The 56,744-nt window shown below is 62.9% G+C and carries 54 protein-coding genes and 2 pseudogenes (2 of these 56 only partly in view); 29 read left to right on the forward strand and 27 right to left on the reverse strand.

Annotated elements, in window-relative coordinates:
• From AC3WS4_RS22475 to AC3WS4_RS22485, 3 genes are all read left to right on the forward strand, one after another.
• On the forward strand, window positions 1-83 hold the 3' end of the coding sequence (locus tag AC3WS4_RS22475; RefSeq protein WP_492740491.1) for a FecR family protein. 928 nt of this gene lie to the left of the window's left edge; the window shows 83 of its 1,011 coding nt (coding positions 929-1,011); its start codon lies off the left edge, out of view; the stop codon is at window positions 81-83.
• An 84-nt stretch (window positions 84-167) separates the two neighbouring features.
• Window positions 168-2,762 carry a TonB-dependent receptor domain-containing protein gene (locus AC3WS4_RS22480; protein WP_492740492.1) on the forward strand — a complete coding sequence of 865 codons (2,595 nt, stop codon included), beginning with the start codon at window positions 168-170 and terminating at the stop codon, window positions 2,760-2,762.
• Window positions 2,762-4,906, forward strand: coding sequence for an Atxe2 family lasso peptide isopeptidase (locus AC3WS4_RS22485; protein ID WP_492740493.1), 2,145 nt, complete (start codon window positions 2,762-2,764; stop codon window positions 4,904-4,906). Before AC3WS4_RS22480 ends, AC3WS4_RS22485 begins: the two co-directional genes overlap by 1 nt.
• Here AC3WS4_RS22485 and AC3WS4_RS22490 read toward each other — a convergent pair.
• From AC3WS4_RS22490 to AC3WS4_RS22515, 6 genes are all read right to left on the reverse strand, one after another.
• Window positions 4,834-6,633, reverse strand: a complete 1,800-nt coding sequence (locus AC3WS4_RS22490; protein ID WP_492740494.1) for an asparagine synthase-related protein — start codon at window positions 6,631-6,633, stop codon at window positions 4,834-4,836. The two genes, AC3WS4_RS22485 and AC3WS4_RS22490, sit on opposite strands and share 73 nt — an antisense overlap.
• A complete protein-coding gene (locus tag AC3WS4_RS22495) occupies window positions 6,630-7,301 on the reverse strand; it encodes a lasso peptide biosynthesis B2 protein (protein ID WP_492740495.1) in 672 nt (223 codons plus the stop codon). The genes AC3WS4_RS22490 and AC3WS4_RS22495 overlap by 4 nt, the downstream gene beginning before the upstream one ends.
• A gap of 55 nt (window positions 7,302-7,356) precedes the next feature.
• On the reverse strand, window positions 7,357-7,494 hold the full coding sequence (locus AC3WS4_RS22500) for a benenodin family lasso peptide (RefSeq protein WP_492740496.1): 138 nt from the start codon (window positions 7,492-7,494) through the stop codon (window positions 7,357-7,359).
• A gap of 157 nt (window positions 7,495-7,651) precedes the next feature.
• Window positions 7,652-8,290 (reverse strand): GntR family transcriptional regulator, encoded by a 639-nt coding sequence (locus AC3WS4_RS22505; protein ID WP_492740497.1) that lies wholly within the window; start codon window positions 8,288-8,290, stop codon window positions 7,652-7,654.
• Between the two features lie 3 nt (window positions 8,291-8,293).
• The gene (locus AC3WS4_RS22510; protein WP_492740498.1) at window positions 8,294-8,710 is read right to left on the reverse strand and encodes a helix-turn-helix domain-containing protein; all 417 of its coding nucleotides are present in this window, start codon (window positions 8,708-8,710) and stop codon (window positions 8,294-8,296) included.
• 144 nt (window positions 8,711-8,854) lie between these two features.
• Window positions 8,855-9,232, reverse strand: a complete 378-nt coding sequence (locus AC3WS4_RS22515) for a hypothetical protein (protein WP_492740499.1) — start codon at window positions 9,230-9,232, stop codon at window positions 8,855-8,857.
• A 380-nt stretch (window positions 9,233-9,612) separates the two neighbouring features.
• Between AC3WS4_RS22515 and AC3WS4_RS22520 the strand changes: the two genes are divergently transcribed.
• From AC3WS4_RS22520 to AC3WS4_RS22595, 16 genes and pseudogenes are all read left to right on the forward strand, one after another.
• Window positions 9,613-9,918 (forward strand): hypothetical protein, encoded by a 306-nt coding sequence (locus tag AC3WS4_RS22520; protein ID WP_492740500.1) that lies wholly within the window; start codon window positions 9,613-9,615, stop codon window positions 9,916-9,918.
• Window positions 9,905-10,678 carry a DsbC family protein gene (locus tag AC3WS4_RS22525; RefSeq protein WP_492740501.1) on the forward strand — a complete coding sequence of 258 codons (774 nt, stop codon included), beginning with the start codon at window positions 9,905-9,907 and terminating at the stop codon, window positions 10,676-10,678. Before AC3WS4_RS22520 ends, AC3WS4_RS22525 begins: the two co-directional genes overlap by 14 nt.
• 207 nt (window positions 10,679-10,885) lie before the next feature.
• Window positions 10,886-11,203 (forward strand): hypothetical protein, encoded by a 318-nt coding sequence (locus tag AC3WS4_RS22530; RefSeq protein WP_492740502.1) that lies wholly within the window; start codon window positions 10,886-10,888, stop codon window positions 11,201-11,203.
• Window positions 11,204-11,318: 115 nt separating this feature from the next.
• Window positions 11,319-11,585, forward strand: a complete 267-nt coding sequence (locus tag AC3WS4_RS22535; RefSeq protein ID WP_058539826.1) for a hypothetical protein — start codon at window positions 11,319-11,321, stop codon at window positions 11,583-11,585.
• 5 nt (window positions 11,586-11,590) lie between these two features.
• Entirely contained in the window at window positions 11,591-12,226 is a 636-nt protein-coding gene (locus tag AC3WS4_RS22540; RefSeq protein ID WP_492740503.1) for a TraE/TraK family type IV conjugative transfer system protein, read from the forward strand.
• A complete protein-coding gene (locus tag AC3WS4_RS22545) occupies window positions 12,210-12,977 on the forward strand; it encodes a type-F conjugative transfer system secretin TraK (protein ID WP_492740504.1) in 768 nt (255 codons plus the stop codon). Before AC3WS4_RS22540 ends, AC3WS4_RS22545 begins: the two co-directional genes overlap by 17 nt.
• Entirely contained in the window at window positions 12,974-14,272 is a 1,299-nt protein-coding gene (locus tag AC3WS4_RS22550; RefSeq protein ID WP_492740505.1) for a TraB/VirB10 family protein, read from the forward strand. Before AC3WS4_RS22545 ends, AC3WS4_RS22550 begins: the two co-directional genes overlap by 4 nt.
• 35 nt (window positions 14,273-14,307) lie before the next feature.
• The gene (locus AC3WS4_RS22555) at window positions 14,308-14,910 is read left to right on the forward strand and encodes a TraV family lipoprotein (protein ID WP_492740506.1); all 603 of its coding nucleotides are present in this window, start codon (window positions 14,308-14,310) and stop codon (window positions 14,908-14,910) included.
• Window positions 14,907-17,423 carry a TraC family protein gene (locus tag AC3WS4_RS22560; protein ID WP_492740507.1) on the forward strand — a complete coding sequence of 839 codons (2,517 nt, stop codon included), beginning with the start codon at window positions 14,907-14,909 and terminating at the stop codon, window positions 17,421-17,423. The genes AC3WS4_RS22555 and AC3WS4_RS22560 overlap by 4 nt, the downstream gene beginning before the upstream one ends.
• On the forward strand, window positions 17,423-17,752 hold the full coding sequence (locus AC3WS4_RS22565; protein ID WP_492740588.1) for a hypothetical protein: 330 nt from the start codon (window positions 17,423-17,425) through the stop codon (window positions 17,750-17,752). The genes AC3WS4_RS22560 and AC3WS4_RS22565 overlap by 1 nt, the downstream gene beginning before the upstream one ends.
• 219 nt (window positions 17,753-17,971) lie before the next feature.
• Complete coding sequence (locus AC3WS4_RS22570; RefSeq protein WP_492740508.1) at window positions 17,972-18,637, forward strand: conjugal transfer protein TraW; 666 nt, start codon at window positions 17,972-17,974, stop codon at window positions 18,635-18,637.
• Window positions 18,634-19,650, forward strand: a pseudogene (locus tag AC3WS4_RS22575) (TraU family protein). Before AC3WS4_RS22570 ends, AC3WS4_RS22575 begins: the two are co-directional and overlap by 4 nt.
• Window positions 19,651-19,844: 194 nt before the next feature.
• Window positions 19,845-21,755 carry a hypothetical protein gene (locus tag AC3WS4_RS22580; protein WP_492740509.1) on the forward strand — a complete coding sequence of 637 codons (1,911 nt, stop codon included), beginning with the start codon at window positions 19,845-19,847 and terminating at the stop codon, window positions 21,753-21,755.
• Window positions 21,752-22,867 carry a conjugal transfer protein TraN gene (gene traN, locus AC3WS4_RS22585; RefSeq protein WP_492740510.1) on the forward strand — a complete coding sequence of 372 codons (1,116 nt, stop codon included), beginning with the start codon at window positions 21,752-21,754 and terminating at the stop codon, window positions 22,865-22,867. The genes AC3WS4_RS22580 and traN overlap by 4 nt, the downstream gene beginning before the upstream one ends.
• On the forward strand, window positions 22,836-23,696 hold the full coding sequence (locus AC3WS4_RS22590; protein WP_492740511.1) for a type-F conjugative transfer system pilin assembly protein TrbC: 861 nt from the start codon (window positions 22,836-22,838) through the stop codon (window positions 23,694-23,696). The genes traN and AC3WS4_RS22590 overlap by 32 nt, the downstream gene beginning before the upstream one ends.
• A 25-nt stretch (window positions 23,697-23,721) precedes the next feature.
• On the forward strand, window positions 23,722-24,273 hold the full coding sequence (locus AC3WS4_RS22595) for a S26 family signal peptidase (protein ID WP_492742991.1): 552 nt from the start codon (window positions 23,722-23,724) through the stop codon (window positions 24,271-24,273).
• Between the two features lie 25 nt (window positions 24,274-24,298).
• Here AC3WS4_RS22595 and AC3WS4_RS22600 read toward each other — a convergent pair whose 3' ends face one another.
• From AC3WS4_RS22600 to AC3WS4_RS22630, 7 genes are all read right to left on the reverse strand, one after another.
• Entirely contained in the window at window positions 24,299-24,679 is a 381-nt protein-coding gene (locus tag AC3WS4_RS22600; protein WP_492740513.1) for an AbrB/MazE/SpoVT family DNA-binding domain-containing protein, read from the reverse strand.
• Window positions 24,680-24,862: 183 nt separating this feature from the next.
• The gene (locus AC3WS4_RS22605; RefSeq protein ID WP_492740514.1) at window positions 24,863-25,192 is read right to left on the reverse strand and encodes a ribbon-helix-helix domain-containing protein; all 330 of its coding nucleotides are present in this window, start codon (window positions 25,190-25,192) and stop codon (window positions 24,863-24,865) included.
• 25 nt (window positions 25,193-25,217) lie between these two features.
• Window positions 25,218-25,499 carry a type II toxin-antitoxin system RelE/ParE family toxin gene (locus AC3WS4_RS22610; protein ID WP_492740515.1) on the reverse strand — a complete coding sequence of 94 codons (282 nt, stop codon included), beginning with the start codon at window positions 25,497-25,499 and terminating at the stop codon, window positions 25,218-25,220.
• Window positions 25,496-25,774, reverse strand: a complete 279-nt coding sequence (locus AC3WS4_RS22615) for an antitoxin of toxin-antitoxin stability system (protein WP_492740516.1) — start codon at window positions 25,772-25,774, stop codon at window positions 25,496-25,498. Before AC3WS4_RS22615 ends, AC3WS4_RS22610 begins: the two co-directional genes overlap by 4 nt.
• 115 nt (window positions 25,775-25,889) lie before the next feature.
• On the reverse strand, window positions 25,890-27,080 hold the full coding sequence (locus AC3WS4_RS22620; RefSeq protein ID WP_492742993.1) for a GSU2403 family nucleotidyltransferase fold protein: 1,191 nt from the start codon (window positions 27,078-27,080) through the stop codon (window positions 25,890-25,892).
• Window positions 27,031-27,273 carry a hypothetical protein gene (locus AC3WS4_RS22625; protein ID WP_492742995.1) on the reverse strand — a complete coding sequence of 81 codons (243 nt, stop codon included), beginning with the start codon at window positions 27,271-27,273 and terminating at the stop codon, window positions 27,031-27,033. The genes AC3WS4_RS22620 and AC3WS4_RS22625 overlap by 50 nt, the downstream gene beginning before the upstream one ends.
• A gap of 243 nt (window positions 27,274-27,516) precedes the next feature.
• Complete coding sequence (locus tag AC3WS4_RS22630; protein ID WP_492740518.1) at window positions 27,517-27,705, reverse strand: hypothetical protein; 189 nt, start codon at window positions 27,703-27,705, stop codon at window positions 27,517-27,519.
• A 491-nt stretch (window positions 27,706-28,196) separates the two neighbouring features.
• Between AC3WS4_RS22630 and AC3WS4_RS22635 the strand changes: the two genes are divergently transcribed.
• Window positions 28,197-29,045, forward strand: coding sequence for a conjugal transfer protein TraF (locus AC3WS4_RS22635; RefSeq protein WP_492740589.1), 849 nt, complete (start codon window positions 28,197-28,199; stop codon window positions 29,043-29,045).
• Complete coding sequence (locus AC3WS4_RS22640) at window positions 29,042-29,617, forward strand: hypothetical protein (protein WP_492740519.1); 576 nt, start codon at window positions 29,042-29,044, stop codon at window positions 29,615-29,617. The genes AC3WS4_RS22635 and AC3WS4_RS22640 overlap by 4 nt, the downstream gene beginning before the upstream one ends.
• Before the next feature lie 35 nt (window positions 29,618-29,652).
• Here the strand turns inward: AC3WS4_RS22640 and AC3WS4_RS22645 are convergent, their stop codons facing one another.
• The gene (locus AC3WS4_RS22645; protein ID WP_492742997.1) at window positions 29,653-30,822 is read right to left on the reverse strand and encodes an ATP-binding protein; all 1,170 of its coding nucleotides are present in this window, start codon (window positions 30,820-30,822) and stop codon (window positions 29,653-29,655) included.
• A 116-nt stretch (window positions 30,823-30,938) separates the two neighbouring features.
• Here AC3WS4_RS22645 and AC3WS4_RS22650 point away from each other — a divergent pair, with 116 nt between their 5' ends.
• Both AC3WS4_RS22650 and AC3WS4_RS22655 read left to right on the forward strand, forming a co-directional pair.
• Window positions 30,939-32,363, forward strand: a complete 1,425-nt coding sequence (locus AC3WS4_RS22650; protein WP_492740521.1) for a conjugal transfer protein TraH — start codon at window positions 30,939-30,941, stop codon at window positions 32,361-32,363.
• Window positions 32,364-32,371: 8 nt separating this feature from the next.
• A complete protein-coding gene (locus AC3WS4_RS22655; RefSeq protein ID WP_492740522.1) occupies window positions 32,372-36,106 on the forward strand; it encodes a conjugal transfer protein TraG N-terminal domain-containing protein in 3,735 nt (1,244 codons plus the stop codon).
• A gap of 10 nt (window positions 36,107-36,116) precedes the next feature.
• On the opposite strand, the gene AC3WS4_RS22660 is transcribed toward AC3WS4_RS22655, so the two are convergent.
• Entirely contained in the window at window positions 36,117-36,584 is a 468-nt protein-coding gene (locus tag AC3WS4_RS22660) for a hypothetical protein (RefSeq protein ID WP_492740523.1), read from the reverse strand.
• A gap of 240 nt (window positions 36,585-36,824) precedes the next feature.
• Here AC3WS4_RS22660 and AC3WS4_RS22665 point away from each other — a divergent pair, with 240 nt between their 5' ends.
• From AC3WS4_RS22665 to AC3WS4_RS22675, 3 genes are read left to right on the forward strand one after another with little or no spacing between them, the layout of a single operon-like run.
• Entirely contained in the window at window positions 36,825-37,121 is a 297-nt protein-coding gene (locus AC3WS4_RS22665) for a type II toxin-antitoxin system Phd/YefM family antitoxin (protein WP_492740525.1), read from the forward strand.
• Window positions 37,118-37,660 (forward strand): type II toxin-antitoxin system VapC family toxin, encoded by a 543-nt coding sequence (locus AC3WS4_RS22670; protein WP_492740526.1) that lies wholly within the window; start codon window positions 37,118-37,120, stop codon window positions 37,658-37,660. The genes AC3WS4_RS22665 and AC3WS4_RS22670 overlap by 4 nt, the downstream gene beginning before the upstream one ends.
• On the forward strand, window positions 37,657-38,589 hold the full coding sequence (locus tag AC3WS4_RS22675; protein ID WP_492740527.1) for a nucleotidyltransferase and HEPN domain-containing protein: 933 nt from the start codon (window positions 37,657-37,659) through the stop codon (window positions 38,587-38,589). Before AC3WS4_RS22670 ends, AC3WS4_RS22675 begins: the two co-directional genes overlap by 4 nt.
• On the opposite strand, the gene AC3WS4_RS22680 is transcribed toward AC3WS4_RS22675, so the two are convergent.
• From AC3WS4_RS22680 to AC3WS4_RS22705, 6 genes and pseudogenes are all read right to left on the reverse strand, one after another.
• Window positions 38,569-38,988, reverse strand: coding sequence for a helix-turn-helix transcriptional regulator (locus AC3WS4_RS22680; RefSeq protein ID WP_492740529.1), 420 nt, complete (start codon window positions 38,986-38,988; stop codon window positions 38,569-38,571). The two genes, AC3WS4_RS22675 and AC3WS4_RS22680, sit on opposite strands and share 21 nt — an antisense overlap.
• A gap of 384 nt (window positions 38,989-39,372) precedes the next feature.
• The gene (locus AC3WS4_RS22685; protein ID WP_492742999.1) at window positions 39,373-39,828 is read right to left on the reverse strand and encodes a hypothetical protein; all 456 of its coding nucleotides are present in this window, start codon (window positions 39,826-39,828) and stop codon (window positions 39,373-39,375) included.
• 46 nt (window positions 39,829-39,874) lie between these two features.
• Window positions 39,875-40,210: a hypothetical protein gene (locus AC3WS4_RS22690; protein WP_492740532.1), complete on the reverse strand. Its 336-nt coding sequence runs from the start codon at window positions 40,208-40,210 to the stop codon at window positions 39,875-39,877.
• Window positions 40,211-40,239: 29 nt separating this feature from the next.
• Window positions 40,240-40,821: a helix-turn-helix transcriptional regulator gene (locus AC3WS4_RS22695; RefSeq protein ID WP_492743001.1), complete on the reverse strand. Its 582-nt coding sequence runs from the start codon at window positions 40,819-40,821 to the stop codon at window positions 40,240-40,242.
• 64 nt (window positions 40,822-40,885) lie between these two features.
• Window positions 40,886-41,869: pseudogene (locus AC3WS4_RS22700) on the reverse strand (NAD(P) transhydrogenase subunit alpha); the annotation flags it as partial.
• A gap of 454 nt (window positions 41,870-42,323) precedes the next feature.
• Window positions 42,324-42,629 (reverse strand): hypothetical protein, encoded by a 306-nt coding sequence (locus AC3WS4_RS22705; protein ID WP_492740535.1) that lies wholly within the window; start codon window positions 42,627-42,629, stop codon window positions 42,324-42,326.
• An 87-nt stretch (window positions 42,630-42,716) separates the two neighbouring features.
• Here AC3WS4_RS22705 and AC3WS4_RS22710 point away from each other — a divergent pair, with 87 nt between their 5' ends.
• Window positions 42,717-45,158: a TonB-dependent receptor gene (locus tag AC3WS4_RS22710; RefSeq protein ID WP_492743003.1), complete on the forward strand. Its 2,442-nt coding sequence runs from the start codon at window positions 42,717-42,719 to the stop codon at window positions 45,156-45,158.
• Window positions 45,159-45,254: 96 nt separating this feature from the next.
• Here AC3WS4_RS22710 and AC3WS4_RS22715 read toward each other — a convergent pair whose 3' ends face one another.
• On the reverse strand, window positions 45,255-46,706 hold the full coding sequence (locus AC3WS4_RS22715) for a sulfotransferase family protein (RefSeq protein WP_492740537.1): 1,452 nt from the start codon (window positions 46,704-46,706) through the stop codon (window positions 45,255-45,257).
• 369 nt (window positions 46,707-47,075) lie between these two features.
• Here AC3WS4_RS22715 and AC3WS4_RS22720 point away from each other — a divergent pair, with 369 nt between their 5' ends.
• Both AC3WS4_RS22720 and AC3WS4_RS22725 read left to right on the forward strand, forming a co-directional pair.
• Window positions 47,076-47,699 carry a TetR/AcrR family transcriptional regulator gene (locus tag AC3WS4_RS22720; protein ID WP_492740538.1) on the forward strand — a complete coding sequence of 208 codons (624 nt, stop codon included), beginning with the start codon at window positions 47,076-47,078 and terminating at the stop codon, window positions 47,697-47,699.
• Between the two features lie 119 nt (window positions 47,700-47,818).
• Window positions 47,819-49,531 (forward strand): NAD(P)/FAD-dependent oxidoreductase, encoded by a 1,713-nt coding sequence (locus AC3WS4_RS22725; protein ID WP_492743004.1) that lies wholly within the window; start codon window positions 47,819-47,821, stop codon window positions 49,529-49,531.
• Window positions 49,532-49,664: 133 nt separating this feature from the next.
• Here AC3WS4_RS22725 and AC3WS4_RS22730 read toward each other — a convergent pair whose 3' ends face one another.
• From AC3WS4_RS22730 to AC3WS4_RS22750, 5 genes are all read right to left on the reverse strand, one after another.
• A complete protein-coding gene (locus tag AC3WS4_RS22730) occupies window positions 49,665-50,417 on the reverse strand; it encodes an SDR family NAD(P)-dependent oxidoreductase (protein ID WP_492740540.1) in 753 nt (250 codons plus the stop codon).
• Between the two features lie 45 nt (window positions 50,418-50,462).
• On the reverse strand, window positions 50,463-51,866 hold the full coding sequence (locus AC3WS4_RS22735; protein ID WP_492740542.1) for an aldehyde dehydrogenase family protein: 1,404 nt from the start codon (window positions 51,864-51,866) through the stop codon (window positions 50,463-50,465).
• 55 nt (window positions 51,867-51,921) lie between these two features.
• On the reverse strand, window positions 51,922-53,556 hold the full coding sequence (locus AC3WS4_RS22740) for a long-chain-fatty-acid--CoA ligase (protein WP_492740543.1): 1,635 nt from the start codon (window positions 53,554-53,556) through the stop codon (window positions 51,922-51,924).
• An 82-nt stretch (window positions 53,557-53,638) separates the two neighbouring features.
• On the reverse strand, window positions 53,639-55,819 hold the full coding sequence (locus tag AC3WS4_RS22745) for a PQQ-dependent dehydrogenase, methanol/ethanol family (protein WP_492740545.1): 2,181 nt from the start codon (window positions 55,817-55,819) through the stop codon (window positions 53,639-53,641).
• 61 nt (window positions 55,820-55,880) lie between these two features.
• Window positions 55,881-56,744, reverse strand: partial view of a flavin-containing monooxygenase gene (locus AC3WS4_RS22750; RefSeq protein ID WP_492740547.1) — the 3' portion only. 675 nt of this gene lie beyond the right edge of the window; the window shows 864 of its 1,539 coding nt (coding positions 676-1,539); its start codon lies beyond the right edge, outside the window — the gene reads right to left on this strand; it ends in the stop codon at window positions 55,881-55,883.

The following is a 56,744-nucleotide window of genomic DNA, read 5'->3' on the forward strand; positions in this document are numbered from 1 at the left end:
TCGCCGCAAAGCTGGCCCTGCTTTTCAACCTTTCGGTCGACCATGCCCCCACGGGCGAGATTCTTTTACGGCAACGGAAATAATATTCTCAAGGCGACCCCGTAGCGCGCGATGACCTGCGTCCATTCCCCATAGCCGGCTAGACGGTTTTAGATCTGGGGGATTGGATGCAACTTGGAAAATTTGGGCGCGGCGCGCTGCTGGCGGCGGCTGCGGTAGGAGGATTCTGCCTTCCGAGCATCGCCGCAGCGCAGGAAGCGTCTCGGGACTTCAATGTCGCGTCGATGAATCTTGGCGATGCGCTCATATCAATCGGGCGCCAGGCCGGCGTCGAGGTAATTTTTGCCTCCGATGCGGTTGCCGGACGACAGGCCCCCCCGCTTCGCGGAACCTATGGCGTAAAGGAGGCTATTGCTCGCCTCCTCGCCGGTACCGATCTCATCGTGGAATCGCAGGATGGCGGATATGTCATCCGGGGGCGATCCGCGCCGTCGGGCTCGGCCGAAATTCATACGACCGTGAACGATGGCAACGATATTATTGTCACGGGCTCCCACATTCGAGGGTCGACCAGCGCGTCACCGATCACCGTTCGCACGCGCAACTCGATGGAATCGGAGGGTCTGAACGACCTCGGGGCGTTCATCCGATCCCTCCCACAGAATTTTTCCGGAGGTCAGAACCCGGGCGTGCTGGGTGGTCAGGGCGGGAGTCAAAATCTCTCGGGTTCATCCAATCTGAATCTGCGCGGGCTTGGACAGGACGCCACGCTTACGCTGATCAACGGTCACCGTGTGGCGTATGACGCCATCAGCCAAGGTGTGGATATTTCCGCTATTCCTCTCGCAGCAATCGAACGGGTCGAAATTGTTACGGACGGTTCGTCCGCCATCTACGGTTCGGACGCGGTTGCCGGCGTAGCTAACGTCATTTTGCGTCGCGATTTTGCGGGAGTTGAAGCGACAGCGCGATTTGGCGCATCGACTGATGGGGGCAACGAACAGCAGGAATATTCTCTCGTCAGCGGAGATCGCTGGGACGGTGGCGGATTTATGGTGGCCGGCGCGTTCCAGCGAGCGACTGCGGTCACGGCGCGCCAGCGAACGTACACAAGCGGGATTCATGTTTCCAACACGCTGCTTCCCGAACAGAAGCAATTTTCGTTCGTTGCTTCGGGATACCAGGATTTATCGAGCTTCGTGAACGTCTCGCTTGATGCTCAGTACAGTCATCGCGAACAGCGTTCCGCCGTAGCTTTCTCGACCACCGCCAGCGCAACGGCGAACGGGAACCTGAGCCACCCGGCGGTTGAATCGTTCACGATTTCGCCGCGGCTTCGCTTCCACCTCCCCGCTCGTTGGGAGGCGACGATCGCGGGTAGCTATGGCCAGAGCAATGCATATTTGACTCCGGTCCGGACAGCTGTCGGGCAAACGACGCGATCACACATTCACTATGACAATGAAGTATATTCGGTCGAAGTAAATGCCGAAGGACCGCTGTTTCGCGCGCCGGGCGGCGATGTGCGGCTGGCAGTCGGAGCCGGATATCGGTCTACAGGACTCGAATCTCTCGTTTCGTCGACGCGCGGAACCATAACGACGACGACCGAACGTTTCAGCGATCGGAGAGGAACCTATTTCGCGTACGCGGAAGCGGCGCTTCCGCTTGTCGGCCCAGACAATCGCAACGCGGTTTTCGATCGCGCTTCGATCGACGCCGCGATCCGTTATGAAAATTACCCCGGCATTGGAGATATCGCGACCCCGAAATTGGGCTTCGTCGTCGGATTTACGCCTGGCATCACCCTGAGTGGGAGCTGGGGCCGGTCCTTCAAGGCGCCGACGCTTTATCAGGAGAACCAACTCCAACAGGGTTACCTGTTTCCGTCACAAATCTTCATCAACTCGCCGCTTCCGATCAATTCCCCCGTTCTCCTGCTAAGCGGTGGCAATCCGAATCTTCGACCGGAACGGGCAGAAACATGGACGGCAACCGCAAGGTACGAACCAGCGGCGACTCCGGGGGTGGCGCTGCAGGCGAGCTATTTCAATGTCGACTATCAGGATCGGGTCACCTTCCCGGTTGCAAGCATCACATCGGCCTTGAGCAACCCGATCTATGCGCAGTTCGTAACTTATGGTCCCTCGGCAAGTTTCATCGAGGCGGTCATCGCGAGCTTGCCGACGGGACTTAGCAATCAAACCGGCGCACCATTCAACCCGAACAATGTCGGTGCCTTCGTCGCGAATGCTCTCACGAACACGTCGCACGAAACCGTCAAGGGGGTCGATCTCTCGGCGAGCTATGAGCATGAATTTTCCGGTGGGGGTCGCCTCAGCCTCGGGCTCTCGACGAGCTATCAGAAGAGTACAAGGCAGATCAGTAAGGGTCAGCCGACGCTCAAGCTTGCCGGGACGATCTTTGATCCCCCGCATTGGCGAGGCCGCTTCACAGGAACCTGGGAGCAGGACAATGTTACCGTGGCGACCGTGATCAGCCACACCGGCGGCACGTTGGATGATCGCTTTCAGCCCTTCATGCGAGTGAAATCCTTCACCTCGGTTGATTTGGTTTCAACAATTCGAGGTCAGGGCACGGGGTTCTTGGAGGGGTTCGAAGCGAGTTTCTCTCTTCTCAATCTTTTCAACGAAAAGCCGGATGTCATCCGCAACACCAACCCCGCAGATCCTCCGTATGACACGACCAATTATTCAGCTGTTGGCCGCTATGTCGGCATCCAACTCCGGAAGCGCATGTAATGCGCTTCATCGGAATCAGCGGCGGCGTCATGATCGTGGCGTTCCTCGCTTCGGCACAGCCAAGCAGCGCGAAAGGAGTAGGCGCCGATTGCGCCGATCTTTTGCCGCAGCCCCGGTCCGATGCGACGCGCTGGCGCGGACTGGTCGCCGAAGATCTGATCCGACTTCGCGATATTGGTCCCGCGGATCTTCCCTTCCCCGATATGAGACTGATTTCGCTTTCGCCCGATGGCGAAAGGGTCGCCTTCCAATTACGGCGGGCCGATCCGAAGGCCAATCGCTATTGTCTTGCGATGATCGTTGCCGACCTCAGCCAACGATCGGCTCCGGTCGTCGTTGATCAAGGCGGCGATCTCATTCGGATGTTGATGGATTTTCGGGCTTCGCCGGTCTTTCCGACTGGAATTCCGCTGGCGATCGTCCCGCAATGGTCAGCGGACGGGCGATCAATCTTCTATCTGAAGCGAACGGGTGCTTTCACCCAGGTGTGGCAGGCCGACGCATCTGGCACGGGAGCCAAGCCGGTCACGAAAGCGATGTTCGATATCGAGGATTTCGCGCTTGATGAACGGCGAACAAATCTTGTCATTGCAGGCAGACCGGGAATCGGACGCGCGTCGGAGACGATAGATCAAGAAGGGCTGGCCGGATTTCATTTCGACGACCGCTTCGCTCCCACGGCCAGCAACCGACCGTTCCCCGGACGGCCGATCTCCACCGAGCGCTTTGTGGTCGAACTCGCCACCGGAGCAATGCGCCCGGCATTGAGCGCCGATGCGAAGATTTTGGAGCGCCACCAAGCCGAACCCGGCTCGCAACTGGCGCCAGCCGTGTCGGCTAAGGGATGGACGGCGACCTTCAAGCCCGAGCCGGGCAATGGACTCGTCGCAAAGCTGCGCGTGTCGGTGACGACAGATACGCAGCGGGAACTCCTATGCCGCGCAGATACATGCGTGGGACGGTTGTTTCGTGCTTCGTGGAATGGCGACAGCCTTTTCTTTTTCCGACGGGAAGACCCTGTCGCCAGCGTGACCAGTCTCTACGAATGGAGGCCGGGCGCGCCGCTGCCACGGCGAATCTTTTCGACAAGCGACCTGCTGATCGACTGCCAGCCCGCGGGCGCTTTCCTGCTTTGTCTTCGAGAGGGTTCGACGCAGCCCCGGCGTATCGAACTGCTCGATCCGCGGACGGGCAAATCGCATCCCGTTTTCAATCCCAATCCCGACTTCGCCCGGTTAAGCATCGGGAAGGTCGAGCGCATCACCTGGCGCAACAGCTTTGACCTCGATACGATCGGCGACCTTGTCTATCCAGTGGGCTACCGGCGAGGCATCCGCTACCCGCTCATCATCGTCCAGTATGACACGCGAGGGTTTCTGCGGGGCGGCGTGGGGGACGAGTTTCCGATCCAGGCCTTCGCCAACAGAGGCTATGCGGTACTGAGTTTCAGCCGCCCGACACATATCGCGATGACGCGTGGCGCAAATGATGTCGGCGCAATCAATCGAGGAAATCTGAAAGGGTTTGCGGATCGCCGCAGCGTCCTCTCGTCCCTCGAAGTGGCGATCGACAAGCTTGCCGAGCGCGGAATCATCGATCGCACAAGGGTTGGAATCACCGGTCTCAGCGACGGTGGTTCGACCATAGAGTTTGGTCTCGTCAACAGCACGCTGTTTGCCACCGCGGCCTCAAGCAGTTGTTGCTGGGACTCGACGATGCCCGCGCGGGTTGGTCCCGCCGGCGCGCGCCACTTCAGAGAGACCGGGTATCCGGATGTGTCCGAATATCGGCCCGATTTTTGGGATAGAATTTCGCTGGTCAACAATGCCTCGCGAATCCGCACACCGATTCTTCTCCAGATGGCGGACGATGAGTATATGAGCGCCTTGCCCGGATACACCGCTCTGCGAGAACACAGCGTGCCGATCGATCTTTACGTGTTCCCGAACGAACACCATGTGAAATGGCAGCCAGCGCATAAGCTTGCGGTTTCGAAGCGAAGTCTCGACTGGTTTGACTATTGGCTGAAAGGACAGCGATCGCAGGCTCCCGAGCGGAAACGCGAGCTGGATCATTGGGACGCACTTCGGGCAGAGGCAAAATCATACGCCGCGGCGCCAAGGGCTGCCCCGTCTAGCCAGTGATTGAGCCACGCCTCTGTATCCAGCAAGTCGAGGATCCGCGGTCGTTCTTCGGGCCGAGCGACGACGCGATCATCCAGAGACGCCTCAAGCGATGGCCGATCCACTAGCCCACGACCGGCGAGATGACCATCGAGTAGGCGTTCCCGGATTCCACGCCGAAAGCGGTCGATGATCTGCGCACTGAAGCTATCGGGCGTGCCCTTGACGCGCCGCTCTAAAATCGCAGCAGGGAGAATGTCCCTAAAGGCATTTCTCGCCAAGGCGCGATCGCGGCCGCCGGCGCACCATTGCCAGGTAGGTATGGACAGGCATAGTTCCATTATCGGCTGGGCAAGCAAGGGACTTACGACAGGTGCGTACGCTGCACGCGGAGGCTCGAGCGTCTGCTGGGCTCGAAGGATGCCGGCAATATGGATCTGATACCCAGGTAGCGCATTTTTTGGACCCAACAGCCAATCATGCTCCAGCGGTCGATCAGCCTGGACCTCAATCAAATCCGGATGGAGGAAACGTGTGTCCGCCTTCCATTGATATCTCGTCGCCCGGCTCCGATACGCCTTCAGTGCGGCTTGGCCTACCTGCCAGTAGCTCGTTCCTGTCAGGTCCACGACGTCGCGAATTGTGGCCAACACTCCACTGTTCCATCCTTCGGTGAGATATCGGTCCACGATTGGCTTTGCCGATTTCAGGTTAGCGAAGACATTGTCACCTCCATTGCCCGTCATGAAACCGTCCGCGTTTCGCTTCGCGGCGTGGGCCAGGAGAGCCCGCTCATAAGCCAGGCCTTGGGTCCGTCCGACTGGTCTCGGCAGATGAGGACTCATCGGCTCATCGATATCGATTTCGCCGGGATCATATCGGCAAGCGATCAGGTCGTAACCAAATGCGTCACACAGAATCTTCGAGAAGCTGCGCTCGTCGCCGGCTGCATCGTCGGTGAACATGGTAAGGCCGATGGGAGAAGTGCCGGACATCGAAAGGCACGCCGCCACTATCGAGGAGTCCAATCCTCCTGAAACCGAGATGAGCGGGCGCTCGAACCTTCGTGCAAGTGCTGAGACACAGCGATGAACCGTCCGCCGTAACGTGTCCGTGTTTTGCTCGATCGAGACGGCCTGCCTTGCTGTGACATAATCCCATGGCGACCAAATTCGCTGAAGAGTTCGTTGGTGCTTTCCCACGAAAATCCGGGTGCCGGGAAGCAGTTCGGAAACGTCAGCAATCGCCGTTCCCGCCGCAGGCAGTCCGGAGCAATAGAGATATTGCGCCACGCCCTCCCAATCGATGGCTGCACCCTGCCCTCGCAAGATCATCAAAGTGCGGACATCCGACGCAAAAATCAGCCCCCCTTCGGCTTCAACAAAATAGCAAGGGCGTGTGGCCGATGGATCTCGAAATATTGCGGTTCCGTCAGATGTTTCGACCACGCCGACATAGCTTCCCCAGTAGGACGACAGCAGCGGTTCATAATTGTCTTCAGCTAGTGCTGCCTCCGTTCGCACATCGAGCTTCGATAGTGGCGCTGTAGGACCATGGCGATCATAGACCTCCCCGATCAGCGCGCCGGTCCCTGTTGCAAGCGTGATGACGTGGGTCCTCGGACCCGCCAGCACGGTCAGGCGTCTCGCGGTAAGCGCCGGTTTCAAATCCGGGATAGGGTGAATCATCTGGTTCAGCGATCCGCCCGGTTCGCCTCGTGGGACAATGAAGGCATAGGCTGCGGTCATGCCATTCTCATTATGGGGGTGAAGAGGATTGCCTGTTCAAAGTCGCCTGTGATCACGGCACCCTCCAGCTCGACCCAGCAATGCGCCTCGAATGGATTGACGCGTACGCCGAGCACGATGCTGCTCCGGGCGCCAAATTGATTGGTGAGGGCGTGCATCGCCAGCGACCTGGGCAGGCACTGGTCGCGGACAGACATCAGTCGATCCGAAATTTCAAACGCCGACTGAAGCCGCTGAAGCTTTTGGTCCAAGGGACCAACCGCGGATTTCCATTTCTCGCGAGAGCGTCCCTCAAGAATTTGACGGATGCTGCGGATGTCGAGGCGCTGCACGGCATGTCCTGCGCGCCATCGCGCGTAAAGCACCTTTGCGATCAGCCACAATGGGGGCTTTTCGATCGCGATCGGCCGCAGATCGCGAGTAGGCGGGGAGATTGGGGTCGGCCAAGCTTGTTCCGCGTCGTCAGATTCGACAAGGATACGGTCGGCAAGCATGGTGTCGAGGAATTGCCGATCCCCATCTTGCACGGTCTCCCCAATGGCGACCGAGCGAAACGCGGCTTCAATCTTTGGCGGCACCGCGAAGTAGCGATTTGTTTCGGTATCGAGAAAAATTGCCCGATCGCCACAGAGGCAATGAAACAGGCCGTCGCGGAGCTGAAGATTCACGAAGGCGCCCTCCCCGGCAAGCGTGCGCCCGGAATTCGGGCGCACGCGCGGCTCGTCACTCGTCCGAGATGCCGACGCGGAGTTCGAGACCGCCTTCGTGGTCATCGATGCCGACAAACCGTCCCTTCGTCTCCTCGGTTACCGAACCGAGATCGATCAGGGTGGTTTCGAGCTGTTCGTCGTTGCGCTGCATGGCAGTGCTCCTTCATCAAACACCGCGACCATTCGCGGCAGTCCCAGATTTACCGGATTCCGGAGCAGGCCGGTTCAAATATACGCCGCAATTCTTGCGCTATTTCCGTAGCTTATGGAGAATTTGAGTTTAACCGAAACGGCAAAGGCACGCCATCTCAAGGGCTTGTCGTTGTCCCTTGCACAAGAGCGTAAAGCTGGGGGGCATGCTCAATCCGCCGCCGATGATAGGCGATAACGCGCCTTCGGACGTTGGCTTTGACGTCGATCGTGCCGTTTCGAAAGAATGTGCGAAGTTCGCGTTCCAGGTCGCCGAACAGCCTTGGCTCGACGAGTCGGAAATATTGGAGGCGCTCGTTCGCCCGCTGGACCGCCGCGACGAATTCCTGATTTCCAGACGCGCCGGCAATGGTCTCGAAGGTCGTGCCGATGGCGGATGCAAGTTCAACGGGCTCGAGACCGGTGCGAAATTCCCGCACACCGGCCATGGCTTGGCGGATCGCGGCGGCGCTGGAGAGATGAAGTGCGGAGAGCAGTTGCTGTCCCGTCCAGATGTAGAGGCTGGTGAGCCCATGAAAATCGGGCAGCGCGATACGAAATCCGCCGTCGGGATGGGACTCTACCAAAGTTTCGCCGACCAGCCGGCACAGCGCCTCGCGTACCGGGGTCGGGCTTGCCGTGCACTGGTCCGCGATCCGCTGGATGTCTATGCGTACGTGCGGGTCGATATGCCCTGCCAGGATTTCGTCCTTGAGGGTTCGGTAGATCCGGTCCTGGGTGACGCTTTCCGGTGCCATCGATCACGCAGCGGATGATATGCGGAGCCCCTGGCTCCACCGCGGGGTAAGCGCGCTCGTCAGTTGATCGAGATGCTTTTGTGCGACGACTTCGATGCACAGTCGCTCGAGCTCCCGAAGGTCTCCGATCGCCAGCTGCATCGGGAACGCCATCTTCTGGGAAAAGAACATCAGTGGAATGAGGATATGCCCCGTCGACAGGTCCAGCTTATACGCACAGAGTAGATGGTCATCGAGCCGCGCTTTCGGATTTCCAGATTCGATTTCCCGGAGCCATCGCACGCCCATGCCGAGGTCTCGTGCGAACTCGCGCTGCGTCAGCCCTTCCCGTTTCCGTGCTTCCTCAATTCGCCTTCCCGACTGTTCCTTGATACGCGACAGCGGGCCTTCAGCGACGGAAGCCGCGTCTTCCAGCGACATTTCCGCGTCTCCTTCTCGGGAGATTGCGCCCAGCCAAGGCCTGTAACTTATGAAATGCTAGGTGTGCATCACACCTCGGTCAAACGGAACTGCCGCAATTCTTGCCGGGTCGCTCGGCGCAAGGCCTTGAGAAGGTGAAGGCTTCTATCCGGGCGCGCCGTTTTGGGCAGCCGGTTTCACACGCTCATAGGTCGCGCGGAGCGTCTTATGGTCGGTCCGCGTCAATTGCTGCAAGGCGAGAATATAGATGCTCGCCAGGGTCGGCGCATCGCGATCCGGCGCGACCTCGACGACACGCTCGGCGATCCGTGTGGCGACATGATTGAGCCCCTTGGACGCTCCCAGATAATGATCTTCATCGCCCTGGAGCCCCGCTTTGGCAAGCGACGCAAGCTGTTCCAGAACCTGGGGCGCCGGCATTCGGTCGAGGCAATCGACGGCGACCTGCAGCGTGGTCCCCCAGGCGAGCAACGCGCGGGTGCTTCTGATCAGGTGGACATGGGAGTCGATGAGTAAATCCATGCCCGCCGGGGAAAGCCGGAGTTTGAAGGTGCGTGATTGCCGCGTCATCGGTCTGCCCCCCAGCACACAGAAAACCAGCGTGGTGATACCATCGACATATTAACCTTCTGCGACAGCGAACCGAAGTGCAATTTCCGGCTCATCTGGAACGATTTCGGTCCTGCGGATCTCCCCTTGTAATAAGATGCGCCGTTTAGACCGCTTCGGCGCAGGATTTGCGCAATCGGCACTTCAGTGCCCTCCCCATTGTGCGCTTTTCGTTTCGTCATCATTCCTCGTCTCGTTCCGGTTCGAGGAGACCATTGGTCTCTGATCATCAGGTCCGCTCCGGTCCACCGATCGTCAGTCACCGCGCAATTTGCGCCACGAGGAGACATGCCATGACGCCGTACAATCGGTGCCTAGCCGGCATCGCAATCCTGTCAGCCGGCGCAACGTCGGCATCGGCCCAGTTCGAGGCGGATCGGCGCGCCGATCAGACCGAACCGTTCGCAAAACGGGGTGAACTGATCGTCACCCAGGACGCGAACGGTTTCGCGATTGGACGCCGTGCCGCGCCTACCCGCCATCCTCGCGAACCGGTGATGAAGGCGCCAATCTTGCTCGGCGCCGCACACCGGATCGACAGGTCGATCTTCGTCCATGCGGTCACGCCCGCCGGGGAGAAACGCGATGCGCGCCGCTAGGGCATCATTCTACGCCGCGATGGCGATCGCGTCCCCTGCGCTTGCGCAAGCGGCCTCGCCGGATCCTTCCGAAGAAGCGCTGGGCAATGCCGCCGAGCAGGCGGAACGGGAGCTGCGACAGACCTTCACCAACTTCCAGTTCGAGGAGTTCGGACCGGCGCCTGTAAGAGGGCCAATATATCAGGCGATCGCAGGCGGGCGAGTCCTCTATTTCGCACCGGAAAGCGATCACCTGCTTTTCGCGGCGATTTACGACAAGAATGGCGTGAACGTCACCGCGATGGCCCAGGATGCCAGCGCGCGAAAGCGGCTCGGGGCGATCGACGAACGCGACGCGCTGGTCATCGGTCCCGCGGGCGCGCCCAAGGTCATCGAATTCACCGATCCCGATTGTCCCTATTGCCAGGCGCTCGATCGCTTCTGGGCGGCGAAGGCCACGGAAGGCAAGCCGGTGCAGCGGCTCATCTATTTCGTGAGCGGCATCCACCCTGACGCGGCCGCCAAGGCCGAGCATATCCTGTGTTCCCCGGACAAAGCAGCGGCGTTCAGAGCCATTTATGCCGGGGCGAGCCCGCCGACGCGCGCGAAGTGCAGCGCCGGTGCCGAACAGGTCGCCCGCCACGCGGCGATGGTCCGCAAGATGGGCATCACGGGCACGCCGACGCTGTTTGTCGACGGGAAGCTCGTCTCGGGTTTCCAGCAGGCCGAGCTCGAGGCGTTCCTGAACGCGAAAAGGGAAGCAGCGGGCAGCAGTCCCTGATCGGCGGCATCCCGCGAACCAAGGCTATTCTGGCGGGCCCCGATCGCGCCCTGCCGCTCGGATGAGCGCGCCGGCGACGATCGAGGACCGGAATGCCGACGGCATCGGCGCTCTGTTGGAGGCCGTCCACTGCTGCCGTCGGCCGGAAACGATCTTCGTCGTGCCGGCAGGCAGTTTCGGACGGTCTCCAATCGAAGGAGAATGGACATGGTGACATTGTTTCGGGGAAGGACGTTCCGCACGATCGACGCGGCGGTCCTTTTCCTCCTGGCCGCGGTCGCGTGCGCCGGCGTGGCTCACGCCTTTCAGGCGCCCGCGGCCGGCGACCTCGGTTACGACATTTACGACATCGTGGTGAACAAGGGCGTGAAGGGCCCGCTGGGCTTCGTTGGCGGTGTCGCCGCCTTCCTGTTCGGCGTCTCGCGGCTCTTTTCCAACATCATGATCGGCATCCCGACGATCGTGGCGGCGGTCTGCCTCATCAAGGCGGATTCGATCCTCCAGACCTTCGGCATGGTGATCTGACATTCGGTGCGCCGTCCGCCGGCAGCTCCGGCAACCGACGCGCCATCCGGGACGGGGGGTGGTGGTCATCCCCCGGATATCACGCCGACGCGTGATGAAGCATGGGAGAAGGGCGTTGGATGAACGTCTGCCGCAGTTCCTGCATCGACCGGTCCAGATCCTCTGGTTCGACGCCCAGGAATTTGTCGTCGTCATGAGCACGATCTTCGTCGCGGTCATCGTCGGCGGTCTGATCGGCTGGGGTCTCATCGGCGCCCTTCTCCTTTTCCTTCCCTGGAAGCGCACCAAGCCGCGCGGGTTCATTCCGCACCTCGCCTGGCGCTGGGGTTTGATCCGCTTCCGCTTCTATCCGGGTCCCACCCAGACCCGCTTCTTCGAGTAGGTCCGATGGCAGGTTTCTTCCGACGCAAGGACAGCGCCGACATGATCGGCGACACGCGCCCGAGCTGGCATTTGCACCGCTATCTCCAGGGGTCGGCAAACCTGTTCGAAGAGAACCGGTTGCTGAAGTTCGCCGTCGCCGGCCTTTTCGGCGTGAGCATGGTGCTCGGCGCCGTCATCTATTCGACGAACCAGGGCCAGCGCACGGTGATCGTCCCGTTCGGTGCCACCGGTGACCTCTATGTCACCGGCAGCAAACCCTCGGAAACCTATCTGCGCACGATCACCTTCAATATCGTCAGCCTCGCGGGAACCTATTCGGCCTATTCCGCCGACCGGCAATTCCAGGAACTTCTGACCATCGTCCATCCGAGTGCCTATAATGCGCTCAGGGACAGCCTCAGCCAGCTCCTGGGCGAGCTCGAGAATAACCCGACGCTGTCGATCGCGACCTATATCCGGGGCGATCAGCCCGTCACCTATACGGCCACCGAGATCCTCGTGCCCGTTGAAAAGGTCCGCGTGATCGGGGGCGTGATCCGCAAGTTCCGCGGCAATCTGCGCATTCGCTACGCCACCGAAAATGGCCGTTTCTGGCTGACCGCCCTCCAGGAGGAGAATTTCAATGCCGATATCCGGTAAACGCCGGAGGCTTGTCTGCCTCCTCGGTGCCCTGCTGACGCCGTCCATCGCCCTCGCCCAATCGATCACGGCGCTGCCCGACCAGACCAGCCGCATCCGGCTCTCCAATCGTGACGTAAACCATGTCGTGTGCGTTGGCGGCGAGATCGAGGATGTGAAATTCTCGGCCGAAAAGGGCCTCGCGGTCGAACGCGGCGGGTCGGATGCCTGGATCAAGTTCCTCGTCCAGGAGGTGGACGACGCCGGCGCCAAGACCCGCAGCTATGTCACGACGCCCTCCGAATTCTTCGTATCGTGCAACGGCGCGATCTACCCACTCTATGCCGAGCCTGCGGACATCCCGGCGCAGACGGTGACGCTTGTTCCCGGTTCCGTCCAGCGCGCCCGCGCCAATGACGCCCTCCTCGCACCATTGGTCGAGGAAGAACGTGCGGTAGGCATTGCGCTCGCGATCCTGCAGGACCGTGTTCCCGCGTCCTTCACCGAAGTCGCGCCCGCCCGCGAGGCCGTCGCCATCGGCGATCTGCCACAGGTCAAAACGACCGAGCGGCGCCGCCTCGAAATCGAGGGCGCGGGCCTTTCGGTCAGCGAATATCTGCTCGACGCCGCCGAAGCGGTCTCGCTCGACGAACGCGACTTTCTCGATGGTGCCTTTGGTGCCGACATCTTCTCCGTGACGCTCGACCGGCTAACGCTGGCTGCGGGCGATATTGCTCGCCTGATCATCGTTCGCCGGAGTGCGCAGCCATGAGCGCGGACGCCGACAACGTCGCCCCGGGCAATGAAACGCACGTTCGGGAGACCATGCCCGCAGAAGGATCGCGGGGTCCGGCTCTGTTCGATTTCCGGGCGCAGTGGGAACGCATGACCTCGCGGCAGCAGCTCCGCGCGAAACAGGCCGGGGTGGTGTCGGCCATCGCGCTGGTCGGGTTCGGTCTCTATACGGCGAGTTCCTCGAAGGATGCTGAGGCACCGAAGCCGCCAGAAGCGTCGAAGCTCGACATGGGCGCGGGCCTTCGCGGCGACAGCCTCGAGGTCAAACTGCGCGGCGACCTCCAGAAGATCCTCGACGGGCAGACGCTGCTGGGCGACCGGGTTACCGCGATCGAGGAAGGCAAGATGGCGCCCGGAAGCATGGCGGATGGCATGCCCGCGGCGGAAGGCGGCGCGGATGGAGATCTACCGCCCGCCCTTCCGGGGGAGGCACCGACCTATCCGCCGGCGCCGCCGGAAGCGAATGCTGAAGCCGGGACTATCCCGCCCCCGCCCGCGGCGCCAACCGCCCCGGCAGCGCCGCCGGCTCCTCCCACCGAACGACAGATCGGCGCAATCGGCGCGGCAACCTCGGCCCCGGCTCCCGAAGGAGGCGCAGCCGGCGGGGCGCGCTTAAAAAAAGCGAACCGGACGATCTATTTGCCGCCTGGTTTCATGCGGGCACGGCTCCTGACCGGGATCGACGCGCTGGCGAGCAAGGACGCGACCAATAATCCCGAGCCGATCATCGCGCGCGTCCAGGCGCCCGCAGTGCTGCCGAACGATGTGAAGGCCAATCTGGCGGGATGCTTCGTGATCGGCAACGCCACCGGCAGCCTCGCCAAGGAGCGCGTCGAGGTCCAGCTCGTGTCGATCTCGTGCGTCGATTTCGACGAGCATGCGGTCGTCGATCAGACCATCAAGGGATTCTTCGTCGATGCCGACGGCAAGAAGGGCCTGTCGGGCAAGGTGGTGACCCGCGCGGGTGCGACGCTCGCTCGATCCTTCATCGTCGGCACCATCGCCGGCATTTCCCAGACCGTCGAGGGCACGTTCGGCAGCGTCTCGACCTCCGCGCTCGGCAGCGTCCGCAGCCTCGATGCCGGCGACGCGGCCAAGGCCGGTATTGCCGGCGGGCTCTCGAAATCCTCGGACAAGCTCACCGACTTCAACCTCGATCTGGCCAGGCAAGCCGGTCCGGTCGTCGAGGTGGGCGCCGCCAAGGAGGTCGTGGTCGTCATCCAGGAGGGCGTCGCCCTCGAGATCAAGCCGTCCGTCGGGAGCAAATTCTGATGCGCCCGTCATCCAAGCCGAAGGGAGTGACCGCGATGGTCCCAAAACTCCATATCCTGTCGTCCACCCTGCCCATCCTGGCGATGGCCACGGTGCTCTCGGGTTGCGCCAGCGTCGGCGCGCTCATGTCGCCTTATTCGGAGAAGTTCGACTGCAAGAACTCCGACCATGGCCAGTGCATCCACCCCGAGCGCGCCTATGAGGACGCCGTTTCCGGAGCGCGGTCCAAGTCCGATCCGGCGGTGACCAATGACAAGACAATGCTGCGCGGCATCGGGAGCGGAGCTGCCGCCACAAAGATACGCAGCCGGACGGGGGCGACCGTTTATGGAAGCTACAAGGACAGCGTCTACCAGGAGCTCAAGGGCCTGATCGATGCGCCGGTGACCCCGATGCTGCGCCCCGCCCGCACCGTGCGAACGCTGATCCTGCCCTATGCCGATCGGCAGCGGCCCGACCGGCTCTATATGCCGCGCTACATCTATTCTGTGCTCGACAAGCCGACCTGGGTTGTCGGCGGCGCCCTCATCGCCTCGCCTGACCGCGCTCGCGAAGCCCCCATTCTGTCGCAGGTCAAGGAAGCCGCCCATTCGGAAACCGTCGCGCCTGCCACGCCGGTTGTGGAGCCCCGGCCATGAGCAGGCAGGCCTCAAACCTCAGCTTCGCGCGAATGCGCAGCGCCGTGCAGCGCGACAGTTTCTCGAATTATCTCCCGATGGTCGCCTGGGACGCCGACAGCGAGGCTTTCCTGTGCATCGACGATTGCTGGGGCCATGCCTGGGAGATCATTCCGACCGCCTATATGTTCAGCCATGTCCAGGGTGCGCTCCAGGGATTGCTGAACATCCATTTCCCTGACGGCACGGTCCTCCAGATCCACACCTTCGCCGATCCGCTGATCGACGATGCGCTCGACGCCTTTCTCGACCTCAAGACAAGGGACGATCCCCTGATCCAGGCCTCGGCGCGCCGGACGCGCGATTATCTCAGCGCAGGCCGCCATGGCCTCGAGGCGCTGCACGGCATCCCGGTCCGGAACTTTCGAACCCTGCTTTCGATCAAGACGCGGCGCCCGCTCGGCGAGGACCTCCGCCGCCAGGTCGAGGAACAACTCGCAAAGATGGGCATCCGCCGCCTCGCCCCGGAAGAGGTCATCGGCTTCTACCGACGGATCTTCAACGGCGTCGCCAATGCCGCGCCGGGCGTTTTCGCGGACGGAACCACGGTCGGAGCGCCGCCGATCGCCAAGCAGATCATCGATGCCGGTCCCGATCTTCTCTTCGAAGGGCCGGAAGTGTTTCTCGGCAACCAGGTGGCGCGGTGCCTCACGCCGAAGGCACCGGCGCGGCGGATCACCGCCGAGCGCGCCAACCGTTTCATGGGCGGGATGCGCGGCGCGTCGGAAGACAGCGACCAGATCGGCGGCCCATTCCTCTACACGCTCAATATCCTCTTCGATCATTCGCAGTTCGAGATTCACAAGCGCGCGCAAATCCTCTCGGCGCAGAAGGCGGCGGGCAGCTTTGCCGTCGAGGTCGGCAAGCAGATCGACGAGATCGGCTGGATTCTCGACGAGGCCGGCAATTCCAAGTTCGTCCGGGTGATCCCGTGCCTCTGGGTGTTCGGGCGCGATCGCGGCCATGCCCGTGAGATGGCGGCGCGCGCGAAGCGCCTCTGGGAGGGCGAACCCCTGCCTTTCTCGATGCAGGAAGAAAGCTATCTCAATCCGACCCTGCTGGTGATGAGCCTGCCGTTCGGGCTCTATCCGGATCGCACCACGCTCCGCCTCCTTGAGCGCGACTTCCGGATGCCGGTCAAGGCGGCGGTGCTGCTGGCGCCGGTGCAGACCGACTTTCGCGGCGGCGGACGGCCATCGCTGCTCTACACGGGACGCAAGGGCCAGCTCATCACGCTCGATCTCTTCGATCCCAGGATCAACAATTATAATTTCATCGTCTCGGCCGAGAGTGGCGCGGGCAAGAGCTTCCTCCTCAACAATCTCTGCCAGCAATATTATGCCGGCGAGGCGCTCATCCGCATCATCGACATCGGCGGGAGCTACCGCAAGCTCTGCACCTTATGCTCTGGCCGCTATATCGACATCGGCGAGGAGCGCCTCGTCCTCAATCCGTTCGACATGGGGCTCGCGCTCGACGGAGACGACAAGCAGTCGGCGATCAGCATGGCGGTCGCGATCGTCGCCGAGATGGCGAACGCCTCGACGCGCAAAGGCGTCACCACCTCCGAATGGAACCTGCTCAAGTCCGCCGTGCAATGGACGATCGACACGGGCCGCGCCGATCATGGCATCGACGCGGTGCGCGACTGGCTCGGCACCTATCCGGACCGCGTCGAGTCCGGGCTGGACCGCGTCGAGCATCTCGTGCCGACTGCGCGCGAGCTTGCCTTCAACCTGCGCGATTTCGGGTCGGACGGCGCCTATGGCCATTATTTCAACGGCCCCTCGACGCTCGACATCCGCTCGGACGAGTTCGTCGTGCTCGAGCTCGAGCGGCTGAAGGCGATGCCCGATCTCTTCAACGTCATCGTGATGGTCGTCGTCAATGCGGTAACACAGGAGCTCTATCTCTCGGCGCGCGATCGCCCGCGCTTCGTGCTCTGCGACGAAGCCGCGCAGTTCATGACACGAACCGAAGGCCAGGATTTGTCGCGTCTCGCCGAGGCCTTCGGCCAGGGCTATCGCCGCGCGCGCAAATATCGCGGCTCGTTCGGGATCGTGCTCCAGAGCATGAACGATCTCGCGCTGTTCGGCGGCACCGGCCAGGTCATCCTCGAAAACGCCGCGACCCGCTTCCTCCTGCAGGGATCGACCTATGATCGCGCGGTCGACAACAAGATCCTCGATTATTCGGGGTTCGTCCTCGATCTGTTGAAATCGGTCCGCAACTCGAAGCCCAATTATTCGGAAGTCTTCATCGACTCGCCGCTCGGGCTCGGCATCGCTCGCCTCGTGGTCGATCCCTTCTCTTACTGGATCAATACCTCGGCGCCCGACGAGGTCGCAGCGTTCGAGGCGGTGATACACAGGGGTCTCTCGCCGCTCGAGGCGATTTGCCGGCTCGCGGGAGTCGATCCGGACGAAATCGAGGGCGTGGCGGACAGAAGTCCGTCGATGCGGGACGTCGCGTGATGCGCCCCCGGCCCGCGCCGCCGTCCGACACGCTGGAACTGACCGTGGCCGACATGGAAATCGTCGACCGGCTGGTCGAGGAGCGGCTTGCCGCGCGCTTCGAGACGGACTCCTTCTTTTGGCGTTTCCGCCTGGTTTCGGTCGAGACCTTCGTGATGGGCGCGCTCGTGCTGGTCGCCGGACTCCTGCTCAAGCAGCCGACGATGCTGGTCCTCCGGGCCAGCGTGCTCGTTGCCGCGACCTGCTTCGCGACGGGCTTCACCCTGCTCCTTCTCTCGGCCTGGGCGGCGAGGACCATGACGCGGCTGCGCAAATGGTGGCGGCGATGAACGGGCTCATTTCCGAGGCGCCATCACAGCAGGCGGTGCGGTTGGCACTCGGCGGATTCCTCCTCCTCGTAGTGCAGAGCCTGCTCCTGCTCCTCGCGGCACCCCCGGGATCCGATCAGCGGCTGCTCATATCGGTGCTGACACCGCTCGCGGTCGCAGCACTCACCCTGTCGCTGGTCGGATGTCCGGAGCCGCCCGCAGACCATTGGAGGCGGCGTCATGGACGATAGGATTTTCAAGAGCTCCGTACCGCGGCAAGCCTCGCTGATCGCGGTTCTCGCAAGCTGCGCGATCGCCAGCGCCGCGGTCGCGGAGATAGCCGGCGCGCAGCGCAGCACCATCGGACGGACCTGGCCGATCGCCGAGCCCGACGCGCTGGCCGAGATCGAGGCCAAGGTCGCTACGCTACCGCGCGACATGGCGAAGAATTTCGGGCCGCGCAGCCGCTGGAGCGCGCTCAAGGCGGCCGAGCTGCCGCCGGCGCAGGCGGATCGGGTCCGGAAAATCGTGCCCTTCCATACGCTCGAATTCGACATCAAGCTCCCCGACGGGCGCATGGTCTATCCGAAGGGGTTCACCTTCAATCCGCTCACCTATGTGAAATTGCCGCAGCGCCTCGTCGTCGTCCATGCGCGCGACCTTGGCTGGGCACTCCGCACAGCAAGGCCGTCGGATTTCATCCTGCTTTCGGCGCTGGGCTCCGACAGCGGCGATGCGATCGCGCTCGGCGAGCGGAGCGGGCGGGCGATCTACATTCTCGAAGAGCGGGTGAAAGAGCGGCTCGGCCTCAGCGTCGCGCCCGTCATCGTCGCACAATCGGGCACGCAGCTCATACTCAGCGAATTCGGGCCGAAGAGCCGGTCGCCGGATGGAGGGCCGCGATGATGCGCCGCCTCCCTTTGCTCCTCGTCGGCCCGCTGATCGGCCTGACCGCCTCGTTCGCATGGCCAAGCGAGGCCCATGCCTCGAAATGCGAGAGCGGCACCATGTTCAACCCGATCACCAAGGTGCGGTGGACCTGCGTCTTCCCGATCACCGTCGGCGGCGTGCGGATCGGCGCTCATGACAAGCTCGACAAGGCGCTCGACGCGCAATCCGCGTCGAAGCCGCTCTGCGCGTGCCGCAAGGGCGTGCAGTTCTGATTCGGCGTCAAGGTCTCCTACTGGTCGCCGAACCGGATGATCGACGTGGTGACCGAACCCGGCTGCATGATGGCGCTCGGCGCCGACCTGATGCCGACCGGGGGACGCCTGCAGGGCAGCCAGTCGTCGATCTCCGACGGCACCAATAGCCGCAAGATGTTCGCGCAGATGCATTATTATATCTCGCCGGTGTGGGCGATGCTCGACATGTTCACCGACCTGCCGTGCATCGAGAATGACGGTTTCGATGTCGCGCTGATCACCGAAGTGCTGCCGACCTGGCAATCGGGGGCGCTCGGCGCGATCATCCAGCCCGAAGGCATATTGTTCGGAAATCCCGCCGCTGGTCTTGCCTGCATGGGCGACAGCGCGGCGGCGGCCGCCGGCAAGGTCATCGATCCGCTCTTCTGGTGCATGGGAAGCTGGGGCGCTACCTATCCGGTCGCGGGGGACATCCACTTCGACGACAGCGTCGAGGCCTGGGCGGGCCTCGCGGCGCGCGGCACCTTCATGATGGGCCGCCTCGGCGCGCTGACGATCAGCTCGGCGGACGGCTGCTCCTTCGTCCCCCAGCCGATCTGGACCAAGTCGCGCTACAAGCTTCAGATCATGGAGCCGGTCAAGGGCGGCAAGTGCGTCAATATCGGCCGCCCCGGCGCGCTCTGGACGAGCGCCAAGCATGCGCCGGGCAAGGACAATGCCCAGTTCATGCTCTTCGAGAAAGTCATCTGCTGTGCCGGGATCCCCGTGCCGTGAGCCGATTGACCTCCCATCCTTTCGCACGGCGTCCCGGCCTCGTTTGGAGGTCCGCCCGCCAAGGCCTCGACGGCGGCCGGTGGCCATGCGGAACTGGGGCGGTGCCGCCCTCCCCTCGCGGCATCGCCCCAGACCCGGCCAGCGCGGCGCTTTCGTCATGGCGAACCAGGTTCCCCTCCCTGGAACGGTCCGTCGTGGCGGCCGCGCTGGCCACCCTGGTGGGTTCATCTCCAGCCCATGCACAATCGATGGAGGAGCGGGCACGAAGCGCAGCCGAGGCATCGCGCGCGAAGAGTAGTGACAGCGAGGCGATCCAGCGCAACTATGTGACGCCGGGTCTCGGCGGCAAGCCCGTCAGCACCGTCGACAACAGCAAATCCTTCACACCGAACCTGTCGTGCCGGAAGACCGCGACCTTGCTGGAAGTGCTGGTCCAGCCCGGCGCCGGCGGCGACCTCGCCACGGTTAGTATCGCCCGCGACAGCGATCTCGATGGGGCCATCGACAATCGTTCAACCCTCGGCGTGCCAGTCTCGGGCATCTGCGCGAACGGCGTCATCTCCTGCGCCCCCGGCAGCTGGGACCAGTGCCGACCTTTTCGATGGGATGTCGCCGCAGACCGAGGAATCAAGCTGACCGAGGTCGCTCTTCCCGAACTGGCGGGCTGCTATTGCATCAACAATAGCTGCGGCACGAACCTTGCCTGGGCTAATCTCGCTTCGGTTCTGCGTGATCTCGGCGGCGGCATGATCGGCGCGTTGACGACGGCCGATCCCCGTTATGGCGTGGCCGAGGCCGTCATCGACGGACCGATGATCCGCTATGTCGGGGCGGAGGCCACCGCCTGCACGGGCGCGGCCTCGCTTCCGCAGACCGCGTATCGCGCCAGCCCTTCCGCGATCCAGGGCGACGCCTACACGGCTTCGCAGACCAACCCGGTCTTCCAGGCCGTCCTCGCCTCACCCGCAGGCGCCGGCAGGGCCGAAGAGACACGCGCCTGCACCATCGATCGCGAGATCGCGGTGCAATCCTGGACCCATGACGACATCGTCACCGCGTCGGGGCCCTTCGAATATGTGCAGAGCTGCGGGACCGACTGCCGGCGCTACCGGATCGCGGGCGAGGGAAATTGTTCGGCCGCCCCGCCAACCTACACCGCCTCGTTCCGCGTCCTGAAGCCCGAGCGTATCGTCTCGGCGCGGATCACCCGCATCGCCGGAGACGATTGGGTCCAGGCGCGGCTGAACGGCGAGGTCGTCGGCTATGCCGGCAAGCGTCCCTGGCTTGGCGACGGGATACCGTCGGGTGACTGCTCGGTCGACCTCGATCCCGTCAATACGACCCCGATCGACCTGACGCCCGCGTTCAAGGCGGGCGACGCCGAGGTGGCGATGCGCGTCCGGGGCGGCAACGGCAAGCGTTGGGGCATCGTCGACGTCGAGGTCCGTGTCGATACGAGCTGCGAACAGACCGAGCGCGTCGTCGACCTCTGCTCTGGCTATGCCGCGGACCCGGCTTGCCGCCTCGTCGACGAAGATGTCGATGGTGTCGAGACGTTCCGGAACGGCGTCGCGACCGGTCTGCGCCCGGTTCCGCAGAGGCGATTGTTCGGGAGCGCCGCCTGCACCGTGTCCCTGACACGCCCCTTCTTCCACCGCGCGCGGCGCTACCGCTGTGCGATCGATACCGCCGCGCTGCCGAAGCCGGACACCAGCCGGGGCGCCTATATCATCGACCATTCGACCGAGACGCTGCTCGCCGACCGCGTGCGACAGAAGGATGGGACCTTCGTCACTGCTACCACCGGCTTTTCCTTGCCCGATCGCGGCAGCGTTCCGGCTTGCGAGGCGATCTGCAAGACGCGCGCACCCAAGGCGAATAATGACGCGGCGCCATCCGGTGTGGTCGGCGCCTTGCAGAATGTTCCGACCGGCACCGACATCTTTTATCATAGCTGCGACAGCGCCAATCGCTGTCCGGCGGGCCCCGGCGAGGAGGTCGTTTCGGCCTGCGGCTGCCTCGACGATTTTCCCGAGGCGGTTGTCATGATGCAGTCGGTGCGGCTCGCGGGCGCCGATCTCGTTTGCACGGGAACGGTGCGATGACGGCTCGCCGACCAAAACCCCTGTCCTCCTTGCTCAGCGTGATGGCGCTGGCGTTCGCCATAACCACCTCGGCACCATCCGCCTCGGCGCAGTCGCCGCAGATGTGCGCCGCCGATCTCAACGGCAGCGGCGATGCGTCCGATCCGGGCGAGATATCCTATTGCCAGCCGACCGTCTCGGGAGCGCCTCTTTGCCCGATCGAGGAAGTTGCCTGTACCGCGGACGCCGCCGGCCAATATAGCTGCCCCGCGGGTCCGCAGTTCGCGTGCCTCGCCAAGATAAGCGGCGGCGTTCCGTCCTGCTCGCCCAACCCATGCGCTGATCCCGCGGTCCGTCCGATCGAGGAAGAACCGCCGATCGTCGATCCCGGTGCCGCGCCCGATGGCGAGGTTGATGCCGACGGCAATTGCCTTGGCACCGTCGAGATTTTCTCCGGGCGCGGCATGCGGTGCCGTCCGCCGGGGATCGGCACGACCTTGTCGGATTGCTGCAAGGACAAGGGCAAGATCCTGAAAGACGGGATGGGCTCCTCGCTCGGATCGATCGGCACCAAGATCGCCGTCGCCAAGGGCGTCTTCACCGGCATGCAGGCGGCCTATACCGCCTTCCAGGCCGGGGCGACCGCGAGCCAGGCGGCGAGCGCCGGTGCCAATGCGCTCATCGTCGGCATCGATCCGACTTCGATTGCGATCAGCCTCGCGATCAATTTCATGATCGATTTCCTGTTCTCGGGCTGCGACCAACAGGACATGGAAACTGCGATGCTGCGCGGCTCGGGGATGTGTCACGAGGTCGGCACCTATTGCGCCTCGAGCTTCCTCGGCGTCTGCCTGCAAAAGGCGCGCGGGCATTGCTGTTTCAACACCAAGCTCGGCCGGATCATTCAGGAGCAGGGCCGTCCCCAGCTCAAATCGTTCAACGGCAATCCCTGGGGTACGCCCAAGAAGCCGCTCTGCCGCGGTTTCACGCCGGAAGAGTTCCAGGCGCTCGATTTCAGCAAGATCGATCTCTCCGAATATTATGCGGACATCGAAGCCCGCGCCGGGTCCGAAATCCAGATCGACATGAAGGAACGCGTGGATGCGTATCTCAAAGCCGTTCAGCCGCAATAGCGCTGCCGTTCTCCTGCCCCTGCTCGCGGCAGGAGCCGCGCTGGCGCAGGACTCCGCCCGAACCCGAATGGAGGAGGAGGGACCCGCCGCCATGGAGCGGGTCGAGCGCGCGATTTCGCGGCAGAAGACAGAGGCTGCGCCCACCGCTTCCCCCACGCTCCCCCGAAATCAGCACGAGGCCGAACGGCGGCGTGCTTTTGACGGATTGCGGAAGCGCATACCGGACGCCCGCATGGACGCGCGCGCTCGGGCCGCCGCGGCTAACGGTGCCGCCCGCCTTGCGGAGCAGCGCGAGGCGCAGGCGAAACGGCTGCGCCAGGCCCTCGGACTCGAGCCCTCCGAGGAAAAAGCGCTCGCGAAGGCCATCCCGGCGCCCGCGGCCAAAAGCTGGGTGCCCGTGCTCTTCGTATCCTCGTCGATGCCCGTCCCGGTGCTGCGCGCCTATGCCGCGCAGCTCGAGCGGGTTCAGGGCGTTCTGGCGTTTCGCGGCATGCCCGGCGGCCTCAGAAAAGTCGGACCGATGGCCAAGCTCTCCGCCGAGATTCTGCGGCTCGACCCAGGGTGCGAGGGAGCTGGCTGCGCGATGCGGAATGTGCAGATCATCGTGGATCCGCTCGTTTTCCGGCAGCATGGCGTCACGCGCGTGCCGGCGCTGGCGATGATCCCCGGCGATCCGACCCAGGCCTATTGCGAAAGGGACGATGAGAGTCCCCGCGCCGCTTACCTGGTGTTCGGCGACAGCGCGCTTGCCGGATTGCTCGCGGAATATGCCCGCCTCGGCGGGAGCAAGGAGGTGCAGGATGCTCAGGCTCGCCTTGGTTCTCTTTAGGGCGCTCGGAGCCCTGTGGCTTCGCTTGCGGGACCTCCCGCGCGAAGCGGCAACCGCCCTCGGCGCCCCCGCGCCAGGCAGGCCGGCGGCGCCCCGGCGGTTGTGGATCGCGCTCGCCCTGATCCTCCCGATCGCCTTCAGTGCGGCGGTGGCGATGCCAAAGATCGCGCTGGTCATGAGCCCGTCGATCGACGCATGGGCGGTGCGCAAGGCGCCGGGTCCCATTCGCCGCGGCGATTATGTCATGTTCGAGCTGCGGCACCCGATCGCCGGCCCCGAGCCGGTGTCGGTCACCAAGCTTGCCCTCTGCGTGCCGGGCGACCGCCTCACCAAGATCGAGATGCCGTCGCGCATGTCCCCCACCGCAATGGACGCGCGCTATTTCTGCAACGGGCATCGGTTGGGAACGACCCGCCCCTTCGCCGCAAACGGGATGAAGCTCGACCATATGCAATGGAGCGGCATCGTGCCGCCCGGCATGGTCTATGTCGGCTCGCATCACCCGCAGGGCTTCGACAGCCGTTATTTCGGGCTGTTGCCGATGGCAAAACTCACGCGAATGGCCCGGCTGATTTAAGGCGCGAGCTGCTAGAAGGGGTGAGTTACCCGCGCCGCACACGTCGCTTCGCCTCGCGCGAGATCGCTCCGTGCATGTTATCAGTCGACAAGGGCGGCCCCTTATAAGGGAGCGAACCGAATGCAGCATCGATGCTGCAAGCGGGGAAAGCCGGGACTGGCCTGAGAAGCACGCCCTCGACAGTATCCTCGACCGTCAGCCGTGTACCAGCAGACCAATGGCGTTGGTCGCGAATGGTCTTCGGCAGAGTGATCTGCCCCTTGGTCGAAACAATTGCGGTCAATTGTTCATGCGCGCCCATGGAAACTTCCTTCAGATAAGACGGCGGTAAGACGAGAATGATCGCCGCAATTGACAAGGAATCCAACCCGCCAGCCAATCGGCTGAGTCTGGAGACCAACACCACGGCTGTTCCACCTTGCGGATCGGCCGCAGTCGTTCAGAAATCAGATTGGCTCCCACCGAGCAGTTTGTGCGGGTTGGGTGCCGAGCATGGATCAGGCGATCTTAGGAGGTCTCGCCCAACAGGGGCTCGAAATCGCGACCACCATAGAAAATCCCGACGACAACCACTGCGGCTATTTCACCTTCAGCCGCGTTTGGCGAGGCCGGCACGCACAACGTCGAACGGAATGCCCCGCGAAGGATCGGCCTGGTAGGCGTCATAAGCGGGAACGACCTCATTGCGCAGCCATTGCTCCACAGCCCTGTCGCGTGCTTGAAGCGCTCGCAATCCGTCACGGATCACTTCGCTTTCGCTGGCATATTCACCCGACGCCCCCTTGGCACGAACCCGCGCAGCGACGTCGTTCGGAAGCGTTACGCTGAACTGCTGAGTCGTTCGCATGGGTAATGCCCACATTCTTGTCGAGCCTTCGATCAGCCTGCATGATCCCGGCAGGTCACGCTCTTTCGCCATAGAGCCCCAATCCCAACGGCACGGTCTAACGCAGCGGAGGCCACTGGCGCCTGGCGTGAACGATCGTGAGTATCCAGACGGTGTCCCCATATACTTCATACACCAATCGGTAGCTGCGATGTGGCGTAAGTTCGCGGGTTCCCGACACTTCGCCCTCGTGACCCAGCATCGGGAAGTCGGCTAGCTGCGCGACGGCCTCGCTTATCAGGCCGTCGATCCTCGCCGCAGCATGCTCATTACGCGCGAACAGATAGTCCCATATCTCAGCGCGGTCCTGGCGCGCCTCCGGCGTCCACCGAACTTTCACGCTTGACGGGTGATACGCGTGCGGCGGCTGGCGAAATCGGCTTCAACTTCATCATTTCCATAACCCTGGCCCGCCTGCATTGAACCGCGAGCCGCGGCTACCTTTCGTTCGACGAATTCTTTATGCTCTCGTTTGTGGCGCTGGCGCTCCACGAACTCTCGCATCAGTTCCCGCACGACTTGCGACGCCGGACGATGCAAAGCTTCGGTTTCGGCCATGAAATCTGCTCGCAAATCCGATTCCAGCTTCATCGTGAAAACGGCTTCCTTCGCCATGATCGCAACTCCATAGATAATGACGTAGTATATACATTGTCATTATCACTCCAGCAAGATCAAAGATCGCCCTCGGGAATAAAGAATAAGGCGTTCACGATGTTGCGGCGAAAGGCTACCAGTTCGGTGATCGCGGCTCTGGGCGCCGCTCGGCCCAACGGACAAAATAAGGTGCAAGTTCGCCGGGCAACCCTGCCTCGAAGGCATCGTCGAGTGGATAGTGCGGCATAGCCTCGGCAACAGCGTCGAGGAGAAGCAGCGCCTGCTTCAGGTCCTTGCCACGCTTGAGCGGATGACGCTTCGATTGCCCGGACATCCACAGCTTCTGGAGCGCAAACCAGCGCGGATCGGGCGCAACGATGCGTGCCGGGCTGCCATTGCGGCAGATGACGACCTGGTCGACGGGTCTCCCCTCGAGCAGCCATTCCTGTTCGGGAAGCGGAATCGGCTGCGGCCGATCGGTACGTGCCATATTGGCCGCGCGCGAAGGAGCGGCGAGGATTTCGACCTCATAGGCCTTGGCGTTACGTGCTTGAAAGCTTCGCTCAGTGTTGACCGTGAATGTCGCATCGACGGCTTTCAGTAGATCCCATACGACCTGTGCGTCCTGCTGGGGATCGATCTCGGTCCAAGCGAGATCAAAGTCGGCAGTCTCGTCGGGAAGTTCAGGAATGAAGCCGCCAGCCTCAAGCGCGTAGGCGGCGACGGCATTGGTTCCCACAACGAGCAGCGCGCCGCCGAGAAGCCCCCGTCGATCGGCCTCGCGCAAAATCGGACCGGCTTCGTTGGCGATCATTGGCACGCGCAAAGCACGTGCGATCGAAGCGCTTTCATCGAGCGACGATCGACTCGCGGCAGATCGGGCCTTCAAGCCTTCTTTCTCATCACGATAGGCCTGGAGTTGCGCAGCTTGGGCAACTGACCATGGTCCTAGGCTCTTGCCATTGCCCTTACGGTCGTGGATTTCATAGAGATAGGCTCGCCCGCCGACTTCCTTCCGGGCGAGGCCATATGGCAGCTTGGCCAAACCGCGCTCGGCTTCAATCCAGACCTCGTAGCGCTGGCGCAAATTGATAAGCGCTCTCGCCTGTTCATCGGAAAATGCCTTAATCGCCATCGGCAATTTATCCTGCAAATCTTGGATTCTGTCAATTGCAGGATAAATCTCGTTTTTATAGATATTTATAAGATCAATATGAGCGTTATCCAAAGGATTTACCCTGCGAATTTCCAGTTTCTGGATTTGCAGGACAAAATCAAACCGTGTCCATGGAACGCGACGCACCTTGAAACCGTTCACACCCATTTTGCGCATTTTGATCTTTAAGCGTAATGAGCACAAACGGCATTATAAAGCCCTCGTTCTTGTCGCGCCGTCGATCAATCTGCACGATCCCGGCATGACATATCCCGTCATCAACATTGCGCGTCCGGATGATCGTCATACCCCGGGGTTCGTGTGAAGCCGCCGCGGCGCGCGCTTCTGCAGGCTTGATCATCGGGTCCCGGAATATGCCCCTGGCCGCCGAAGGCGACGGCGAGCTTATCCGCCGCCGCGCGATGCCCGGAATAATCGAGATCCTTCGACGTGAAGGGACCGAGGAAATCAATTCGGAACCCCCGGCAGAATAGCGTTCAACCCAGAGGTTGAGCGCCTGCCCGCCTACATGAACGCATTGTCCTCCAATCCGAGAACTGACGCGAGCTTGACAACGGTCGTTTGCGGTAACGGTTTCAGACGTTCAGCGACCAATCGCGCGCCGGCGTCGAATGAACGCAGCGGAAATATCGAACGATGAAAACACGCCGTTCGCCGCGCGTAGGTCTTCACACGAAATTTGTCCGTCACGCAGGTCGGATTCGTCCTGCGCACGCGAAAGCTCTTTCGCGCGCTGACGCTCCGAAAAATTGTAGCGGTTCATCTGCGCCATATTCTGCTCCATGGCGATATTAGCCGCTACTGCTTAGCAGTCGAGGAACAGCGGCCGATAACGCCGGAATGATCATATAATGATCATATAGCACTTCCGAGGGAAAATTCCACCATCGGGTCAATCTGAAGGCATCGGAGGGTTCGACTTCTGGCTCACTCCCCCGCAATCCAACCAATTCCTGAAGCAGGCTCCCTTTCCCAAAGCTTGGAATCGGCACAAAGTCTGGGAAGCTCCGAAATATATGGAGGCACCAACGGTACACAGAGCCAGTTACTGTTCCACGTGCAGCGATTTTTGGCCTCGGGGCACTCAATTTGCCCAATCGGCACTATAATGCCCACATTCTTGTCGAGCCTTCGGCGGGCCTGCACGATCCCGGCATGTCACGCCCCTCCTCTAAACATCGCACTTTCAAAAAGCGGTCCCTCCCCGGACTCGGGATATCGCAATCACAGTGTGCGATCCTGCTGGTCTGCGCGCTGTCCTGCATGCCAGAGATCGCTGGGGCTCAAACGGGCGCCAGCATTCCGCCAACCCTGAAGCAGGGCTATTGGTGGTACGAGGCACCGAAGCCGAAGGGTACGGACGACAAAGATCCGGAGACGCTTACCAAGCCCGTGATTCCGCCAATGCGGGAGTTGGCGACATGGACGCCGCCCAAGATCCGCAAGCTGATCGAGCAGCAGCGCGATTATGCCGCAACGGTCCTGACCGTTGACGCTGTGGCGGACTTCTGGCGGCTGCAGGACTTTGCCCGGCGCAAGGCGCGCGCCTTTGCCGGAGTGACGCAGATCGCGATACTCCAGCACCCCGAACTCAACTCGAAATCCGCCAATCCCATAGTCGGCGACGCACGCTCCGAGCTCACCGCCGAGAAGGACAGCATTCGCCGCGCCTATCTGAGGAGCCATGCCGGCGAGTTCGCACTCGTCATGTTCTCACGTTCGACCTGCGGCTATTGCCGCGTCCAATGGCCGATCCTCCAGCGCTTCCAGGAAGAGATGGGCTGGCAGGTCACGCTCGTCGATCTCGGCAACCGGCCCGACGTCGGCCGCCGCTTCGTCGTCGAAGTGACGCCGACCACCATGGTGATCCGCCGGGGCAGCCAGCAGCGCATGGTCATCGCCTCGGGGGTCGAAACCTATCCCAACCTTTCGCAGATGGCTTATCAGGCGGTCCGGCTCCTGCGCGGCGACATCCGCCCCGAACAGTTCATGACCGGCCCTGGCGAGGATGCAGGCTTCTTCGATGCGCTGGGCAATGGCCCGGTTTCCGCCACAGACCCGCGCGTTATCGGCGGCGATCTGGTCGAGACCCATGCGGGCATCGAGCCGTGACCCTCTTCCATATCCTCGGTATCCCGGGACTCGTGATTGCGATCGGATCGGCCGCGACCGCGCAGACCGTTTCACGCGAGGACGCGATGCGCGCGGCGATCCATCCGGTTCGTGACACCAGCGCGATGCAGGCCTGGCTGTCGCGCGTTCCCATCACCCGCGACTTCCCGGACGATTTCACGAGCACGCTGAGCGGCCACGGCCGAGCTTTCACGATCGAGATGAGCACCGCGCCGGGCTGCCTTCCCTGCGCGGATCTCTGGACCAAGCTGGTTGCGCTCGGCCGGCACTACGGCTGGCAGGTCCGCACGATCGTCTCGCAGGAGGCGATGCTGCGCTCGGGGCGTCTCGGGCTTCCCTGGGTGGGACATCCGGTGGCTTGGGTTCGGCCCGTCGCGGACGATCAGCGCACGATCCCGATCGCGGTGGGGACCGACCATCGCCCGAACCTCGCGCGCAATCTCTATCTCGCGGCGAAGATGGCGACGGGCGTGCGCCCCGACGTCGGGGTTCGCGCCATGTCCAAATTCACCGGCATAGTCGGCGTGCCCGCGCGGGCTGGCTCCCGATGACCGAGAGCAAGGTCCGCCGCTCCCGGAATAGGGGGTCAGCCGCCGAGCGACAGCAATTCATGCGCTGCGAATGGGAGGGGCAACGCCTCTACGCCCTCCTTCAACGGGAAGACCTCGGCGCCGGGGTAGATCACGATCTTGCGCTGAGGTTCGAGGTCCGCGCAGGCCTGATGGAATCCGCGTTCCAATTTAGGCGACAGACTGCGCTTGATCTCTATGGCCCAGAGCGCCCCGCCTGGGAGGGTCAACAACAGGTCAACTTCCGCGCCTGCCGCTGTCCGATAGAAATTCGCGACACTGCCTTCCGGGGCCGCCGCGAGGAGATTTTCAATTGCGAATCCCTCCCAACTCGGGCCGGCGACCGGGTGTCCCAATATGTCGTCGAGGCTGGTCAGGCCGAGCAAGCTGTGCACGAGGCCACTGTCACGGACATAGATGCGCGGCGACTTGACCAATCGTTTCGCCGTGTTGCTGTGCCAAGGCTCGAGCCGACGAACAAGAAGCAGATCGACGAGCAGGTCGAGGTAACTGGCGACGGTCTTGGAATCGACGCCGAGACTGCGCGCGAAATCCGATGCGTTGAGCAGTCCGGATTGATGATGGGCAAGCATTGTCCAGAAACGCCGCAGCGTTTCCGCCGCGATGCGAGGCCCCAGCATCGGAATGTCGCGCTCAAGATAGGTGCGGATAAAATCCTGCCGCCAGCGCTGGCTCAGCCGATCACTGCTTGCCAGGAAACTATCGGGAAAGCCGCCCCGCACCCAAAGCCGATCGAGATCGGACGGGGGTATTTCGAGAGCATCGAGCGGACGCATTTCGAGATAGCTGATGCGGCCTGCAAGGCTTTCTCCGGACTGGGCCAGAAGATCGATCGAGGCCGAACCCAGGAGGAGAAATCGACCGGTGCGGAGCCCCTTTCGCCGCCCGCGATCGATGAGGCCACGCAGGATCTGGAAGATGCTGGGCATGCGGTGGACCTCGTCGAGAATAACGAGCCGATCCTCAAAAGCCGCGAGATAAAGTTCGGGATCGGCAAGCCTTGCGCGATCGGCATCCGATTCGAGATCGAGATAGATCGACGGACGCTCCTCCGCGATTTCGTGGGCAAGGGTTGTTTTGCCGACTTGTCGCGGCCCGAGCAGCGCGACAGCAGGCGCCTCTTCGAGACGCTCCACGAGTTCTCGTTTAATTCTGCGCTCAATCATCCTTGCATATTCGGAGTTTCATTCCGAATATGCAAGGTTATTCTCACTTCACCATACCGCGATCCGGGCTTGGCGGGCCGGTTCACGGACTCTTTGTCAGCCCAAGGAAACCCGCCATGTCCCGCGCCTTCTCATATGCCCGCCTCAGCCTTACCGCCGCGATCCTGTCGCTCGGCCTCTCCCGTCCCGCCCTCGCACAGAGCTGGGCCGAGAGCTGGTTCGACAATGTCACCTATACCTCGCCCGGCAGCTTTGAGGACCAGACGCGCGGCTATGTGACCGCTGGCGGCCTGTCGGGGCGGGTCGACGTCCATAACGACTATCTCATGTCGATCAGCCTGCCCAAGGTGCGTGCGGGCTGCGGCGGCATCGACATGTTCCTGGGCGGCATGTCCTTCCTCGACCCCGAATATCTCGTCCAGAAGCTCGAGAGCATCCTCCAGGCGGCGCCGGCGGTCGCATTCCAATATCTGCTCGAGACGCTCGACGAGAAGATGGGCAACATCATCTCGAAGATGGAGGCGGCTACCAACTTCCTGAACTCGATCCAGGTCAACGACTGCCGCCTCGCCAACCGCATGGTCCAGATCGCCAAGGGCGACGACAATATGTCGGGGATCATCGAGGAGATGACCGGCTATCGCTCGATCAAGCAGGGCTATGCGAAAAGCTACCAGCAGAGCCGGGAAAAGATTCAGGCGAACAACAACAATCCCACCGAGGATCTGAAGGACGCGCTCACCAATTGTCCGCGCGAAGTCACCGACATCTTCCGGACCGGATCGCTGCTCGCCCATGCCGCCGCGCGCGTCGGCGCCGGGGAATGGACCGGCGTGATGCGCGCCCGGGTCGGCGACGTCTATATGCGCTGGGATCCGGCGGATAAGGTCCCCCTGTTCACGGCCATTCCGCAATGCCCCGCGCAGGATAGCGAGAGCGCGCAGGATTTCCTGACCGGCAAGGTGCAGCGGCGCTCGCTCAGCGTGCCGCCGACCGGCGCAGACTGTTCGCAGGACGGCGGCGGACGCGGCGCGCTCCTGCTGGCGCGCGAGCGGATGCAGTCGATCGCCACCAAGATACGGACCCGCGCGGGGCTTAGCGCCGAGGAACGCCAGTTCGTGGCGAATGTCCGTACCCTCCCCGTCTATCGGATGCTCGAATGGGGCGTTCGGCAAGGCGTCGTCGACTCCGTGATTGCCGACACCGACGAGCTGGTCGCGCTGACGCTCGCCTATCAGATGCTGAACGATCTCACGCGGACGATCGACTATACGGTGACCAACGCCGAGCGTGGTTCCACCGCCGCCGGCGCTGCCGATGCCAATAACGCCAATGTTTGCCAGACAAGGATCCTCTCCAAGGGGATGGAGCAGTTGCGCGATCTTCGCGACGAGGTGCTGCGCCAGCGCGCGCAGATGCGGCAAAGCTATATGGCCGCGATGTCGGCCGCAAACCTCTCGGCGAGCTATGCCGGGCTGGTGCGCGAACGCGATCGCGACGCGCGCGACGCCGCCGGCGCCGCAGCGTCGCGCAACCAGTGACGGCCGCGATGCGCCGCCTCACCCGCCTGTGCGTCGGACTGGCAGCCTTGTTCGCCGCCACACCCGCTTGGGCTATCGACACGAGCTTCCATACCTATAATGGCTTCGCCGAGACAGTCGACGCGTTCCGGCTCGTGTCGATGATCTTTGCTGACCCGCGCTATGAGACGCTGGTCCTGATCATCGCAACCGCCGGAATCGCGATCGGCGCGGTGATCGCGAGCGTCCGTGGGTCGGGCATGGGGATCGTGGCCTTCGGCTTCCAGATCCTCTTCGGCGTCGGCCTGTTCGTCGGCCTTGTCACGACCACGGGCACGGTTCATGTCTATGACCGGGTGCGCAACGCCTATCAGCCCGTCGGGGATGTCCCCAATCTGCTCGTCCTCGTTGCGGGCACCACCAACATGATCGAGCGCGCGATCGTCGAGACGATCGACGACAATACCCTCGACCCGAGCGCCAAGATCGAGTTCGGCGCCGGCGGGCACGGCTTCGATCTGCTGCTCAACGCGGTGAGCCCGCGCGGGCCGATGACCGACACGTTTCTCGACGCCACGATCAAGGATTATGTCCGGCAATGCTATCCGGTCGCGCGGGTGTCGGCGGCCTATGGCGTCGACGACGACAAATTGTTTCGCACGGCGGCCGACCTTCCCGCAGCCTTCGCCGCGATGGCCGGACCCGCGACCTTCTCGACCGTCTATACCGAGAGCGACAAGGGCGGCTCGACGATGAGCTGCTCGGACTCCTGGGCCTATATCGCGGACCGCCTGTCCGATCCGGCCTTGTTCGAGGGTTATGTACGGCAGGTCTGTTCGCGAACCGGATTCGACGCGGACAATGCGCAGCAACTCGCGCGCTGCCGGCAGCAACTCGGCGATCTCGGGGAGGCGATGCTCGGCCATCCGCTCAGCACCCAGGCGTTGATGACCCATGTCCTGCTCGGCACCACGGTCGGTGACGTCCTGTTCGAGGATTCGCCCGCGAGCGCAGCGCGCGTCATGGCGAACCGCGCGGTGATGTCGAACGGGCTTGCGACCCTGTCGGCCGCCAATGAATGGATGCCGACGATCCGCGCGACCGTGTTCGCGATCATGCTGTTCATGATCCCCGTCGCGCTGCTGTTCATCCTCACCCCGATCAATCTCAGGGTCGCGAGCTTCGCGCTCGGCCTGTTCGTCTTCGTGGCGCTCTGGGGTGTGATTGATGCCGGCATCCATCAGCTGACGCTGGGACGGGCGATGGCCTCGCTTGAGGAGATGCGCGCGAATGGCCTCGCCGCCAACGCGTGGTTGCTCGCGCCATCGTCGGCGATGAAGGGGCTCGCGGTGTTCGGGACCTTCCGGACGGCGGCGGCCGGGATCGCGGGCGCCTTCGTCTTCACGATCTTCCGGTTCAGCGGGAATGTCTTTTCGTCCTTCACCCACGGCGCTCAGGGGATCGCCGGCGGCGCGGCGGCCGCAGCGGCGCCGATGGCGACCCCCGAAGGCCAGGCCTCGGCGCTCGAGGCGCAGGCCTCTGCACTCGGCACCCGCGCGCGCGCCGCGGCGGCCTCGAGCTTCGGCGATTTCGGGGAGCGATCGACGTTCGGCGCCAACCGCTCGTTCGGCGAGGCGGGCCGCATCCTTGGCGAGCGCCCCGGCACGCCCGGCGGCACGGCCATGGCGCTCGGCGGGATCGAGGGATCGCGCGCGCTCGGCAGTCTTGCGCCGGCGCTTGCCGGGCGCGATCTGGCCGATCCGGACGTGGCGCGCGCCGTTCAGGCCAATGCGGCGACAGGCGCGATCCACCAATTTGCCGAGAAGGATGCGCTCCGTTCGCTCGGCACGACCTATTTCGGCAAGGGCGAAGCGGGTGAACGCGCCTTTGCGTCCTTTGCCCAGAATTTGGTGCAGTGGCGCGCGTTCGGCGACCAGCGGGCCTATGGAATGATGCAACAGGCCGCGACGCGTCATTTCGAGCGCAATGGCTATTCGAAGGAGGATGCGGCGCTGAAGGCGTCGGGCGTCATCGGCGAGGCGCAGGCCGATCCGACCTTCGCGAAGCTCATCGCCAACGCCTATGACCAGGAGCAGATGATCGCAAACGACCTCACCGCCGCACAGGTCCAGGCCGGCGCGATGGCAGGACGCCGCGATTTTGCAGGCGAGGATGTTGCTGGCATCGAACGCGCGAACGTCGCGACCGAACAGGCGTGGCGGACCGGCAGCAACCAGGGCCAGCGCGGAGCGGCGGGCATGCTCGGTCTTCCGCTTGACGAAACCGCCCGGCGCATCTCCTTCATCAATGCGCTGTCGGGCGAAGCGCGCAGCAGCGCGATCACGCAGCTCGCTCGCTCGACGGGACGCAATGAAGCGCAGGTCATGCGCGCGCTCGAGCAATATAATGCGGCGGTTTCGGTCGGCACCGCCGATGGGGCAACGGCCGAGGCCGCACGCGAGGGCACGAGCGTTTATGGCCGGACGCGCGAAGCCGCCGGCTACGATTTCGCGGAACGGTCGGGCAGGCTCGACGCGCAGCGTGAGGTGGGGACGAGCGGTACGCGCGCTGCGGCGCGGATCGGCGAGCAGCGGCGGCAGTCGGACAATTTCGGCTTTGCCGAGGGCGCAGCCGCGGCCGGCGTATCGACCCGCGAGGCCGCGCGGCTCGACAGTTTCATCCAGGCGCTCAGCCGCACCGCGGGCAATCAGGTGGATATGGCCGCGGGCGGCCCTGCCGGCATCGCCGATCGCGCGCGCAACGAGCGGATCACGAGCATCGTCGACAAGGAACGGCTGACCCGCATGCAGGGCCTGCTTCGCAGTCATGGCATCACCATGTCGAAGCGCGATCTTGCGCTCGCGCAGAATGGCGACCTCGGCCTCAACCTGACGCCCGCGCAGGCGGCGCAATTCCATCAAGCCGGGCTCATCAACGACAGTCAATATGGCGCACTCGCCAATGGCGGCCATGCGCGCTTCAGCTTCGCGAACAACGACCTGCTGGTGTCAAGCAGCGCAAGTTTCCAGCAGTCCGCGCGCAATGACACCAGCACCCGGTTCGAGGCCGGCAAACAGGCGGGTCCGGACACGATCGAGCATTTCCTGGGCGGCGGCGAGGAAGGGCAGCAAGCCATGGCGAACTGGCTCAAGGGCGGGTTCGAGATGGACCGGCAGGGCAATTGGCGCCTGAAACCGCAGGTCGCCGACACGCTGCAGCGCGATGTCCAGGCGATCATGGTCCAGACGGGGTGGCAGCGGTCGATCGCGCGGAGCGCCAGCGACAGCGTGACTATGGGATCCAAGGTGAGCGGCGAAATATCGGGAGGTTCCGGAAGCCGAAGCGCGACCACGACAGGTGGTTCGGGCAGTCGTCAATCTTCCACCAAGGAACATTATGGCCAATCCGGAGCCAGCCTCGGCGCTTCGAGCAGTGACATGGGGAATTCGACCGAGCAAGCGAATGCCAATCTCGACATCGTGAACTATGACGTCCGCGACGCGATCGCCAAGGCCGAGCGTGCGGCTGCCAGGTCGCCCGTCCCCGAAAAGGCTTTCAGTTCGGCTCTATCAAGGGAGGTTCTCGGCAACGATGGACTTCGCAACCGCTATCTCCGGCAGGCCGACGCGAGCCGCGGAACGGATGATATTACTGGCCCACTGACATCGATCGAGCAGCGATCGATCCTGAATAGCGGAAGCTTTTCGACCGATCTCGACCACGGCTGGACGGATGGGAGCTCGGAATTCAAGGAGCGCAAATGAACCGACGTCCTCAGTGGTTCCGATGCCCGATCCACAACGGGCCAGAACGCGGATCGAGCGGATCCGCATAAAAGGGCAAGCCGCTTGGGCCAAGTTCGGGGCCGATACGCCAGTCGCGCCCATAATCTTCCGACCAGCTGCTTGGCCCACGGTCGGGACCGATACGCCAGTCGGGCTCATAATCTCCCGACCCGCCGACCGCTGACATCCATTCCCGCGCATAATCCAAGCCGAGCACCATGAACGCCGTCGGCGGGAAGAAGAGGACATTGAGATAGCCGGCCAAGGCGAGGCCGTAAAAATCGGCCAACAGGGGCACCCGTAGTGAAAGTGCTGCCCCGATCCAGTAGACGGGGATCGAGGCCCACCAGAGCTTGGCGTACCATGGGCGCCAGATGTGATCGGACAGGCGTGATCGCGGAGCGGTTTCAGGCGGCAAGTCCGCCTCGGCCGCCTGCACGTCGGTCGCTTGCTCCATAAAGAATATCCTCGGGCAAATTCTAGCATGACGGTCCCGTCATCCCAAAGCAAATCCAGCCCCCTTCCCTCCGGAAACCCTGGAAATCGCCGCAATATTTGCGGTATCTCTCGTAGAAGGCCGTTGAAACCTCGACTATTAAAATTGATCTCGCGCCATATCCCCGGCGCACTCGGTCGAAGGTTGATTTTTGCTGGGCAACAGGCCATATTCTAGTCACAGTGACCAGAATGGATCGATATGACCAACGCGAAATCGCATGACAGTTCCGCAGCCGATCCGCGCCACCGTTGGCGGCTACAGGATGCCAAGGCTCGCTTCAGCGAAGTGGTGCGGCTTGCCCGGGAAAGCGGTCCACAGCGCGTGACATTGCATGGCCGCGATGCCGTCGTCGTCGTGTCGGCCGACACATGGGACCGCGAACATCGCCACTATAGCGGGCGACGGTTGGTCGATGCTTTGGCCAGCTCGCCACTGGCCGATGTCGAATTTGAGCGGACTTCGATTGAGGGTCCGGTGCGAACGATCCAGCTTTGAGCGGCTTTCTCCTTGATACGAATGTCATCTCCGAGTTGCGCAAGCCGCGGCCGGTCCCCACGGTCGTGCGCTTCGTCGAAGCGCAGGCGGAAGAGAATCTTTTCATTTCGGACGTCAGCTTTGCCGAGATACGCTTCGGCATCGAGCAGTTGGACGATCCCGAACGCCGAGCGTCCCTCGCAACCTGGCTCGATTCCAACCTACGCCCGCTGTTCGACGGGCGGACACTCCCAATCTCTGAGGATGTGATCCTGCGCTGGCGCGTGCTGGTCGAGGCCGGTCGTCGGCGCGGCCATACGTTCGGTCAGCCTGATCTCTTCATCGCGGCGACCGCCGCCGAGGAGGATCTCATTGTAGTGACGCGGGACACGGTTCATTTCGAGGTCGCCGGCGTACCCGTCTTCAACCCTTGGAGCTCGGAATTCCACACCAGCAACAGCATAACCCACGCGGTGGATGATGTCGGACAGACGGGGTTTCTGGACCAACTGATCGCGCTCAATCGAGGACGCAAGCCGACGAAGAAGAACCCGAAATGAAATCCGACGTTGAACATCTTCCCGCCAACAAGCAGCGCGAGCTTGAGCGCGTCGTCCAGATCCTGTTCGAGGAATTCGGCGATGCCAACGGCCAGGCCACCGGTGACCGGCGGCTTGGCCGCATCCTCAAGGTCATCCTCTATGGCTCCTATGCGCGCGGCGGGTGGGTCGATGAGCCGCATACGGCAAAGGGCTATCAGTCCGATTTCGACCTGCTGGTAATCGTCAACCAGAAGGAGCTGACCGACCGGGTCGCCTATTGGGAACGCGCAGAGGAGCGCCTCAACCGCGAACGGACGATTACGCAAAATCTGAAAACGCCGGTGAATTTCATAGTCCACACGCTGCAGGAGGTGAACGACGGTCTCGCCCATGGGCGCTATTTCTTCATGGATGTCGCCAGCGACGGGATCGCGCTCTATCAGGCCGACGAAAGCGAACTGCATAGGCCGAAACCGAAAACACCAAAGCAAGCGCTCGTGTTGGCCGAGGAATATTTTGAGGAATGGCTTCCTTCGGCAATGGCGCGGTTCGATTTGGCCAAAACAGCGATAGAGCGAGGCTACCTAAAACAGTCCGCGTTCGATCTGCACCAAACTACTGAGGCCCTTTACCACGGTACACTCCTCGTACAGACCTTCTACACCCCTCACGTTCACAACCTCAATTTCCTCCGCACCCAGGCCGAACGCGCCTCCCCGCGCCTGTTCGAGGCCTGGCCGCGCGATACGCAAAAGGAGCGCGCGCGCTTCGAGAAGCTCAAGGACGCCTATGTGAAGGCGCGCTATTCGAAGCATTATCGGATCAGCGAAGAGGAATTGACCTGGCTCTCGGGCCGCATCGAGATTCTCGGCCAGCTTGTGCATGCGGTTTGCATGGAGCGCCTCGGAGAGCTTCGCGCAGCGATTTCATCGGCGAAAGCTGACTGAAAGCCCCAACCCATTTCTTGCAACCTCATCCTCGGTCATCGATCGGCCTGCGACGAACGCCACCTCTCTGCCGACGCGCAATCGCAGCGATCCGCTGCCTACAGCCATATGCCGCCATTTCCCCGGTGGAACTCCCATCCAGCGCGCGAAAGCCCGGCTGAAATGACTCTGGTCATAAAACCCACATTCAAGTGCGATCTCCACAAGGGAAAGGTTCGTCGATGCAAGCAGTTCACGCGCCCGAATAAGCCGTCGCGAGATCAGCCATTGATGGGGCGTGATGCCGATCGATGAGGCGAAGGCGGAGATAAAATGCCTGTGCGTCACGCCACATCGCCGGGCGACCGTTTCCATGTCGATCGGATTTCCCAGATGTTGGCGCAAGAGAGACATCGCCATTCGTTGCTGCCAAGGAGCGAGTCGCGCGGGCGGTCGTCCGACAGAAGGCGACGGCGCATAAATTTCGATCCGAGACCTTGCCTCAACCATAAAGGAACGCCTTGCCAGGTGCCGAGATTGGATGAGGGGCCGGCGACGTGACTCCCCAATTGGGACCGCCTTGCCCTTCGATGATTGGCAGCTAAGGATCCGTGGCTTGCGATGGCGCATTAGCCGGGAGCTGGAAATCGGCGGACCACGACCGGCGACGAGATGGGGCCAGGATTCGGGCGGGATGCCTTGCGACAGGATCCCGTCACTCGGGGGCACCGTCCAATGCTCTGCGCTTGGCTGTAGCGCACCGGATAGGGCGCCGCTCCATTCCCGATGAGCCCCAACGAACCGTCAGAGCTTGGCGGACCCTTCCCTCGGACGGCCTTGGACCCGCGATCCTCGCCGCTTCGCTCTATCGGCATCCGCCGGCAGGCGAAGCGTGCCCATGAACAGGACGCCAAGCGAGAGATAAGCGTAAAGCCCGAGACCTGTGAGATAAGCGAAGAGCGGAGCTCCCGGAATCCATGCGCCGGCGAGACTGGTGAAGAGATTGGCCAAAGCGAATCCGAAGGCCCAGATCGGCCAGAATCGCACGGTGACGATCGCCAGCCAGAAAAATCCCGCTGCAACGACGACATCGATTCCGAGCACTATGGCTTCAGCCGGAGCAAAATAGTGGGGATCGAGCAGCCTCAAAGCCGTCGTTGCGAACGACGCCAGCAGGTTGATCGCTGCGCCCACGCGCTCCGGTCGGCCTCCGCGCGCCAATGCATAACCACATACTGCTAGCAGCACGACATTGTACATCGACGCGAGGAACCATCCCAAACTCATCGGCGCGATCGCGCCAGCCTCACGGGAACTCGCCTTCCGTCGCTGCGGCAATGACCGGCTTCGGCGCGCCCGCGCCCCATGCCGTCACGTCGAGGCCAAGGTCGCGTCCTACCCGCTCGGTACTGGAATGCGCGCGGATGACCATCTGCCCCTGCCCCTCCGTCAGGGCCGCCAGCGCCCCGACCGTCGCACGCACCGTGCGATGCGCCATGGCCGGCGAGAGCTTATGCGCCTCGGTGGCGTCCAGCGTCGTCAACAGGAACTGCGCGACGTCGCGCTGGGCAAGATTGATCGACCGTTCGGCTTGACGAAGCTCGGTTGCGATGATCCTGCTCGTGTTTACCAGCTTTTCCATATGCCTCTCCGATGGCGCATGCGCGCCGTTCATTGCGGGTTGACGCCAACGAGAAGCGAGAAGGCAATGATCACCATTGCGGCGACGGTGAATGCGATAGGGGTGGCGATCGCGATGATCATTCCCCACGCAAGAACCTGTCGCCACGACAGGATGTTCAACGCCGCCCGCTTGGTCGGCACGGGCATTGGAAGCGGCCAAAACTCGGGGCGGGAAGGTGCAATGCTTGCAGGGTAGAATCTTTCTACCCCTGCCTCGAACTCGGCAAAAATGCGGGCGGCTTCGAAACGGCTGGTGGCACCGAGCGTATCTTTCGCGAGGAGCAATTGCTTATCCACAGCGCGTGCACTGACGCCCTCAAGATGCGCGATCTCGTCCGACGTGCGGTGTTGGAAGACATGCCGGAGATAGATACGCTGCCGTTCGGACAGCTTGTCGAATGGCGGGTTTGTCGTTGCGTTTCTCCCCGGAAAGCTATGGATTGCCCGCGATGACTGGTCCGGTTGCCTGGCTGGTTTACGTGTGCCTTGAAGGTCTCGTGATGCAGGTTCGAATTGAGAGTCGGTTTTCCTCCTGGTCGCCCCGATCGGCCAACCAAGCTTTTGAAGCATCAAGATATTAAGCCAGCACCCGATTGCCAAGACCCATATGGCTGTCCGATGGCTGCAGCGCGACCAGCGCGCTCGTGTCGGCGGGCATCAGCGCGGCGATATTCCTCGCGCCGATCACCGTGACGCCATGGATCTTCTTCGTCTCGCCGGAGACCGAGCCCTCGACATTGCCGCCGCTTTCAGCGGCCATGTCGACGATCACGCTGCCCGAGCGCATCGTCGCGAGCTGCGCGTCGCTGATGAGCCGCGACGCGGGGCGCCCCGGGATCAGCGCGGTGGTGATGACGATGTCCTGCTTGGCGATGTGCGACGAGACGAGTTCGGCCTGCGCCGCCTTATATTCGTCGGACATTTCGGTGGCATAGCCGCCCGCGCCCTCGCCCTCGATCCCCGCGACCTTCTCGACGAAGATCGGCTTGGCGCCGAGCGAAAGTATCTGCTCCTTGGTCGCGGCGCGCACGTCGGTTGCGCTGACCTGCGCGCCCCGACGGCGCGCGGTCGCGATCGCCTGAAGCCCGGCGACGCCGACGCCCATCACGAACACCTTCGCCGCACTCACCGTGCCCGCGGCGGTCATCATCATCGGAAAGGCGCGGCCGTAAGCGTTCGCTGCCATCAGCGCCGCCTTGTAACCCGCGAGATTCGCCTGGCTCGACAGGATGTCCATCGATTGCGCGCGCGTAATGCGCGGCATGAATTCCATCGCCAGCGCCTCGATCCCCAGCTTGGCATAGGCATCGACGCGCGCGCGCTCGCCGAACGGGTTGAGCCCCGCCGCCAGCCAGGCGCCGTCGGCGAAGCCCGACAGGCTCTCGGGATCGGGTCCCTGAACGCCGAGAATGATGTTCGCGCCCTTCAGCACCCCGGCGCGGCTGCCGACGTTCGCGCCCGCAGCGGCATAGTCGGCGTCGGCGATCGAGGCAGCCTCGCCCGCTCCCGTTTCGATGGCAAGCTCGGCGCCCAGCCCGATGAATTTCTTCACGGTTTCGGGGGTCGCAGCGACGCGGGCCTCGCCTTCGGCGAGCTCTTTCAGGACAGCGATGCGCATGAAATCCGCCTCCCATTCATGCCGTTCGCACGGCGCCGAAAATCGCGCTCAAGCCTGTAACCGCGCGAATCCGGAAGCTGAATAACAAGCGTTATGTAAAAATCAACCGGGAAGCGATCGATTCTCGGAACGGCGGCGAGGTGGCGGAGGAACAGCCGCCACGGACGGTATTTTCTTCCAAGCGAAGCGATGGCGATGCCAGCCCGCGAGTATCGGTCTCCAGTAGCGAAGCGGCCGCGCCTTAAGGGACGGAGTCCGGGTCGAAGAGGCGGACTCCGTCCCGGGTAGCGAACCGCGCTGGCTGATGCCCCCGATCATCCGGCTGGTCCGGCCGCCCGATTGCGCCGACCCGCTCCTTCATTCCATGCTCCAGCGGACGCGCGAAATTCCGGAAGAATGGCTTCGGCTCCCTATCGCCGAGTCGCCCCGCCGGCCCGTCGTTGCTGGCCGCCAGTCACGGACAGCCATCATGCCCGGAGTGATGATAACGCTTGGGCAACGAAATCAGAATATAATTACCAAATACAATTACTTGATCTTCCATTCCTTCATCGCGTGCGTGCATCCAAGCAAGCCGTTCCAGGCGTGAGGACCAACCACGAATAAATAACATAATGACAATCGTCATTTTATCTGCGAAGAGCGCGACAGATAAAACAGAACGTCCGTCACGAAAACCTGTTCGGCAGTCCGTGACACTCCTCAGGCGGGACATGATGGAAGCATCGATAGAGGGAGAATAACGGTGATCAAACAGCACGCGTTCGCGACGCGCCGTCGCAAGGCAATCCTCGGTACGACCGGTTGCATGATGGCCCTGACGGCCGTCCTGTATGCTGCCCCGGCCATGGCGCAGGACGCAGAGCAGGCGTCCGAACCATCGGGCGACGGCGACATCATCGTGACCGCGAGCCGCCGCGAAGAACGGGTGACCGACCTGCCGTTCAACATTTCGGCCTACGGCGGCGAGCAACTCGAGCGCGCCAACATCAGCAGCGTCGCGTCGCTGACGCGGCAGGTTCCCAACTTCAACATCATCGATGCCGGCGCGCGGACGGCGGCGGCCCAGATCCCGATCATCCGCGGCCTGAACGCCTCGCAGACGACCTCGAACGCCGCGCGCTATTTCCAGTCGCCCGTCGGCTTCTACCTCGGCAACGCGCCCGTCACCGGCTCGCTGCCGCTCTACGATCTTTCGCGGGTGGAAGTCCTGCGCGGTCCGCAGGGCACGCTTTATGGTGCCGGCTCGCTATCGGGTGCGGTCCGCGTGGTCCCGACCGATCCCAAGCTCGGCGAAGTCAGCGGATCGGTGACCGGCTCGGTCGGCAAGCTTTCTCACTCTAAAGACCCCTCCTATGCCTTCGGCGGCATCGTGAACCTGCCCGTCGGCGACACGATTGCGATCCGCCTTGTCGCGCGACAGGAGCGCCAGGGCGGCTTCATCGATGCGCGCGACGTGCTGAAGCGCCAGGGCGACAGCTATATCAACGGCGCGCCGGTTCTCGCCGATTCGACCGATGTGGCGAACAGCCCCGGCGTCTACTTCAACAAGAAGGACTATAATTACGCCGACACGACCTTCGCGCGTGCCGCGATCCGCTGGGAGCCGACCGACGACTTTTCGGTAGGAATTGCCTATAATTTCGCCAAGTCGAAGGGCGTCGGCGGCAATATCGACAATGACAGCTTCGAAGGCGGTGCCTCGCCGCTCGATCCCCGCATCCAGCTCGAGCCCACGGGCGAATATGAGCGGTCGATCCCGATGCTCGAACCCTGGAAGCGGCAGACCGAACTCGCGTCGCTCGATGCGAGCTACGACCTTGGCTTCGCCACCGTCTCGGCAACCGTTGCCTATGGCAAAACCCGCGGGCGTTCGTCCAACGACTCGACCGTCAGCCTGCTCGGCTCGCCTTATGGCTTCTTCTACACCGGCGCGCCCGCCAATCCGCGGGCCGTCATTCCGGTCGCCAACAACGACCGCGACCGGTCGTGGACTGAAGAATTGCGGATCGTTTCGAAGGAAGGCGGCTTCATCGACTATACCGCCGGCGTGTTCCTGCAACAGCAGCGGCGCAAGATCGACCTCTTCGTCTATGCGCCTGGCGCCAGCGAGCAGAGCTTCGCGGCGGGTGGAAGCCGGACGCCGATCTATCACGGCTTTTTCGGCGAACCGGACGCAACCTATATCCCGACGCTCAGCGACGGGCTCGCCTACAGCCAGGTCACCTCGCAGCGGTTCCGCGAAGTGTCCTTCTTCGGCGACGTCACTCTCCATCTCACCGATGCCTGGTCGGTCACCGGCGGGGCCCGCGTCTTCAAGCAGAAATTCTCGTCCAACCAGAATCTGCTCAGCACCCTGTTCGCGCCTCCCGGTTCACCCGAGGTCGACGGCGTCGGTGTGCAGACCGTCAATTCTGCGAGTTCCACCAAGGGGACCGATCAGATCTTCAAGGTGAACACCTCGTACAAGCTCGGCGGGAACGGACAGGTCTATGCAACCTTTTCGCAGGGCTTCCGTCGCGGCGGGACGAACACTTTCTCGACTCCGGCAAGCAATCCGATCATCTTCGAGCCTGAACAACTTGTGGTTTACAAACCCGACCGCACCAACAATTTCGAGGTCGGCATCAAGGGATCGATGGCGCGCATCTATTATTCGCTGAGCGCCTTCTACGTCGACTGGAAGAATCCGCAGATCGACCTGCAGACCCCTTACAACCTCTTCCCGGCGGTGGTGAACGGTTCGTCGGCCGAATCCAAGGGGTTCGAGATGGAGCTTTCGGGACCGGTGATGGACGGGCTGAGCTTCAACCTGGGTCTCGCCTATGCGCGGGCACGGCTGAGCAAGGACTTCGGTCTTCCCGCCGGCGACGGAGCCGGCAGCGAAGTTCCCAATGCCATTCAAGGCGTCAAGGGCGACCAGTTGCCGGGGGCGCCCGACTGGAGCGGCGCAGGGTCGCTGACCTATACGCACGCGGCCGGAAAGGGGGAAATGACCTATAATCTGGGCTTCGATTTCCGCAGCGGCACGTGGAACCAGCTCAAGAGCCAGAGCACCAACGCGCCTGCCAGCAAGCAACCGGGCTACATCATGTTCAATGGCAGCATCGGCTATGCGATCGATGACTGGAACATCGAGCTTTACGGCACGAACCTGCTCGACAAGCGCGCGGTCTATGCGGCTAACCTGCGCACCCTCAACTCGATCGCGACGCTGGGGAACTGGGGCAATGCCTATTCGGTCTCGCGCCCGCGCGAAGTCGGTATTCGCCTGAGCAAAAACTGGTAATCGCAAATGCTGCCACGACCGCCTCGGGGGTTACGGCGGGCAAGGGCGCAACCTGGCAGCTGCCTTACGAACGGCGCGCGTCGAACGCGCGCCGTTCTATCTATCCTCCGGGCTGTTCCGTGTACGAAACGGATCGATACCTCCAGCCTCCAGCAGGTCGAACAAAGGCCGCAGATGCCGCTCATAGTTGCGCCACCGGCCCGCGGCCGTCCGGTAGATCGGGCGACGAATCTGGGCCGCGCTGGCGGTAGCGGACGCTGTCCTGTTCCTTTCGATCCGCACCATCGCATCGTCCCATGCGATACCCATGTGCCCGGCGATCTTGCGGCCGTTCCTTTCCGGCTCGCTGACGACATCCTCATAGGCGACTTCCAGCAATTGCGGTCCCAGCACCTTTCGCCAATGATCGAGCAGCTCGCTGTAGGCGAAATAATAGGCTGCAAGATCGCCGAACGAATAGCTGAACGGATACGCACTGCCGAAGAGCGTCGAATACATGGCGAACAGATTATCGGCGGGCGCACGATTGACGAGCAGGGTTCGGGCGCAAGGCAAGGTGAGCCGGACAGCACCGGCATAGAGATAGTTGAACGGCAGCTTTTCGAGGATGATGTCACCTGCAGCGGGCGAGCCCGCGCGCCGCGCATAGCCCGCCAGCACGCGCGCGCAATTCGCTCCGGCGACGCGCTCGAAGACATCGGCCCCGGTCGCCGCCGCACCTTCGCCCAGCGCACCGAGCAGATTATCGGTTTCGCCATTGCTCCGCGCGCGCGGACTTCCGGTCAGGATACGTTCGATCATCGTTGTGCCCGAGCGCGGCAGCCCGACGATGAAGCCATAGGCCGGAGGTGTCAGCTCGGGCGCCAGCGCAAGGCGTCCGGCATCGAAGCTCTCGATGATCCGTCGCAACTTCGCAACGTCGTCGGCAACATCATAGCTGAGCGTTTGGCGCCGCACCTTCGCGCCGCTCGCGAAATGGTCGAAGGCGGCGTCATAGTCGCCAAGATCGTCATATTCCTTCCCCAGCGCAAAGTGCAAAGAGACGATTGCCGGCGGGCCCGGAGCCCGTTCCAGCATGGCTCGCAAGGCATCGACATGATTGCGATCCACGGTCTGGGTACGAAGTACCGACCGGAGCAGCGCGGCCTCATACGCCCCCGGCGACAGACGCAGCGCCTGGTCGCAGGCTGCTTCCGCCGCGTCGAGCCGGCCGATCGTCCGCTCCCCGGCTGCCAGATTATACCAGGCGAGCGGATCGTCCGGCCGCGCGTCGACCACCCTGGCATAGCAGTCGCGCGACAGCTGGTGCGCGCCTGCCGCGAACGCGGCAAAACCCAGCGCTTCACCGTCCTCGGCGGTTCCGGCCGGCATTGCAGCGAGCTGCTCGAGCAGCGCGGCAGCTTCGCCATGACGGCCGAGCGCGCACAGTATCTGCACCGCGATCGCATGCTCCTTCGATGCACAGCGCCGCGCGCGCGCCTGGTCGAGATGTGCCGCGAGAGCCGCTTCCAGCTCGGCCTGCCTCGGATGCCCGCCGACGTCTACCATGATCGACCTTCCATCGGTAAAATTCGGAGTGCAGGGCCGATCGATGCGAAAGCTCGAGGCGAGGCACAACATTGCCGCGAAATCGACGCCTTCATTTTATTCATACGCATGTCTTCTAAATTAATGTCACGGTGGCGACAAGACGCTCACGAGGTGTTTCCGCGACCGATCGACATGCCTCGGTTTGGCGACACGTCGATCGAGCGCGCGGCGCTCACGGCAAAAACCGGGCGGTCGCCACTGCGCGGGGCTCCCCCGACTTTTCGGGCGGCCGGTGTCGGTCGATTGCATGACGGCGAATTAAAGCTGGGTGTCCGCGCGCCAGCACCCTAGGATCGATCAATACCGCCCTGGAGACCTTTACAATCGATGGCCAATTCTTCCCAGCTACCCCCGCCGCGCGATATCACTTCGTCCGATGAACGCCGGCTCGCGGTGCGCGATGCCGCACGCCGGCTGATTGCCCGCGAGGGGTTCGACAAGGCGTCGATGCGCGCAATAGCGCGCGAGCTCGGGACGACGACCGGAGTGCTCACCCACCATTTCCTGAACAAGGAAGAAATACTGGACCTTGCGCTTCATGCGACGCGGCACGGGAAATATGTCGGCGTCTTCTCTCCCGATGCACAAGTCGACGACCTGGTCGATGCGCTCACGACCACCCTTCCCCATGCAGAAAGCAATCTCGATAGCTGGAAGGTCTTCTTCGCCTTTCTCGCCTATATTTTTCCGCAGCCCGAAAAGGCCGAAGCCTATGCGCAGGATTTCACCCGGTGGCGCGAAATATGGGAAAGGACCGTCCGCTCGATGATCGAGCGGGGAATTTTCCGCGATGACCTTGATCCCCAACTGACAGCCGACACATTGCTCTGCCTTTTCGACGGCATCGCCGTGCACGGGACCGTAAGCCCCGACAGCTTTGGGGCCGATCGTCAGAATGCCGTAATGATGCATTATTTCCGAACCCTTCTCGCGAAGGGATCGGCGCTCTAGCGAGAACGCAGATCGAAGCGAACCATCGCCACGGGACCCAAGGTTTCGCGCGGCCACCCAAATCCCCCGAAGCGTTCGATGCCATGTGGCCGGATCGAAGACCATCTTCGTCGTGCGTCATGGTAATCGCACGGCCTCTCGAAAGCCCGCGCCCTGAACGGGCCCTTACTGGCAGAGCCATGCTCGCATGTTGCGTTCCGGCGCCTTTCATGCTTTTTAGAAAGCGGACGATATCTAAATTCTATCCGTCAATTCGAGAGGATGGAAGCCATGCAGTTCGGGCAAGTTTCAGCGGGTCCAATTTCTCCGCCTTTCGCACGACCGCGGTGCCGCACGCTGCAAATTGGGCATCGGTTGCTCCACAGGCGGCGCGGTCTCGGAGGAAGGGAGACACAGCGCCTCGACGCCGCAGCCACAGGTACCAACCGGCTGCTGCTTGCCTCGCATCTGTTGTCGACGGAGTCGATGCAATGAGCGGTCGTACCGATCTCGAAGCGCGAATTGCCCGCGCGTCCCAGGTGTACCGCCCGATCGGCGGATGGATCGAGAGGCCCAGCGACCCGCAGCCGCCGCTGGAAGGCCAGGCCAGCGCAGACGTCATCGTCATCGGCGGCGGCTTCGCCGGTCTTTCGACGGCTCTCGAACTCGCCGCGCGGGGCATCAAGGTCGTCCTGCTGGAGCGGGAATTCGCGGGATTTGGAGCGAGCGGGCGCAACGCCGGTTATCTCGCAGGCGGTCAGGGCCTCGACTATCATCTCTTCATGAAAAAGGTCGGGCGCGAACAGGTCTCGAAAATCGTCCGCTATTTCGAGGACGGCGTCTCCTATGTCGAACAGAAGCTCGATCGCTACGGGATCGATTGCGACTATGTGAATTCCGGATTGATCCGCGCGGGAGTCCATCCGTCGCAGGAAAGGCTGCTTCGCGCGAACATGGAACTGGGGATCGAACTCGGCGCTCCGGCCGAATATCTCGACGAGGCCGCGATGCGCGCCCGCGGCATTCCGCCAGCGTTCCTCTTCGGCTATGCGACGCCCGGCGGCGGGACGCTCCACCCCGGCAAATATATAGCGGGGCTTCGGCGCGCCGCGCTTTCGTTGGGGGTAAAAATCTATGAAAATACCCCGGTCCTGTCGTTCGCGGCAGGCCGGACGATCGTCTGCAAGACACCACACGGCAGTGCCCATGCGCCGCAGCTCGTCCTTGCGTCCAATGCCTATACCCCGCAGCTGGGCCTGCTGCGAGACAAGGTCGTTCCGCTGCGTGTCTCGGCGATCGAGACCGAGCCTTTGACCGAAGCGCAACTTGCCAGTCTCGGCTGGCCGAACCGCGAAGGCGTCACGACACAACACCTCGTGATGGAGAGCTATCGCCTGACCGCGCACAATAGCCTCGTCGTCACAACGAAGCGGTTGTATTATGCCTATGGGTCATCGACGCCGAACGTGGCGGACAACAGAGCGTACCGGGATCTCGCTATCGGGCTCTACGACCGGCTCCCGACGATGCGTGACGTTGCAATTCGGTCAAGCTGGAGCGGATATATCAGCTTTGCCTACGACGGGCTCCCGGTGGTCGGTTTGACCGGCGATCATGAGAATATCAGATATACCGCGGGATGCTCGGGGCACGGCATCGGAACCCAGTCCTTCGTCGGTCACTTGCTCGCGGAACATATCACCGGAACAGCGCATCCCTATTTCGAGGCGCTACAACATAAATCGCCATCGACCCTTCCCGAGCCCTTCCAATGGCTCGCCATGAAGTCGTTGCTCCGTGGCGCCCATATCCTCGACAGCCGCGTTAACCGAAAGGTCCGCCGCGGAGCCTGAACGGCAATCGTGACAAGCGCCGGGCGTTCGAGGGTAGCGCAGGATCTCGCCTGCGGGTGGCGACAATGTCGGCATAGAAAGGCCGCTTCGGGCCGAAGCCGCAGTCAATCCGCCAGCCCCCGGGAGCCGACATCTAAAGGTTGGAGACGATTTGCCCGCCGTCGACCACGATCACGCTTCCGGTCATATAGCTCGACGCGTCGGACGCGAGAAGAAGAAGCGGCCCGTCCAGTTCCTCTACGGTTCCGAGGCGCTGCTGAGGAATCCGGTTGATCAGCGCCTTCCCCTCGTCGCTCTCCTCTATTCCGGCATTCATGTCGGTCAGGAAATGGCCTGGTGCGATCGCATTGACCCGGATTCCGAGCGGCGCCCATTCGAGAGCCAGTGTTTTGGTCAGCTGGATGACGGCGGCCTTCGACGTGCAGTAGGCAAGCAGGTGCTTGCCCTGCCGAAGACCGAAGACCGACGCGATATTGATGATCGAACCGCCGCCGCGCTCCTGCATGCCCGTCGCAGCGATCTGGCAGCAGGTGAACAGGCCCTTGAGGTTGATATCGATCACGGAGTCCCAATCCGCCTCGGTCTGCTCGGAGGTTGGTCCATACCATGCGACCCCGGCATTGTTGACGAGGATATCCGCTCGCCGCAACGCATCTCCGGCGGCCGTAATCGAGGCGGTGCTGCCGACGTCTATTTCGGCCAGTTCACAGCTGCCACCGCCCGCCCTGATCTCGTTCGCAAGCTTTTCCACCGACGCTAGAGAACGGCCGGCGAGGATCACCCGCGCCCCCGATGCCGCGAGCGTCCGGGCGAACTGCGTTCCCAGACCGCGCGCGGAACCCGTCACCAACGCCGTCTTGCCGGTCAGATCAGCCTTGAAGGTCATGAATTATCTCCATCCAACGATCAGATGAGGGGCTGCCACCCGCTGCTAGGGTGCCATGTTCAGCACCTGGACCTGCGTGAACTCGCGCAGCCCCTCCTCACCGAGTTCGGATCCGATGCCCGAGAATTTCGCGCCGCCAAACGGCAGGTGCGGCTGGAGATCGGCATGCTTGTTCACCCAGACGGTTCCGGACTCGATTCGCCCGGCAATGTCCCACGCCCTTTCGCGATCGCGCGCCCAGACCGACCCGCCAAGGCCGTATTCCGACGCGTTGGCGCGTCGCACGGCGTCTTCGGCGTCGCTATATCGGATAAGCGGCATCACCGGTCCGAACTGCTCCTTGTCGACGAGTCTCGCGCCGTCGCTGATATCGCGAACCACGGTCGGCTCGACGAAAAAGCCCTTCTCTCCCTTGCGTGCCCCGCCCGCGATCACCCGGCCCTCGGCTTTCGCGCTCTCGATGAAGCCGAGCACTTTCTCGAACTGCTGGCGGTTCTGGAGCGGCCCCATCTGGACGCCCTGCTCGAGCCCGTCACCGACGATCATTTCTCCGGCAAGCCGCGCGATCTCGTCGCACATCTCCTCGTAAAGGCTATCGGGCACATAGATGCGCTTCGCGGCGATGCACACCTGCCCGGCGTTCTGCATCGCGGCCGCAAGCACCTGCGGCGCAACCTCCCTCGGATCGACATCGTCGAGGATGATGAGGGCGTCGTTGCCGCCGAGCTCGAGCGAAATGCGCTTCAGCGCATCGGCGGCGCCCGCCATGACCTTGCGTCCGGTCTCGGTCGAACCGGTAAAGCTGATCTTGCGAATTCCGGGATGCCTCGTCATCTCGCTGCCGAGGTCGTTGGCATCGGCGATGATGTTCACCACCCCCCGCGGGACGATGTCCTTGATAATCTTGCCGATCCGCAGCGCGGTCAGGGGCGTCGTCGGTGCCGGCTTCACGATCACCGTGTTGCCGGCGAGCAGCGCCGCAGGCAGCTTGAACGCCATCAGGATGACCGGAAAATTCCACGGGATGATGCAGCCGACGACGCCGAGCGGCCGGCGATGAACTTCGACACGTCCGGTCTCATCATCGCTCACCACCCTGGGAGCGAGATCGAGCCCCGCGAAATAACGGAAGAAAGCGGCGGCGCCGCCAATTTCGAACTGTGCCTCGGGCAAGGGTTTGCCCTGCTCCTGGACGAGCAGCCGCGCCAGATCGTGAGCATGCGCATCAATCGCATCGGCGATCGCGAGCAGCACCGCCCTCCGCTCGTCGATCGGCTGCGCACTCCACGGCGGAAAGGCGGCGGCCGCGGCCGCGACGGCCGCGTCGAGCTGCGCCTTCGAGGCGCGCGCGCAGGTCGCAAGCATGTCCTCGGTCGCCGGATTGATCACCTCAAGCGTCGCGTCGCCGTCAACGAGCGCGCCATCGATGAGAAGCTTGAATTCGGTCATGACAGGCCATCCTCCTTATTATGCGCCACGCGGCGCAGGCGTCGCGGTGCGAGGGTCAGCGGGCAGCCTCGAAGGGAAGCTGATAGTCCGCCAGGCCCGCGCGGATCGCCTTCTTGTCGATCTTGCCGGTCGCCCCCAGCGGAATTTCATCGACGAAGATGATGTCGTCGGGCATCCACCATTTGGCGATCTTGCCGTCGAGCCACGCACGGATCGATGCGGCATCGGTGCCGGCGCCCGGCTTCAACTGGCAGAGCAGGATGGGCCGCTCGTCCCAGCGCGGATGCGCGACGCCGACGACTGCGGCCAGCGCCACCGCTTCGTGTCCGACAGCGATATTCTCGATCTCGATCGAACTGATCCACTCGCCGCCCGACTTCACGACATCCTTGGCGCGGTCGGTGATCTGCATATAGCCTTCGGCATCGATCGTGCTAACATCCCCGGTGTCGAAAAACCCCTCATCGTCGAGTACGTCGCCGCCCTCACCGCCGAAATAGCCGCGCGCGATCGTCGGCCCCTTGATCATGAGGCGCCCCGGCGTCCGGCCGTCGTGCGGCAAGCGATTGCCGGCATCATCGACGAGCTTCATGTCGAGCCCACAGAGCAGCCGGCCCTGTTTCAGCCTGTACGTCATCTGCTCTTCCTCGGGGAGGGCGGCGACGGCGCCGCTCGGTACCGACATCGTACCGACCGAGGAGGTTTCGGTCATGCCCCAGCCCTGGATGACGTCGACGCCATAATCGTCGCGGAAGGTGCGGATCAGCGACTCGGGGCAGGCCGATCCGCCGATCGTCACGCGCTCGAGGGTGGTGAAGCGTTTCCCGTTTTCCTGCATATATTGCAGCAGCATCTGCCATACGGTCGGGACGCCCGACGATACAGTAACTCCTTCCTCCTCGATCAGCCGGTAGATCGATTCCCCGTCGAGTTGCTGCCCAGGAAGCACGAGCTTCGCGCCGACTGCGGGCGCCGAGTAGACGACGCTCCATGCGTTGACATGATACATGGGGACGACCAGCAGCATCGTATCGCGCGCGGACAGCGCAAGCGCGTCGCGCTGCAGCGTCATCAAGGCGTGGATATAGTTGGAGCGGTGTGAATAGAGCACGCCCTTGGGATTGCCCGTCGTGCCGCTCGTATAGCAAAGGCCGCACGCGGTGTTCTCATCGAACCCGCCCCACATATAGTCGCTTGCATGCTCCGCGATCCAGTCGTCGAAGGCCATGGCATCGAAGCTGGTCTCGGGCAACGATGCGCGGTCGCAAAGAAGGACCACTTTCCGTATCAAGGGTGTCTGGGGCAGCAGCGCCTCGACCAGCTCGACCGTCCCGGGATCGGCCAGCAGCAGCCGATCGGCGGCATGGTTCACGATATAGGCGATTTGCTCCAGAAACAGCCGAGGGTTGAGCGTGTGAAGCACCGCGCCCATCCCGGCTGCACCATACCATGCGGCAAGGTGGCGCGCGCTGTTCCAGCCAAGCGTTGCAACCCGGTCGCCACGCCCGATCCCTTCGGCGGCCAGAGCATCGGACACACGCTTCGCATCGGCGAGCAAGGCGGCATAGGTGGTGCGTTCGACATGGCCCCGCGCATCGCGCGATACGACCTCGCGATCACCGTGCCACTTGGCGGCATGTTCGAGAAACTGGCCCACCATAAGCGGCAGGTCTTGCATCAAACCCAGCATTCAACTCTCCACACGCGCGGCTTGGCGGCCGCACGTCTTGTTTGCGGGAGCCGGGGAAAGATTCGCTTCCCCGGCCTGAATCTCAGCGGCCGACCGGTGCCGTCTCGTTCGGCAGATTGGCCTTGGTCCAGTTCGACCGCTCGGTGACATAGGCGCGGATCGCCTCGACATCGGCTGGGGTCAGCACCTTGGCGAAGCTCACCATGCCGCGGTCCTTGAGCGCGCCATCGAGGATCACCGACTTCCACGCATCGGGGTTGGCGAGCGCGCCCGACACACGGAGATCGGGGGTGAAGCCGTTGCCGATCGCGCTGTCGCCGTGACAGACGAAACAATAGCGGCCGAAATGCGCCTTACCCGCCGCGATCTGTGCGGGGGTGCCGAATTGCGGCGGCGGGTTCCACGCGAGCACCGTCGACGCAGGCAATCCGGGAAACTTCGCCGTGCCGCCGATCTTGAGCACCACCAGGCGCGGAATGTTCGGCACCTTACGTGTGACGCCGCCGGCCACCCCCGCAGCCAGCGGGAATACCCCGCCCTTGCCGGTCTGGAAGGCGATATATTGCACCCCACCGACGCGGAACGTCGAGGGCCCTCCGATGATCCCCGACTGCATGTCGAGATCGAGCAGCTGCTTGCCGGTATCGGCGGCATAGGCGCGGAAACGGCCGGTGCTCGTGCCCTGGAAGACAAGGTTGCCCGCGGTGGTCATCGTGCCGCCGTTCCATGCCGACGGATAGGGCACCGACCAGGCGATCTTCCCCGCGCGCGGATCGAAGGCGACGAGGCGGCCGGTGGTCGCCGCGATCGCCGCCTTGAAAGCGGCCTTGTCGTCGGGAAGCAGCGTCTTGTTGAGCGAGGTGCCGACATTGAACCCGAGCGCCTGGCGTTTGTCGAGCGCGTCCATCTCGTTGAGATAGCCTTGCGGTACCTGCTGCGCCGGGATGTAGACGAGCCCGGTCACGGGGTTGAAGCTCATCGGATGCCAACTATGCGCGCCCATCGCCCCCGGGATTGCGATGAAGGGCTTGCCCGTCTTGTAGAAGCGCGCCTCGGGCTTCTCGATCGGGCGACCGGTCGTCATGTCGTAGCCGCTCGCCCAGTTGATTCCGTCGACGAAGGGCTTGGCATCGATCAGCTTGCCGTTGGTGCGGTCGATCGTGAAGAAAAAGCCGTTCTTCGGCGCGTGGTACAGCACTTTCGTCGGTTTGCCGTTCACCGCCTGCTCGGCGAGAATGATCGGCTGGGTCGCGGTATAGTCCCAGGTCTCGCCCGGTGTTTCCTGATAGTGCCATTTATATTTGCCAGTCGTCGCGTCGAGCGCGACGACCGAGGAGAGGAACCAGTTGTCGCCTTCGCCATTCGAGCGCGTGCCATGGTTCCACGGATTGCCGTTCCCGACGCCGAGATAGATCTGGTCGAGGTCCTTGTCGTAAACGATCGCGTCCCACACGGTGCCGCCGCCGCCCGAGGTCTGCCACTCGCCCTTGTCGGACCAGGTGGCGTTGGCCTTGCTCGCGAAGATATCGTCCGACGCCGCGCCGTCCTTTTCCTTCTTGGGGTTGGGCGCCGTGTAGAAGCGCCAGCGCTCCTTGCCTGTGTCGGCATCATAGGCGGTGACATAGCCGCGCACCCCGAACTCGGCGCCGCCGTTGCCGATCAGCACCATGTCCTTCACGACACGCGGGGCGCCGGTGATCGTATAGGGCTTCGAGGTGTCGAAGGTCTGCGTCGACCACAGCTCCTTGCCGGTCTTCTTGTCGAGCGCGATCAGGCGGCCGTCGAGCGCGCCGACAAAGAGTTTGTCGCCCCAGACGGCGACGCCGCGGTTGACGACGTCGCAGCAGGCGCTGACCGCGCGTTCGCCCGGCACCTTGGGATCGAAAGACCAGAGCTTCTTGCCGGTCGCGGCGTCCCACGCATCGACCTTCGACCAAGCGTGGCTGACATAGAGGATACCGTCGACGACGACCGGGGTCGCCTCCTGCCCGCGTGCGTCCTCGAGGTCGGCGAACCAGGCGATACCGAGCTCGCCGACATTCTTGTCGTTGACGTCGGTGAGCGGGCTGAAGCGCTGTTCGTCGTAGCTGTAGCCGATGCCGGCCCAGTTATCGCCGTTGCCGCCGGTCTTGAGCAGGGCCTCGCTGGCCTTTTCCGCCTCGTCAAGCGAAGCGCCCGACGCGCTATTGCTGTTCGACGCATCGCATGCCGCCAGTGCCAGGGCAGCGCCAACGAGCGTGCCCCCCAGAAGCCATGTCTTCATCACTATCTCTCCCGATCATCATCATTTGTATCTGCTTATCTCTGCAATGGATGCCCGCTCGCTATTCGGCCGCGATAGCGCCGGCCTCCGCGGACACGTTGCCGCCATAAACAAAGACCGCATCGGCCAAATCTATCGCGGGAAACGCCTCAGACTCGGAGCGATGGTCCTGCGTATGTCGCCATTCGGGCTTGTCTCCGCGACGCGGCATTTCGTGGAGGCCCCGTAGAAGATAGCCCGCGTTGAAATTCTCTTCCTCGATCCAGGGCAGGATCGTCATCCCGGCATCTTCGGGCCGCAAGGCGACCTCGACCTTCTTCGCACCGATGCGGTCCATGTGGCGCAGCAGCCGGCACATGAATTCCCCGATCATGTCGACGCGCAACGTCCAGCTTGCCCGGAAATAGCCCATCACCCAGAGGAGATTGGGCACGCCGGTCATCATCATGCTGCGATAACCGACGGTCTCGGCCCAATCGACGGGCTCCCCGTCCACCTCGAAGTGGATGCCGCCCATCATCAGCATGTTGAAGCCGGTCGCGGCGACAATAATGTCGGCGTCGATCGTCTCGCCGCCAGTCGTAAGCAGGCCCGTCTCGGTGAACCGGTCGATCGTATCGGTGACGACGGTCAGCTTCCCCGCCGTCACGGCCTTGAAGATATCGCCCTCGGGACAGAATGCCAGTCGCTGCTGCCAGGGCCGGTATTTGGGGATGAAATGGGGCTCGAACTCGAAGTCGGGGTCGCCTGAGTAGGCGCGGATCAAATCTTTCAGATCCTCGAAAACCTTGTCGGGCTCGGTCAGGCACCGGTCGGCGACGAGGTCTTGGTCGTGAAGCACCTGCGCCCGCACGACCCGGTGGATGGTTTCTTCGTCGATTCCGATCTGCTGGAGCCGCTCGGCGAGTTCGTTCCTGTTCTCCGA

It is taken from the genome of Sphingopyxis sp. EU05-FHT14B03, assembly GCF_058790875.1.

Coding starts and splice junctions, on each gene's coding strand:
- AC3WS4_RS22480 (WP_492740492.1), top strand. CDS start 168: ATGCAACTTGGAAAATTTGGGCGCGGCGCGCTGCTGGCGGCGGCTGCG.
- AC3WS4_RS22485 (WP_492740493.1), top strand. CDS start 2,762: ATGCGCTTCATCGGAATCAGCGGCGGCGTCATGATCGTGGCGTTCCTC.
- AC3WS4_RS22490 (WP_492740494.1), bottom strand. CDS start 6,633: ATGACCGCAGCCTATGCCTTCATTGTCCCACGAGGCGAACCGGGCGGA.
- AC3WS4_RS22500 (WP_492740496.1), bottom strand. CDS start 7,494: ATGCAGCGCAACGACGAACAGCTCGAAACCACCCTGATCGATCTCGGT.
- AC3WS4_RS22505 (WP_492740497.1), bottom strand. CDS start 8,290: ATGGCACCGGAAAGCGTCACCCAGGACCGGATCTACCGAACCCTCAAG.
- AC3WS4_RS22510 (WP_492740498.1), bottom strand. CDS start 8,710: ATGTCGCTGGAAGACGCGGCTTCCGTCGCTGAAGGCCCGCTGTCGCGT.
- AC3WS4_RS22515 (WP_492740499.1), bottom strand. CDS start 9,232: ATGGATTTACTCATCGACTCCCATGTCCACCTGATCAGAAGCACCCGC.
- AC3WS4_RS22520 (WP_492740500.1), top strand. CDS start 9,613: ATGACGCCGTACAATCGGTGCCTAGCCGGCATCGCAATCCTGTCAGCC.
- AC3WS4_RS22525 (WP_492740501.1), top strand. CDS start 9,905: ATGCGCGCCGCTAGGGCATCATTCTACGCCGCGATGGCGATCGCGTCC.
- AC3WS4_RS22530 (WP_492740502.1), top strand. CDS start 10,886: ATGGTGACATTGTTTCGGGGAAGGACGTTCCGCACGATCGACGCGGCG.
- AC3WS4_RS22540 (WP_492740503.1), top strand. CDS start 11,591: ATGGCAGGTTTCTTCCGACGCAAGGACAGCGCCGACATGATCGGCGAC.
- AC3WS4_RS22545 (WP_492740504.1), top strand. CDS start 12,210: ATGCCGATATCCGGTAAACGCCGGAGGCTTGTCTGCCTCCTCGGTGCC.
- AC3WS4_RS22550 (WP_492740505.1), top strand. CDS start 12,974: ATGAGCGCGGACGCCGACAACGTCGCCCCGGGCAATGAAACGCACGTT.
- AC3WS4_RS22555 (WP_492740506.1), top strand. CDS start 14,308: ATGGTCCCAAAACTCCATATCCTGTCGTCCACCCTGCCCATCCTGGCG.
- AC3WS4_RS22560 (WP_492740507.1), top strand. CDS start 14,907: ATGAGCAGGCAGGCCTCAAACCTCAGCTTCGCGCGAATGCGCAGCGCC.
- AC3WS4_RS22565 (WP_492740588.1), top strand. CDS start 17,423: ATGCGCCCCCGGCCCGCGCCGCCGTCCGACACGCTGGAACTGACCGTG.
- AC3WS4_RS22570 (WP_492740508.1), top strand. CDS start 17,972: ATGGACGATAGGATTTTCAAGAGCTCCGTACCGCGGCAAGCCTCGCTG.
- traN (WP_492740510.1), top strand. CDS start 21,752: ATGACGGCTCGCCGACCAAAACCCCTGTCCTCCTTGCTCAGCGTGATG.
- AC3WS4_RS22590 (WP_492740511.1), top strand. CDS start 22,836: ATGCGTATCTCAAAGCCGTTCAGCCGCAATAGCGCTGCCGTTCTCCTG.
- AC3WS4_RS22605 (WP_492740514.1), bottom strand. CDS start 25,192: ATGGCGAAAGAGCGTGACCTGCCGGGATCATGCAGGCTGATCGAAGGC.
- AC3WS4_RS22615 (WP_492740516.1), bottom strand. CDS start 25,774: ATGGCGAAGGAAGCCGTTTTCACGATGAAGCTGGAATCGGATTTGCGA.
- AC3WS4_RS22620 (WP_492742993.1), bottom strand. CDS start 27,080: ATGGGTGTGAACGGTTTCAAGGTGCGTCGCGTTCCATGGACACGGTTT.
- AC3WS4_RS22625 (WP_492742995.1), bottom strand. CDS start 27,273: ATGATCAAGCCTGCAGAAGCGCGCGCCGCGGCGGCTTCACACGAACCC.
- AC3WS4_RS22630 (WP_492740518.1), bottom strand. CDS start 27,705: ATGGCGCAGATGAACCGCTACAATTTTTCGGAGCGTCAGCGCGCGAAA.
- AC3WS4_RS22635 (WP_492740589.1), top strand. CDS start 28,197: ATGCCAGAGATCGCTGGGGCTCAAACGGGCGCCAGCATTCCGCCAACC.
- AC3WS4_RS22645 (WP_492742997.1), bottom strand. CDS start 30,822: ATGATTGAGCGCAGAATTAAACGAGAACTCGTGGAGCGTCTCGAAGAG.
- AC3WS4_RS22650 (WP_492740521.1), top strand. CDS start 30,939: ATGTCCCGCGCCTTCTCATATGCCCGCCTCAGCCTTACCGCCGCGATC.
- AC3WS4_RS22655 (WP_492740522.1), top strand. CDS start 32,372: ATGCGCCGCCTCACCCGCCTGTGCGTCGGACTGGCAGCCTTGTTCGCC.
- AC3WS4_RS22660 (WP_492740523.1), bottom strand. CDS start 36,584: ATGGAGCAAGCGACCGACGTGCAGGCGGCCGAGGCGGACTTGCCGCCT.
- AC3WS4_RS22665 (WP_492740525.1), top strand. CDS start 36,825: ATGACCAACGCGAAATCGCATGACAGTTCCGCAGCCGATCCGCGCCAC.
- AC3WS4_RS22675 (WP_492740527.1), top strand. CDS start 37,657: ATGAAATCCGACGTTGAACATCTTCCCGCCAACAAGCAGCGCGAGCTT.
- AC3WS4_RS22680 (WP_492740529.1), bottom strand. CDS start 38,988: ATGGCGATGTCTCTCTTGCGCCAACATCTGGGAAATCCGATCGACATG.
- AC3WS4_RS22685 (WP_492742999.1), bottom strand. CDS start 39,828: ATGTACAATGTCGTGCTGCTAGCAGTATGTGGTTATGCATTGGCGCGC.
- AC3WS4_RS22690 (WP_492740532.1), bottom strand. CDS start 40,210: ATGGAAAAGCTGGTAAACACGAGCAGGATCATCGCAACCGAGCTTCGT.
- AC3WS4_RS22695 (WP_492743001.1), bottom strand. CDS start 40,821: ATGCTTCAAAAGCTTGGTTGGCCGATCGGGGCGACCAGGAGGAAAACC.
- AC3WS4_RS22710 (WP_492743003.1), top strand. CDS start 42,717: ATGGCGCAGGACGCAGAGCAGGCGTCCGAACCATCGGGCGACGGCGAC.
- AC3WS4_RS22715 (WP_492740537.1), bottom strand. CDS start 46,706: ATGGTAGACGTCGGCGGGCATCCGAGGCAGGCCGAGCTGGAAGCGGCT.
- AC3WS4_RS22720 (WP_492740538.1), top strand. CDS start 47,076: ATGGCCAATTCTTCCCAGCTACCCCCGCCGCGCGATATCACTTCGTCC.
- AC3WS4_RS22725 (WP_492743004.1), top strand. CDS start 47,819: ATGGTAATCGCACGGCCTCTCGAAAGCCCGCGCCCTGAACGGGCCCTT.
- AC3WS4_RS22730 (WP_492740540.1), bottom strand. CDS start 50,417: ATGACCTTCAAGGCTGATCTGACCGGCAAGACGGCGTTGGTGACGGGT.
- AC3WS4_RS22735 (WP_492740542.1), bottom strand. CDS start 51,866: ATGACCGAATTCAAGCTTCTCATCGATGGCGCGCTCGTTGACGGCGAC.
- AC3WS4_RS22740 (WP_492740543.1), bottom strand. CDS start 53,556: ATGCTGGGTTTGATGCAAGACCTGCCGCTTATGGTGGGCCAGTTTCTC.
- AC3WS4_RS22745 (WP_492740545.1), bottom strand. CDS start 55,819: ATGAAGACATGGCTTCTGGGGGGCACGCTCGTTGGCGCTGCCCTGGCA.